This window comes from Streptomyces sp., from assembly GCF_019510245.1.
Lineage (GTDB): Bacteria > Actinomycetota > Actinomycetes > Streptomycetales > Streptomycetaceae > Streptomyces.
On sequence record NZ_JAEKKT010000175.1, the window covers coordinates 1 to 49,559 of the forward strand.

At 71.5% G+C, this 49,559-nt stretch carries 35 protein-coding genes and 3 pseudogenes; 26 read left to right on the plus strand and 12 right to left on the minus strand.

All coding sequences use genetic code 11. The annotated features are described in order from the left end of the window. Positions 1-279, plus strand: a pseudogene (locus tag JF597_RS34150) (chitinase); the annotation flags it as partial. On the opposite strand, the gene JF597_RS34155 reads toward JF597_RS34150, so the two are convergent. Continuing rightward, on the minus strand, positions 218-1,075 hold the full coding sequence (locus JF597_RS34155; protein ID WP_294004284.1) for a phosphatase PAP2 family protein: 858 nt from the start codon (positions 1,073-1,075) through the stop codon (positions 218-220). The pseudogene JF597_RS34150 and the gene JF597_RS34155 overlap by 62 nt on opposite strands. Before the next feature lie 223 nt (positions 1,076-1,298). After that, a complete protein-coding gene (gene gabT / locus JF597_RS34160; protein ID WP_294004287.1) occupies positions 1,299-2,633 on the minus strand; it encodes a 4-aminobutyrate--2-oxoglutarate transaminase in 1,335 nt (444 codons plus the stop codon). Positions 2,634-2,975: 342 nt separating this feature from the next. On the opposite strand from gabT, the gene JF597_RS34165 reads away from it, so the two are divergent. Together JF597_RS34165 and JF597_RS34170 are read left to right on the plus strand one after the other, a co-directional pair. Continuing rightward, the gene (locus JF597_RS34165; protein WP_294004290.1) at positions 2,976-4,940 is read left to right on the plus strand and encodes an ATP-binding protein; all 1,965 of its coding nucleotides are present in this window, start codon (positions 2,976-2,978) and stop codon (positions 4,938-4,940) included. A 147-nt stretch (positions 4,941-5,087) separates the two neighbouring features. Next, positions 5,088-6,656 carry a PucR family transcriptional regulator gene (locus JF597_RS34170; RefSeq protein WP_294004293.1) on the plus strand — a complete coding sequence of 523 codons (1,569 nt, stop codon included), beginning with the start codon at positions 5,088-5,090 and terminating at the stop codon, positions 6,654-6,656. Between the two features lie 179 nt (positions 6,657-6,835). On the opposite strand, the gene JF597_RS34175 is transcribed toward JF597_RS34170, so the two are convergent. Further along, complete coding sequence (locus tag JF597_RS34175; protein ID WP_294004296.1) at positions 6,836-7,711, minus strand: NmrA family NAD(P)-binding protein; 876 nt, start codon at positions 7,709-7,711, stop codon at positions 6,836-6,838. A 224-nt stretch (positions 7,712-7,935) separates the two neighbouring features. Here JF597_RS34175 and JF597_RS34180 point away from each other — a divergent pair, with 224 nt between their 5' ends. From JF597_RS34180 to JF597_RS34190, 3 genes and pseudogenes are all read left to right on the plus strand, one after another. Next, complete coding sequence (locus JF597_RS34180; protein WP_294004298.1) at positions 7,936-8,592, plus strand: TetR/AcrR family transcriptional regulator; 657 nt, start codon at positions 7,936-7,938, stop codon at positions 8,590-8,592. 388 nt (positions 8,593-8,980) lie between these two features. After that, positions 8,981-10,361 (plus strand): annotated as a pseudogene (locus tag JF597_RS34185) (aldehyde dehydrogenase family protein). A 239-nt stretch (positions 10,362-10,600) separates the two neighbouring features. Next, a complete protein-coding gene (locus tag JF597_RS34190) occupies positions 10,601-12,988 on the plus strand; it encodes an Orn/Lys/Arg decarboxylase N-terminal domain-containing protein (RefSeq protein ID WP_294004300.1) in 2,388 nt (795 codons plus the stop codon). A 124-nt stretch (positions 12,989-13,112) separates the two neighbouring features. Here JF597_RS34190 and JF597_RS34195 read toward each other — a convergent pair whose 3' ends face one another. Next, positions 13,113-15,956, minus strand: a complete 2,844-nt coding sequence (locus tag JF597_RS34195; RefSeq protein ID WP_294004303.1) for a glycoside hydrolase family 3 protein — start codon at positions 15,954-15,956, stop codon at positions 13,113-13,115. Between the two features lie 349 nt (positions 15,957-16,305). Between JF597_RS34195 and JF597_RS34200 the strand changes: the two genes are divergently transcribed. The 7 genes from JF597_RS34200 to JF597_RS34230 all read left to right on the plus strand — a co-directional run bounded on the left by JF597_RS34200 (position 16,306) and on the right by JF597_RS34230 (position 27,376). Further along, positions 16,306-17,997, plus strand: coding sequence for an extracellular solute-binding protein (locus tag JF597_RS34200; RefSeq protein WP_294004306.1), 1,692 nt, complete (start codon positions 16,306-16,308; stop codon positions 17,995-17,997). Between the two features lie 28 nt (positions 17,998-18,025). Beyond that, positions 18,026-19,063 (plus strand): ABC transporter permease subunit, encoded by a 1,038-nt coding sequence (locus JF597_RS34205; RefSeq protein WP_294004309.1) that lies wholly within the window; start codon positions 18,026-18,028, stop codon positions 19,061-19,063. Then, a complete protein-coding gene (locus tag JF597_RS34210) occupies positions 19,060-20,004 on the plus strand; it encodes a carbohydrate ABC transporter permease (RefSeq protein WP_294004312.1) in 945 nt (314 codons plus the stop codon). The genes JF597_RS34205 and JF597_RS34210 overlap by 4 nt, the downstream gene beginning before the upstream one ends. A gap of 264 nt (positions 20,005-20,268) precedes the next feature. Beyond that, the gene (locus JF597_RS34215; protein WP_294004315.1) at positions 20,269-22,464 is read left to right on the plus strand and encodes a sialidase family protein; all 2,196 of its coding nucleotides are present in this window, start codon (positions 20,269-20,271) and stop codon (positions 22,462-22,464) included. Next, positions 22,464-24,431 (plus strand): beta-galactosidase, encoded by a 1,968-nt coding sequence (locus JF597_RS34220; RefSeq protein ID WP_294004318.1) that lies wholly within the window; start codon positions 22,464-22,466, stop codon positions 24,429-24,431. Before JF597_RS34215 ends, JF597_RS34220 begins: the two co-directional genes overlap by 1 nt. Beyond that, entirely contained in the window at positions 24,428-26,626 is a 2,199-nt protein-coding gene (locus tag JF597_RS34225) for a glycoside hydrolase N-terminal domain-containing protein (protein ID WP_294004320.1), read from the plus strand. The genes JF597_RS34220 and JF597_RS34225 overlap by 4 nt, the downstream gene beginning before the upstream one ends. Before the next feature lie 36 nt (positions 26,627-26,662). Continuing rightward, complete coding sequence (locus tag JF597_RS34230) at positions 26,663-27,376, plus strand: hypothetical protein (protein WP_294004323.1); 714 nt, start codon at positions 26,663-26,665, stop codon at positions 27,374-27,376. A gap of 46 nt (positions 27,377-27,422) precedes the next feature. Here JF597_RS34230 and JF597_RS34235 read toward each other — a convergent pair whose 3' ends face one another. The 3 genes from JF597_RS34235 to JF597_RS34245 all read right to left on the minus strand — a co-directional run bounded on the left by JF597_RS34235 (position 27,423) and on the right by JF597_RS34245 (position 31,887). Next, on the minus strand, positions 27,423-28,610 hold the full coding sequence (locus tag JF597_RS34235) for a sulfotransferase (protein ID WP_294004325.1): 1,188 nt from the start codon (positions 28,608-28,610) through the stop codon (positions 27,423-27,425). A 125-nt stretch (positions 28,611-28,735) separates the two neighbouring features. Next, positions 28,736-30,790, minus strand: coding sequence for a glycoside hydrolase family 31 protein (locus tag JF597_RS34240; protein WP_294004328.1), 2,055 nt, complete (start codon positions 30,788-30,790; stop codon positions 28,736-28,738). 83 nt (positions 30,791-30,873) lie between these two features. After that, positions 30,874-31,887, minus strand: coding sequence for a LacI family DNA-binding transcriptional regulator (locus JF597_RS34245; protein ID WP_294004331.1), 1,014 nt, complete (start codon positions 31,885-31,887; stop codon positions 30,874-30,876). 536 nt (positions 31,888-32,423) lie between these two features. Here JF597_RS34245 and JF597_RS34250 point away from each other — a divergent pair. After that, on the plus strand, positions 32,424-34,358 hold the full coding sequence (locus JF597_RS34250) for an acyl-CoA dehydrogenase family protein (RefSeq protein WP_294004334.1): 1,935 nt from the start codon (positions 32,424-32,426) through the stop codon (positions 34,356-34,358). A gap of 15 nt (positions 34,359-34,373) precedes the next feature. Here JF597_RS34250 and JF597_RS34255 read toward each other — a convergent pair whose 3' ends face one another. Both JF597_RS34255 and JF597_RS34260 read right to left on the minus strand, forming a co-directional pair. Further along, a complete protein-coding gene (locus JF597_RS34255; RefSeq protein ID WP_294004337.1) occupies positions 34,374-34,793 on the minus strand; it encodes a PIN domain nuclease in 420 nt (139 codons plus the stop codon). Then, positions 34,790-34,999 carry a type II toxin-antitoxin system VapB family antitoxin gene (locus tag JF597_RS34260; RefSeq protein ID WP_133027381.1) on the minus strand — a complete coding sequence of 70 codons (210 nt, stop codon included), beginning with the start codon at positions 34,997-34,999 and terminating at the stop codon, positions 34,790-34,792. The genes JF597_RS34255 and JF597_RS34260 overlap by 4 nt, the downstream gene beginning before the upstream one ends. A 109-nt stretch (positions 35,000-35,108) precedes the next feature. Here JF597_RS34260 and dxr point away from each other — a divergent pair, with 109 nt between their 5' ends. The 9 genes and pseudogenes from dxr to JF597_RS34305 all read left to right on the plus strand — a co-directional run bounded on the left by dxr (position 35,109) and on the right by JF597_RS34305 (position 44,899). Continuing rightward, positions 35,109-36,380 carry a 1-deoxy-D-xylulose-5-phosphate reductoisomerase gene (dxr, locus tag JF597_RS34265; protein ID WP_294004345.1) on the plus strand — a complete coding sequence of 424 codons (1,272 nt, stop codon included), beginning with the start codon at positions 35,109-35,111 and terminating at the stop codon, positions 36,378-36,380. Between the two features lie 8 nt (positions 36,381-36,388). Then, the gene (locus tag JF597_RS34270; RefSeq protein WP_294004379.1) at positions 36,389-37,681 is read left to right on the plus strand and encodes an RIP metalloprotease; all 1,293 of its coding nucleotides are present in this window, start codon (positions 36,389-36,391) and stop codon (positions 37,679-37,681) included. 113 nt (positions 37,682-37,794) lie between these two features. Further along, on the plus strand, positions 37,795-38,211 hold the full coding sequence (locus JF597_RS34275; RefSeq protein WP_294004348.1) for a transposase: 417 nt from the start codon (positions 37,795-37,797) through the stop codon (positions 38,209-38,211). A gap of 170 nt (positions 38,212-38,381) precedes the next feature. Continuing rightward, a complete protein-coding gene (gene ispG / locus JF597_RS34280) occupies positions 38,382-39,539 on the plus strand; it encodes a flavodoxin-dependent (E)-4-hydroxy-3-methylbut-2-enyl-diphosphate synthase (RefSeq protein ID WP_294004351.1) in 1,158 nt (385 codons plus the stop codon). A gap of 371 nt (positions 39,540-39,910) precedes the next feature. Further along, positions 39,911-40,759 (plus strand): GNAT family N-acetyltransferase, encoded by an 849-nt coding sequence (locus tag JF597_RS34285; protein WP_294004354.1) that lies wholly within the window; start codon positions 39,911-39,913, stop codon positions 40,757-40,759. 133 nt (positions 40,760-40,892) lie between these two features. Beyond that, positions 40,893-41,423: a GNAT family N-acetyltransferase gene (locus JF597_RS34290; protein ID WP_294004357.1), complete on the plus strand. Its 531-nt coding sequence runs from the start codon at positions 40,893-40,895 to the stop codon at positions 41,421-41,423. 87 nt (positions 41,424-41,510) lie between these two features. Then, complete coding sequence (locus tag JF597_RS34295) at positions 41,511-43,217, plus strand: proline--tRNA ligase (RefSeq protein ID WP_294004360.1); 1,707 nt, start codon at positions 41,511-41,513, stop codon at positions 43,215-43,217. Between the two features lie 259 nt (positions 43,218-43,476). Then, a pseudogene (locus tag JF597_RS34300) lies at positions 43,477-44,658 on the plus strand (transposase). Between the two features lie 40 nt (positions 44,659-44,698). Next, on the plus strand, positions 44,699-44,899 hold the full coding sequence (locus JF597_RS34305) for a ferredoxin (RefSeq protein ID WP_294004363.1): 201 nt from the start codon (positions 44,699-44,701) through the stop codon (positions 44,897-44,899). A gap of 126 nt (positions 44,900-45,025) precedes the next feature. Here the strand turns inward: JF597_RS34305 and JF597_RS34310 are convergent, their stop codons facing one another. From JF597_RS34310 to JF597_RS34320, 3 genes are read right to left on the minus strand one after another with little or no spacing between them, the layout of a single operon-like run. Beyond that, positions 45,026-45,922 (minus strand): aminoglycoside phosphotransferase family protein, encoded by an 897-nt coding sequence (locus JF597_RS34310; RefSeq protein ID WP_294004366.1) that lies wholly within the window; start codon positions 45,920-45,922, stop codon positions 45,026-45,028. A 31-nt stretch (positions 45,923-45,953) separates the two neighbouring features. Next, on the minus strand, positions 45,954-46,460 hold the full coding sequence (locus tag JF597_RS34315) for a ferritin-like domain-containing protein (protein WP_294004369.1): 507 nt from the start codon (positions 46,458-46,460) through the stop codon (positions 45,954-45,956). Continuing rightward, on the minus strand, positions 46,457-46,918 hold the full coding sequence (locus tag JF597_RS34320) for a hypothetical protein (RefSeq protein ID WP_366916486.1): 462 nt from the start codon (positions 46,916-46,918) through the stop codon (positions 46,457-46,459). Before JF597_RS34320 ends, JF597_RS34315 begins: the two co-directional genes overlap by 4 nt. Positions 46,919-47,266: 348 nt before the next feature. Here JF597_RS34320 and rimP point away from each other — a divergent pair, with 348 nt between their 5' ends. The 3 genes from rimP to JF597_RS34335 all read left to right on the plus strand — a co-directional run bounded on the left by rimP (position 47,267) and on the right by JF597_RS34335 (position 49,184). After that, positions 47,267-47,776, plus strand: a complete 510-nt coding sequence (gene rimP, locus JF597_RS34325) for a ribosome maturation factor RimP (protein WP_294004373.1) — start codon at positions 47,267-47,269, stop codon at positions 47,774-47,776. Between the two features lie 2 nt (positions 47,777-47,778). Further along, positions 47,779-48,765, plus strand: coding sequence for a transcription termination factor NusA (gene nusA, locus JF597_RS34330; RefSeq protein ID WP_294004375.1), 987 nt, complete (start codon positions 47,779-47,781; stop codon positions 48,763-48,765). Positions 48,766-48,914: 149 nt separating this feature from the next. Further along, on the plus strand, positions 48,915-49,184 hold the full coding sequence (locus tag JF597_RS34335; RefSeq protein ID WP_294004377.1) for a YlxR family protein: 270 nt from the start codon (positions 48,915-48,917) through the stop codon (positions 49,182-49,184). The last annotated feature ends 375 nt before the right edge of the window (positions 49,185-49,559 follow it).

The window sequence follows — 49,559 nt, forward strand, 5'->3', positions numbered from 1 at the left end:
GGCTTCCCGGTGGCGGGCGACGCCGGCAACGTCTTCCCGCCGCTGCGCCCCGACCAGATCGCGATCGGCATGCCGGCGTCGACGAACGCGGGCAACGGCTACCTGGCCCCGTCCGAGGTCACCAAGGCCCTGGACTGCCTGACGAAGAAGACCAACTGCGGCTCGTACAGCACCCACGGCACCTGGCCCGCCCTGCGCGGCCTGATGACCTGGTCGATCAACTGGGACCGGTTCTCGAACTGGGAGTTCCAGAAGAACTTCGACGCGTACTTCGGCTGAGCAGCAGTCCCAGCGCCGTCAGCAGGACGGTGGCCAGGCACCAGCTGGCCACCACGTCCAGCGGCCAGTGGTAGCCGCGGCGGACCAGGCCGTAGGAGACGCCGAGGACGAGCGCCGCGCAGCCGGCGACGGCGGCCCGGCGGGCGGCGGCCGACGCGAGCCAGGGGAGGAGGAGCAGGGTCGCGGAGCCGTACGCGATCGCCGCCGTGGCCGTGTGGCCGGAGGGGAAGTAGCCGACCGCCGGGGGCACCACGGGGGTCCCCGGCCGGGCGGTCCAGTCCTTGAGCGGCACGACGACCGCCGGGACGAGGGCCATCAGGACGGCGGCGGCCGTGGGCGGCAGCCACCACCGGTCTGTACCGGTGACACGGCCGCGCCGGGCGACGAACGCGACGACGAACACCAGGACCGGGACCGCGATCTGTACGTTCCCCAGGTCCGAGAGGAGTTCGGAGAACCGGTCCGGATGGACGAGTGCGCTGCTCAGGCGGCTGTCCAGACGGAGCAGCGGGCCGTGGGCCACGACCTGCCAGGTGATCAGCGCGAAGAGGAGGGCCGGAAGGCCCACGAGTCCCAGGAGTCCCGCGAGGGGAAGACGGAGGAAGGAGGTCGGCCGCCCCGGAACAGGGGGGGTGGTTCCGGGGCGGCCGTCCGGACCGGAACGCCGCGCGCCCCGGGGGGTTTGGGGCGGGCGACCGTCCGATCGGTGAGGAGATCCGGAGCCGGAGGCACCGGTTGTGTGCGCGAGGGCACGACCAGGTCGAAGCTGGGGAGGCCCCGGCCTGAAATCGCCCACAGTCCCCTGTGGGCGGGGTGTATCTCTCATCTGGGTAGAACCTACGGCAGGGTCCGGTGCGGCGACAGGCGGAATCGCGTCCCGCCATCCACCTCGCACACCTTCTTCACACGGCCTGACGGGGGCCGCCCCAGCCCCCCGCATCACGCCAGGTGGGAGGGGTCGGGGCGGTGGTGGCACACGGGTTCGGGTCCCTGTGGGCCTGCTGGGAGAAGCCTGTGGCTCAGATGCGAGCGAAGGCCTGCTCGATGATGTCGAGGCCCTCGTTGAGCAGGTCCTCGCCGATGACCAGCGGGGGCAGGAAGCGGAGCACGTTGCCGTAGGTGCCACAGGTCAGGACCAGCAGTCCCTCCTGGTGGCAGGCCTTGGCGAGGGCCGCGGTGGCCTCCGGGTTCGGCTCCTTGGTGGCACGGTCCTTGACCAGCTCGATGGCGATCATCGCGCCCCGGCCGCGGACGTCGCCGATGACGTCGAACTTCTCGGCCATGGCGGTGAGGCGGGGCTTCATGACCGCCTCGATCTGCTTCGCCTTGGCGTTGAGGTCGAGCTCCTTCATGGTCTCGATGGCCCCGAGCGCACCGGCGCAGGCGACCGGGTTGCCGCCGTAGGTGCCACCGAGCCCGCCGGCGTGCGCGGCGTCCATGATCTCGGCGCGGCCGGTCACGGCGGCCAGCGGCAGACCGCCGGCGATGCCCTTGGCCGTGGTGATCAGGTCCGGGACGATGCCCTCGTCCTCGCACGCGAACCACTGTCCCGTACGGCAGAACCCGGACTGGATCTCGTCCGCGACGAACACGATCCCGTTGTCCTCGGCGAACTGGCTGATCGCCGGCAGGAAGCCCTTGGCCGGCTCGATGAAGCCGCCCTCGCCGAGCACCGGCTCGATGATGATCGCGGCGACGTTGTCGGCGCCGATCTGCTTGCTGATCTGGTCGACGGCCTGCCTGGCGGCCTCGGGACCGGCGTTCTCCGGCCCGGTCGGCCAGCGGTAGGCGTAGGCGACCGGGACCCGGTACACCTCCGGCGCGAACGGACCGAAGCCGTTCTTGTACGGCATGTTCTTCGAGGTCAGCGCCATGGTGAGGTTGGTCCGGCCGTGGTAGCCGTGGTCGAACACGACGACGGCCTGGCGCTTGGTGTACGCGCGCGCGATCTTCACGGCGTTCTCGACGGCCTCGGCGCCGGAGTTGAACAGCGCCGACTTCTTGGCGTGGTCACCCGGGGTGAGCTCCGCGAGGGCCTCGGCGACCTCCACGTAGCCCTCGTACGGGGTGACCATGAAACAGGTGTGGGTGAAGTCGGCCAGCTGGGCGCTCGCGCGGCGTACGACGGCCTCGGCGGAGGCGCCGACGGAGGTCACGGCGATGCCGGAACCGAAGTCGATGAGGCGGTTGCCGTCGACGTCCTCGATGATCCCGCCGCCCGCGCGCGCGGTGAAGACGGGCAGCACCGAACCCACACCCTGCGCCACCGCGGCGAGACGGCGGGACTGCAGCTCCTGCGACTTCGGGCCGGGTATGGCGGTGACGACGCGACGCTCCTGCGGAAGTGCGGTCATGGGGGCTCCCTGATGAGTGGTGCGAACCGATGCGTGCCGGGCGCGTCCCGTCCGGTTGCTCCGGTGGTGCGTTTTCGGACGCTTTCCTTCTTTCTTCGCAGGCTAGGGCCGGGGGTGGGAGGTGGGCATGCTCCATGTGGGCGTTGTCGGAGAGTGACGTTGTCCGTGTTGGACATAGTGCGGTCGGCGGGATCGTGGCCGAGCGGTCGGCCCCTCGGCCGCGTAAGCGGTGAACTCCCCTTGCGGGGGCGTTAGATTGGCCGCTGACGGTGGACGGAAGAACGGCTGGTCAGGGAGCGAGAGCGATGGACAGCGACGGGACGCGGGACACGCGGCGTACACATGCGAATCCTGTACCGGCCCCGGGCCGAGCAGGAACCCGAGGAGCTGCCCACCCGGCAACTGCTCAGCGGCGCCCTCATCGCCTTCCTCGTGGGGTGGCTGGTCTGGTCCCTGTTGACGCACGGGTACCTGGGGGCCTGGTGGGGTCTGCCGCTCCAGCTGCTTCTCCCCGCCTCGTGGCAGGGCGCGAACGCGACGATCTCACCGACCGCGACCCGCTTCATCTACGAGGGGTACACGTACCTGGTCGCTCTCACGATCATGCTCGTGGTCGGCAGGCTCGGCCGGTGGGGCGAGGTGTGGAGGCGGTTCGTGGCGCCCCGGTTCAGGCCCGCGATGTCCGCGGTGTCCCGCCAGGAGCCTCCGCCGCCGTCGGAGGACCCCGCGCAGTGGCCCCACCTCCGTGCCGCCGGGGCCGACGCCGCCGCCGACCGGCTTGCCGGTGAGGCGCGCAGCGGCCTGATGCGGGACGTGGACCACGCCCGGATCGCCCGCGCCTGGCAGGGCGTACGCAGCGGCCGGCACAGCATGGCCACCTTCACCGCCGCCGTGGTCAAGGACGGCGCCGCCGCCTGCCTGCACCCCTCCGGCGAACGCGACCTGCCCGCCCGGCACGCCCGCCACGACCTGGTCACCGGCCAGGTCCGGCTCGGCACCACGGCCGAGGACCCCCGCAACCCCTACCGGTACCGGGGCACCGGCCTCGCCCTCGGCCCCGAACTGCTCGGCACCTCGCTGCTCGCCGTCGGCCCGGCCGGCTCCGGCAAGACCGGCAGCCTGGTCCGCCCGCTCGCCGAGTCGCTCTGCCTGCACGCGCTGGCCGGCCGCGCCTCCGTCGTCGTCGTCGGCGCGGCCGGTGCCGGCCTCGGACCCGCCGACGCCTACGACGTCGTCGTCCGCATCGCCCACCCCGAGTCCGTCTACGACCTCGACCTGTACGGCGGCACCACCGACCCCGACGAGGCCGCCGCCATAATCGCCGAGGCCCTGGTCGGCGACCTCGCCGACCCGCACCCCGGCAGCGACAGCCGCCGCTCCACCACCGTCCTCGCCCAGCTGCTCGGCCCCTTCAGGGCGGTGCACGGCCGCTTCCCCTCCGTCCCGGAACTCCGCCAGCTCCTCGACGGCGCCCCCGGCCCGCTCGCCGCACTCCGCAAGGCGCTGACCACGACCGGCCACGAGTCGCTGCTGCGCGAGCTGGACGCGCGGGAACGCCAGATGGGACACCCGGGGGACGTCGGCGCGGTCCTCGCCGACCGCATCGCGCTCCTCGACCGCCCCGCCTTCGCCGGCTTCTTCGACACCTCCGGCCAGTCCCGCCCCTTCTCGCTCAAGGCCCTCGACCACCCGGTCCGGGTCCGCATCGACCTGCCCGAGCGCGGCCACGCGGACGCCTCCCGCATCCTGGCCCGCCTGGTGCTCGCCCAGTTCACGGCGAGCGTCGCGGTGCGGGACGACCGCTCGCTCTTCTCCTGCCTGCTGCTGGACGACGCGACGGGCGTGGTGACGCCGGAGGCGGTCCGCGCGGTCCAGCGCCTGCGTTCCGCCAACGCGGGTGTCGTGCTGACCCTGCGCACCCTGGACGACGTGCCCCGCCCGCTCCGCGGCCCGCTCCTCGGGGCCACCGGCTGCCGCATGGCCTTCGCCGGCCTCACCCCCTGGGACGGCCAGGACTTCGCCGAGGTCTGGGGCAAGGAGTGGACCGAGGCCCGGGACGTCACCGACCGCCAGATCATCGCGGAGACCCCGGCGGGCAAGGCGCTGCACGTCGTGCGCCGGGTGATCACCGGCAAGGCGGCCACGGCACGGGCGGTCACCGTCCGGCAGGTGGAGCGCGAGCGCTGGTCGGCGTCGGAGCTGGCCCACGGGCTGCCTCCGGGCCACGCGGTCCTGTCCCTCACGACGGTCAAGGGCGAGCACGCGCCCCCGCTGCTGGTGGACCTGAGGGCCGGCGGCCGGCTCTGAACACCGGGGCGCACGGGACCGTACAGTGAGGCAGAATCGATAGGGGCCGTTCATACGGGACGGCCAAAGACCACTGCCCTCACTCACGACGCCCAGAAGCTCACGAGGCTCGCGGCGTCACGACCGAAGAGAAGATCTGACGGCCTGATGCCACCGACGCTCGCCTCGCTCGTCCACCACTCCGCGCTCAAGCTGACCGTGCGCGCGGGCGAGGACCGCCTCGACGTGCCCGTGCGCTGGGCCCATGTCAGCGAACTCGCCGACCCGGTGCCGTACATGGAGGGCGGGGAACTGCTCCTGATCACCGCGCTGAAGCTGGACGCGGAGGATCCGGAGGCGATGCGCAAGTACGTGAAGCGCCTGGTCGGAGCCGGGGTGGTCGGCCTCGGCTTCGCGGTCGGCGTCAACTACGACGAGATCCCGAAGGCCCTGGTCGACGCGGCGGACCACGAGGGCCTGCCGCTGCTGGAGGTACCGCGCCGCACCCCGTTCCTCGCCATCAGCAAGGCGGTCTCGGCGGCGATAGCGGCCGACCAGTACCGGGCGGTGACGGCGGGCTTCGCCGCCCAGCGCGAACTGACCAGGCAGGCGCTGAACGCCGGCCCGGAGGGCCTGCTCGCCGCGCTCGCCGCGCAGGTGGACGGCTGGGCGGCGCTGTACGACGCGTCGGGCGCGGTCGTCGCGACGGCACCGGAGTGGGCGGGACGCCGGGCGGCGCGCCTGACGGCGGAGGTGGAGCGGCTCAGGGAGCGCCCGGCACCGGCGTCCTCGGTGGTCGGCGGCCCCGACAACGAGGACCGGGTCGAACTGCACTCCCTCGGCACCGGCCGCCGCCCGAGGGCCGCCCTGGCGGTCGGCACGGCCTCGGCGCTGGGCACGGCGGAGCGTTACGCCGTCCACTCCGCGATCGCCCTCCTCACCCTCACGACGGAACGCTCCCGCTCGCTGCACGCGGCCGAGCAGCGGGTCGGGGCGGCAGTGCTGCGCATGCTGCTCGCCGGTCAGCCCGACCACGCCCGGGGAGTCGCCGGGGACCTGTACGGCGGGCTGCTCGACGCCCCGTTCCGGGTGATCGTCGCCGACGCGGGCGGTGAGCTGCTGGCCGGTCTCGCCGAGGCGGTGGAGTCGGCCGCGGCCCGTTCCGGAGAGGCGGTGCTGGTGGTGCCGGAGGGGGAGCGGCTGGTGGTGCTGGCCGCGGACGGGGGTGCGGCGGTGACCGCGTGCGTGGAGTACGCGGCGGCGCGGGAGGCCGCGCGGGCGGTGCCGGCGGAGCAGAGCGGCGGCGAGGACGACGAAGTGGTCGTCGGCCTGTCCGCCCCGTCCGGCCCGATCGCCGCGGCGGCCGCCTACAAGCAGGCCGAACAGGCGCTGTCCGTGGCCCGGCGCAGGGGCCGGGTCCTGGTCGAGCACGACCAGCTGGCGTCCGGCTCGGTCCTGCCCCTCCTCGCCGACGACGCGGTGAAGGCGTTCGCCGACGGTCTGCTCAGGGCGCTGTACGAGCACGACGCGACCGGCCGGGGAGACCTGGTGGCCTCCCTCCGGGCCTGGCTCTCCCGGCACGGCCAGTGGGACGCGGCGGCGGCCGACCTCGGCGTCCACCGCCACACGCTCCGCTACCGGATGCGAAGGGTGGAGGAGATCCTGGGCCGCTCCCTGGACGACGCCGACGTCCGGATGGAACTGTGGCTGGCCCTGAAGGCGACGTCCGTGGAGTAGCCACCGGAGGCGGTTCGGCGAGTTCGCGCCGGGACCGCAGGAGAGCTACGCGTGCACGGGTCAGGTCATGCGAACGGTGTCGGCCGGCTCTCCGCCGGAGTGTCCGACACCGGCGCTCGGCATCGAGCCTCCTTGGTCGTGGTCGGTGATGAACCAGCGGCTCGATGTCTTCTCGGTCATCAGGTGGTGGGCAGGTCGAAGGCCGCGCGGTTCTGTGCGATGAAGCCCTCGACGTCGAGGGGGTCGCTGCCGCCGATCGTCTTCACCAGGGCGTTGGTGCCGGCGAAGACGCCGTTGCGGTAGTCGACGGCCACGGCGAGCAGGTGCTGGATCAGGTGGTCGGGGGCGCCGCGCCCGCGCAGGATGGCGGCGAACTCGTCGAGTTCGATGGGCACGTAGGTGACCTCACGGTCCAGCGCGCGCGACATCTTCTCGGCGATCTCGTAGTGGTCGAGCTCCTCGGCTCCGTACAGCGGGTAGATCCGGCCGGCGTGCGGGGCGGGGTCCTCCAGGATGGCCGCGATCACTTTCGCCTGGTCGCTCTCCGCGATGGGGGCGTGGCGTCCGTCGGCGAACGGCAGGCGCAGTTCGCCGGTTCCGTCGGCCCAGGTGTCGATCAGCCACTGGGCGAAGAAGGTCGGGCGGATGTGGGTGACGGGGACCGGGGCGCGGTCCAGGACGCGTTCGGCGACCCAGTGCCGGCGTGCCGCGTTGCTGGCGGTGTGACGGCGGGCGGAGACCTGGGACATGTTCACGATCGCCTGGACCCCGCTCTCCTCCGCCGCCTGGGCCACGTTCGCGGTGGCGTCCATCAGGCCGGGGCGGATCGGATAGGTGAAGTACAGGGCGTCGATCCCCGTGGTTGCCCGGGCCAGGGAGTCCAGGTCGAGGACGTCGCCTTCCACGACGTCCGCTCCCAGGGCGGCGAGCCGCTCGGCGCGCCCGTCGAGGCCGCGGACGAGTGCGCGGACGCGGTGGCCGCGCTTGAGCAGGAGTTCGGTGGTCTGGCCGCCGGTCTTGCCGGTGGCCCCGATCACGAGGAGGTTGCGTTCCATGGTGCTGATCTCCGTTCTCGAGGCGGAGCTGGGCGGAATTCCAGCGTCAGCTGTACGCGCGGCTGCCGGGCGGGACGGGTGAGAGGCGGTGCCGCCTCCCGTCGGAGCAGGTGGCCGACATCCCCACTCCGGATAAGTGGGCTATCCAGCCCTTTTTTCGTCTCCGTCAGAGAACACCCCTCAGAATGGGTTGTCAAGCCCTTTTTTGGGTTACAGTGGTGGCCATGACCACCAGCAGCCAAGCGCAGGCCCGGAAGCTGACCGCCAAGGGCGCGGCCACCCGCGAGCGCATCGTCAGGGCCGCCGCCGAGCTGATCTACGAACACGGTGCGCAGAACACCAACAACGAGCAGATCCGCGAGGCGGCCGGAGTCAGCGGCTCGCAGCTGACGCGCCACTTCCCCACCAAGGAGTCGCTGGTCCGCGCGGTGCTCGACTGGCAGGCCGACGGCATCGTCGCCCGGCACCGGGCGCCGGAGCTGGGCGAGCTGGACAGCTTCGCCGCGCTGCGCCGGTGGGCCGACTCCTACATCGCCTCGCAGGACATGCTGCACGGCGGGTGCACGTTCGGCTCCCTGGCGGCCGAGGTCGTCAAGAGCGAGCCCGCCCATCGCGACGCCGTGGCCGACGGCTTCGAACGGTGGCAGGCGCTGTTCAGGCGCGGCCTGGACAGGATGCGCGAGCGCGGCGAACTGCGGGCGGAGGCCGACCCGGCGGCGCTCGCCCACCTGCTCACCGCCGCGTTCCAGGGCGGAGCTCTGCTGGACCAGGCGGCCGGCGACTCCACCCCCCTGCGCGACGCGCTGTACGGGGCGCTGGCCTACATCGAGTCGTTCGCCGTACGGCACGGACCCGACGACGGCCCGGCCACTGGCCGGTGACTCCTGGCGGGTCCGGGTCGGCCCGCGTCGACGTGGGGCGCGCCGGTGATGACGGCCGTGTGGCGCGCGGCCGTTCCCGCGGTGTCGTCGTGCTGCTCGCGGGCGGCGTTTCCGCTGGTGGAAGGAGTGCTCGTCCGGCCGCCCCCAAGAAAATCGCGCCGGTGCGCAGCCCCCCGAGCGGGCGGTCGAAGGGGCCCTCGGACGAAAAAGACGGGCCGGGGCGGCGGGAGTGGGGGCACGCGGCCTGCCCCGCATCGTGCCAATCCGGCGTACCCCCCACCCCTACCACTACACCCCGGACAAACGCACCCCCGCCCGCACCGACCTACGGTGGACGCGAACACCCTGCACACAGCCATCCCCAACGCGGAAGGGCCGGGACCCGCACATGACCTCCACCCACGCCTTCTGGCTCGCCGGCCGCCAGGCCACCGGCGAGGACACCTTCGACGTCACCAACCCGTGGGACGCCCGTCTCGTCGGCAAGGTCAGCGTGCCCACCGACGCCCAGGTCGAGGAAGCCGTCGCCGCCGCGTACGCCGTACGGGACGAGTTCGCCGCCACCCCGGCCCACATACGCGCCGCCGCCCTCGACCACGTCAGCCGCCGCCTCGCCGAGCGCACCGAGGAGATCGCCCAGCTGATCTCCGCCGAGAACGGCAAGCCGGTGAAGTGGGCCCGGGGGGAGGTCGGCCGTGCCGTCTCCGTGTTCCGGTTCGCCGCGGAGGAGGCCCGGCGGTTCAACCCCGAAGGGCGTCGTTCTCGGCATCGCGCCCTTCAACTTCCCCCTCAACCTGTGCGCCCACAAGATCGCCCCGGCGATCGCGGCCGGCGTGCCGATCATCCTGAAGCCGGCCCCGGCCACGCCGCTCTCCGGCCTGATCATCGGCGACCTGCTCGCCGAGACCACCGGTCTCCCGGCCGGCTCCTGGTCGATCCTCCCGGTCGCCAACGACAAGATGGCCGCCCTCGTCCAGGACGAGCGCCTCCCGGTCATCTCGTTCACCGGTTCCGAGAAGGTCGGTTACTCGATCATGGACTCGGTGCCCCGCAAGCACTGCACCCTGGAACTCGGCGGCAACGGCGCGGCCGTCGTCCTCGGCGACTACGCGAGCGACGCCGACCTGGACTGGGCCGCGACCCGCATCGCGACCTTCTCCAACTACCAGGGCGGCCAGTCCTGCATCTCGGTGCAGCGGGTCATCGCCGACGCCGCCGTCTACGACCGTCTCCTTCCGCGCATCGTCGCGGCCGTAGAGGCCCAGGTCACCGGCGACCCAGCCGACGACCGGACCGACGTCGGCCCGCTGGTCAGCGAGGCGGCCGCGGAGCGGGTCGAGGCGTGGGTGAAGGAGGCCGTCGAGGCCGGCGCCACCCTGGTCACCGGCGGCGACCGCGACGGCGCCAGCTACGCGCCGACCGTCCTCACCGACGTACCGGAGGACACCACCCTCTCCTGCGAGGAGGTCTTCGGACCCGTCCTCACCGTGCAGAAGGTGAACGGCGAGGACGAGGCGTTCGCCGCCGTCAACGCCTCCAAGTACGGCCTCCAGGCGGGCGTGTTCACCCACGACCTCCAGGGCGCCTTCCGCGCCCACCGTGCCCTCGAGGTCGGCGGTGTCGTGATCGGCGACGTCCCCTCCTACCGTGCCGACCAGATGCCGTACGGCGGCGTGAAGCAGTCCGGCGTCGGCCGCGAGGGCGTCAAGTTCGCGATGGACGACTACACGTACGAGCGCGTCCTGGTCCTCACCGGCCTCGCCCTCTGATCTGCCACGGACGGACCGGAGAGCGACGAGACGGCCGCAGCCCGCTGTGCGGGGGCTGCGGCCGTCTCCCTTCTCACCGGCTTCACCCGGCCGGCGGGACTGCCGCGAAAGTCAACGCCGGGACGGCGGGTTCCGCTGCAGGGGTGGTTTGCCGTCACGGCCGGCGCTCTGCCGACGGGCCGCCAGGACACTGGCCGGTGGGGCGGCCGGGGGCGCCGCCGTGGAAGGCGGGGGAGCCCATGGCCGACAGCAGGATCCTGGTCGCGGTGCCCGAACACCCGCGGGGCGAGGGCGCCGGGTCCCAGCAGTTACGGGCGATCCGGGACGCGATCGAGGCGGGCGGGTTCGAAGTCCGGTGGGCGGTCACGGCCGAGGACGCGGACGCGGTACTGCGCACCGAGGCCGGCCTGGCCGCCGCGCTGGTGGCCTGGGACCTCCCCGGAGCCTGCGGTGACGGGCCCGGCGCCGCGCTCGCCGCGCCGGACGGCACACTCGCCCGGCCGGCCCGCACCCTCGACGGGACTCCGGGCGGCGGCTCCGTACTGCGCCGGATCGGCCGCCGTTTCCGGGACCTGCCGGTCTTCCTGGTGATGACCGGCGAGGGCCTGGGGGAGTTGCCGCTGTGGGTGTCCGAGTCGGTCGTGGGCTACGTCTGGCCGCTGGAGGACACCCCTGGCTTCATCGCGGGCCGCATCACCGCCGCCGCCCGCGCCTACCGGGAATCCGTGCTGCCGCCGTTCTTCCGGGCGCTGCGCCGCTTCGACGACGCCCACGAGTACTCCTGGCACACCCCGGCCCACTCCGGCGGCGTCGCCTTCCTCAAGTCACCTGCGGGGCGCGCCTTCCACGACTACTTCGGGGAGCGGCTGCTGCGCAGCGACCTGTCGATCTCCGTCGAGGAACTGGGCTCGCTGTTCGAGCACACCGGCCCGATCGGCGAGGCGGAGCGCAACGCCGCCCGTGTGTTCGGCTCCGACCTCACCTACTTCGTGCTGCACGGCGACTCGACGTGCAACCGCCTGGTGGGCCATTACAGCGTGACCCGCGACGAGATCGCGCTGGTGGACCGCAACTGCCACAAGTCCGTACTGCACGGCCTGGTCGTCTCGGGCGCCCGGCCGGTCTACCTGGTTCCCACCCGTAACGGCTACGGCCTGGCGGGACCGCTGCCCCCGGCCGAGATCGCCGCCGACGCGGTGGCGGCCCGGATCGCCGCGCACCCGCTCACCGAGGGCGCGGTTTCCCCGCACCCGCAGTACGCGGTGTTCACCAACTCCACCTACGACGGCCTGAGTTACGACGCCGTGCCCGCCGCTCGCGCGCTGGCCGCCAGTACGCCCCGGGTGCACTTCGACGAGGCGTGGTTCGCGTACGCCCGTTTCCACCCGCTCTACGCCGGCCGCTACGGAATGTCGGTGGGCGAGGAGACCTTCCCCGGCCCGGACCGCCCGACCGTGTTCGCCACCCAGTCCACGCACAAGCTGCTGGCGGCGTTGTCGCAGAGCGCGATGGTGCACGTGCGGCCCGCACCGCGGGCACCGGTCGAGCACGACCGGTTCAACGAGGCGCTGATGATGCACGGCACCACCTCGCCCCTCTATCCGATGATCGCCTCGCTCGACGTGGCGACGGCCATGATGGACGGCCCACAGGGCGAGTGGCTGATCGACGAGGCCGTCACCGAGGCGATCCGCTTCCGGCAGGAGATGGTGCGGCTGGGACGGCGGATCGAGAGCGCCGGGGACCGGCCGCCGTGGTTCTTCGGGGTGTGGCAACCGGACACGGTCACCGACCCGGCGACCGGCGACCGGCTGAGGTTCGAGGAAGCCCCGCCGGAGCTGCTGCGCACCGACCAGTCCTGCTGGCTGCTGGAGCCGGGCGCCGACTGGCACGGATTCCCCGGGCTGACCGAGGGCCACACCATGCTGGACCCCATCAAGGTCACGCTGACCTGCCCGGGGATCAGCGCCACCGGCGAGATGACCGAGGAGGGCATCCCGGCCCGGGTGCTCACCGCCTATCTGGGCACCCGCAAGATCGTCGTGGAGAAGACCGACAGCTACACCACCCTGATCCTGTTCTCCATGGGCATCACCAAGGGCAAGTGGGGCACCCTGCTGGACGCCCTGACGGATTTCAAGGCCCTCTACGACGCCGACGCCCCACTGGAGCGGGTCCTGCCGGAGGCCGTCGCCGCGCACCCCCGCCGGTACGCGGGCCTGACCCTGCGCGCGCTGTGCCAGGACATGCACGAGCAACTGCGCTCCGCGCGCCTGGTGGAGCTTCTGGACACGGCCTTCCAGCAGCTCCCGCAGCCCGTGGCGCCACCTCAGCACTGTTACCAGCGGCTGGTGCGGGGAGGCACCGAGCGTATCCGGATCTCGGAGGCGGCGGGCCGGGTGGCCGCCGCCATGGTGACCGTCACCCCGCCGGGCATCCCGGTCCTGATGCCGGGCGAGTCGACCGGCGCCCCCGACGGCCCGCTGCTGCGTTACCTGACAGCCCTGGAGTCCTTCGACCGCCGTTTCCCCGGCTTCCGCAGCGAGACCCACGGCGTGACCATCGACGAGGACACCGGCGACTACCTGATCGAGTGCCTGTCCCTGGACGGGGAGCCGCACCCGTAGCACTCGCCCGGGCCTGTCGGCCGGCTCGACCGGTCTCCGGCTGACGGGAAGCACTTCGGGTAGGGGCCGGGCACCGGTGCCTCCCGGTGCCCGGCCCCTACCCCTTGCCGGCCGCTCCGGACCCTCAACCGGAGAAGCCGACGTGCGCGAGCCGTAGCGTCCCGCGCAGTCCGAGGTGGAGGTCGTGCACGCCCTCGGCGGCGAGCGGGGCCGTGAGCGTGGTGTAGGTGTACGCGTCGGCGGTCGGCTCGTCGAGGACCAGTACGGCCACCGGCGGGCCGCCGTCGAGGGAGAGCTCCAACCTGCCCGTGCCCGACACCCGTGCGGCCACCTCGGTCACCCCCTTGCCGAAGTCGCAGTCCCGGTAGACGAGTTCTCCCGGACCGCCGCCCTCGGGCGTCACCGCGTCGCCGTCCGTCCTCGTGCGGTCCACGATCGCGATGCCCGACCGCTCGTCGAAGTCGGCCGCCGCCAGGCCGGGTTCGGAGGCGACGGCCCGCGGCGCCGCCGGCTCGCCGTCCAGGACCACGGTCGTACGCAGCCGGATGTCCGCGCTGGACGCGCCCACCAGTACGTCGTACGCACCGCCCTCCAGGCGCCGTCCGCCGCGTGCCACGTCCCAGAACTCGAAGGCGGAGAGCGGGACTTCGAAGGTCACGCCGGTCCGCTCGCCGGGGCGCAGGGCGAGCCGCCGGTGGGCGAGGAGTTCGCGGCGCGGGCGTACCGAGGACGGCTCGACGGCCCGGGTGTAGAGCTGGGCCACCTCGTCCGCCGGTACGTCGCCGGTGTTGGCGACCGTGAAGGAGACGCGGAGCGCTCCGTCCGTCACCTCGGTCGCCAGGTCCGCGTAGGAGAAGGACGCGTAGGACAGGCCGTGGCCGAACGGGAAGAGCGGGGCGCCCTCGAAGTAGAGGTAGGTCTGGCGGGCGCCCAGCACGTCGTAGTCGAGCAGGTCCGGAAGGTCCGCGTCTGAGGCGTACCAGGTCTGCGGGAGGCGGCCCGCGGGGGAGACGTCACCGGCCAGCACGCGGGCGAGCGCGGTACCGGCCGCCTGGCCGCCGTGGGCCGTCCAGAGCACGGCCGGCAGCTGGGCCGCGTCCACCGCGTACGGGTACGACGACACCAGCGCCAGCACCGTGGCCGGGTTCGCCGCGCGGGCGGCCCGCAGGAGGCGCTCCTGGTGCGGGGGCAGGGCGAGGGTCGTACGGTCCTCGGTCTCGCGGCCGTTGATGTGCGGGTCGTTGCCCGCCACCACCAGGACCGCGTCGGCCGCGGCGGCCACCCTGGTGACGGCGTCCGAACCGCGTTCGACGATGATCAACTCGAAGATCGAGGCGTTTTCGGCGGCAACCTTCACCCCGTCGGCGGCGACAGAGACGTGGCGACCCGTGCCGAGGTGCCGGAGGAGGTGACCGTTCTCGTGGGGTTCCAGGCGGAACGTCTCCTGGACGACCCAGCCGCCTGGCTGGTCCGCGGCGGCGCGGACGAAGCCGTCCTCGGCGACGGAGAGGTAGCGGCCGTCCGGGGCGCGCAGCGTCAGCACCCCCTCGCCCCAGTCGACGAGGGCGAGTTCGGTGCCGGTGGCGTCGGTGGTCAGCGGGGGCAGGTCCGTGCGGCCCGCGAGCAGCGCCGGGTCCAGGGCGCCCGCCGCGCCGCGCACCTCCTCGGCGGCCTCGGGAGCGGGCGGCACGTGCAGGAAGGTGCCGTCCGCGAGCCGCAGCCGGACCCGGTCCACCCCCTCCGCGAACTCCACGCGCTCCGCGCCGAACCGCTCGTACAGGCCCTCCAGGGGAGTGGAGCGGTGCATCAGGGTGCCGCTGTACCAGTCGAGCTTGCACTCGTCGGCGAGCAGACCGACCACGGCGATCCGGGTGTCGTGGGCGAGCGGCAGCAGGTCCCCGTCGTTCTTGAGGAGCACGACCGCCTGTTCCGCCGCCTCCTGGGCGAGGGCGCGGTGGGCCGGGGTGTCGAACTCGGCGGCCCCCGGGTGCGGGTCGTCGTGCGGGTCGAACTCCCCGAGGCGGAAGCGGACCGAGAGCTGGCGGCGGACCGCCGTGTCGATGTCCTTCTCCGTCAGCAGGCCCTGGGCGAGTGCCCCGTTGACCCGGGCGATGATCTGCGCGCTGTCCGTGCCGTGGTCGGTGAAGCTGTCGACGCCGGCGAGCAGCGCGGCCGCCGTCGCTTCCTCGTGCGTGGCGAAGTAGTGCTCGTGGTCGACCAGGTTGCTGGGCGCGCCGGCGTCCGAGCAGACCAGCAGCTCCTCGTCGGTCCAGTTGCGCAACTGCTCGCGCAGGTACGGGGAGACGTGGTTGGGGCGGCCGTTGACCAGGTTGTACGCGGGCATCACCCCGGCCACCGCGCCCGCCTCCACGGTCTCCCGGAAGGCGCGCAGGTCGTACTCGTGCAGGACGCGCGGGCGGACCGAGGAGGAGGAAGTGGCCCGGTCCGTCTCGTTGTTGTGGGCCAGCCAGTGCTTCAGGACGGGGGCCGTGCGCCAGTACACCGGGTGGTCGCCGCGCAGGCCGCGGGTGTAGGCGGTGGCGATGGCGGAGGTCAGCTTCGGGTCCTCGGAGTAGCCCTCCTCGTTGCGGCCCCACAACGGATGGCGGAGCAGGTTCACCGTCGGGGCCCAGACGTTGAGGCCGACCCGGTCGTCGTGGGCCCGCATCGCCCGGACCTCCTTGGACACGGCCTCCCCGACCCGTCGTACGAGATCGGTGTTCCAGGTCGCGCCGAGCCCCACCGCCTGCGGGAACACCGTCGCCGGGCCCATCCAGGCCACCCCGTGCAGAGCCTCCTGCCCGGTGCGGAACGCGGCGATGCCCAGCCGCTCGACGGCGGGCGTGAACTGGTGCAGGAAGGAGACCTTCTCGTCCAGGGTGAGCCGGGTCAGCAGATCGTCGATGCGCTTCGCGAACGGCAGACGAGGATCGCGGAAAGGCGGCGTAGGCGGCGTTTGAGCGGTCACGTGCGGTTCCCCTTGCGATGGAGCGACGAGGAGCTTTCGAAGCGCTTCGATGCTCATTCGGCGCAGGGGTGGGTGTCAAGAGACGCTCACCGATATTTCAAGCGGCACATAACCAGAGGTCACCCCTGACACCTCGGAGGAATCTTGGAAGCGACCCTTGTGCACCCCCGAGTGTTCACTTAACCTCGCAGCAACATCGAAGCGCTTCGACTACCCGGGCCCCTGCAGGACGCAGCACGGGGACGCACGACAGAGGTCGGGGACAGCTTCCGCTCAGCCAGTTCCACTCGAGACACCGCAGCCGACGGCCACCGCCGGGTGTCCTGGTGCGCCATGAAGGGTTGACGCAATGACGCCGAACGCCGCTTCCGCCCCCGCCGGGCCGAGCCGGAGAAGTTTCCTCGCCTCCACGGCAGTCGCCACCGCAGCGGTGGCGGGCGGGATGCCGCTGCTCGCCGCCTGCGGGGCGTCGGACAGCGGGTCTGGAGGGGGCTCCTCGTCGGGCAAGGGCACCCAGAAGCTCCTGCCATCCTACGTCGCCAACAACGTGGTGACGCCGGACATCCCGTCGAAGAACGGCTCCTCGATCGGCTTCACCAGCAAGCTCGACCTGGCGTCCCTGAAGACCTCGGTCCCGAAGAAGCTCGGCAAGGGCGGCAAGGTCACCGTCATGTCGCCGTTCTGGGGTTCCCCGCCCAAGCAGGACAACGCCTACTACAAGGCGATGAACGACATGATCGGCGTCGATGTCCAGTGGCAGAACCAGGACGGCAACACCTACGACCAGAAACTCGGCGCGGTCCTCGCCTCCAGCGACGTACCGGACGTCGTGGTCATCCCGAACTGGAACATGGGCGGCAAGATACCCACCGCCATCATCAGCAAGTTCGCCGACCTCGGACCGTACCTTTCGGGCGACAAGGTGAAGGACTACCCGAACCTCGCCGCCATCCCGACCGACGCCTGGCGGCGCTGCATCTTCGGCGGCAAGCTGCGCGGACTGCCGATGCCGGCCTCGTACGTCACCAACATCGTGCCCTTCTACCGCAAGGACATCTTCGACAAGAAGGGCTACCAGGTCCCGCGCTCGGCGGACGAGTTCCTCGCCCTGGCCAAGGAGATCACCAACGCCAAGGCCAAGCGCTGGGCCTGCATGGACATGAAGTGGACCGCCTGGCAGATGTTCAGCGTCCTCTCCGGCAGCGAGAAGCCGCTCGGCTGGAACCTCGTCGACGGCAAGCTGATCAACCGCATCGAGACCGACGAGTACCTCGAAGCGCTGGAGTGGACCCGCAAGCTCTTCGCCGCCGGGGTCGTCCACCCAGACGCGATGCTGGGCAAGAACGCCCCCGACGCGGGCCCCAAGTTCGCGGCCGGCGAGTTCCTGATCTACCCCAATGACATCAGCCAGTGGTGGAGCCGCACCGCCGAACAGGCCACCCAGAACCCGGACTACAAGATCTGGGGCATGGACGTCTACGCCCACGACGGCGGCAACCCGCAGGTCTGGGCCGAACAACCCGCCGGCATCTTCGCCTTCGTCAACAAGAAGGCCTCGGAGTCCGTGATCCACGACGTGCTGGCCGTCGCCAACACCACCGCCGCGCCGTACGGCACCAAGGAGTACATGGCCACCAACTACGGCGTCGAGGGCACCCACTACACCGTCAAGAACGGTGTGCCCACCAAGACCACCCAAGGCAACAACGAAGTCCTCAACGCCTACGTCATGGTCGCCAGCCCCGCCCCCACCATCGCCCACCCCGACTTCCCCGAGGTCGCCAAGGCCCAGGTGGAGTGGCAGCAGCGGATGGGCTCCTTCACCAAGAAGTCCAGCTTCTTCGGCCAGATGATCACCGAGCCGTCCCGCTACACCAACCTCATGGACGACTTCGAGACGCTCGAGGACGACATCACCCGCGGCCGCAAGAAGATCAGCGACATGCAGCAGGCCGTCGCGGAATGGAAGAGCAAGGGCGGCGACAAGCTGCGCGACTGGTACCAGAAGCTGCTCGACGACAACGGTTCGTCCGCGAGCTGACCCGGAAGCCGAGGCAAGGAGAACGGCCGTGTCCCACAGCACGGTGCCTCGCAGCAGGGCCGAGGCAGACGACAAGGCGCGGAGGACCCCGGTGGCGTCCGGCGGCGCCACCGGCCCCCGTAAGCAGGGGAACACCGGAAAGCTGAGCCTGCGCCTCAGATTCAGACGCGACCGCGCCCTGATCCTGATGACCCTGCCGGCGGTCCTGCTGCTCCTGGTCTTCAACTACCTGCCGATCCTCGGCAACATCGTCGCCTTCCAGGACTACGACCCCTACATCAGCGACAACGGCATCGTCTCCATGCTGCACAGCGCATGGGTGGGCCTGGAGAACTTCCAGCAGATCTTCGCCGACTCCGCGTTCTGGAACGCGGTGAAGAACACCCTGGTGCTGTTCTTCCTGCAACTCGTGCTGTTCTTCCCGATCCCGATCGCCCTCGCGCTGCTCATCAACAGCGTGGTCCGGCCGCGGGTGCGGGCGATCGCCCAGGCGGTGCTGTACCTCCCGCACTTCTTCTCCTGGGTGCTGGTCATCTCCGTCTTCCAGCAGATCTTCGGCGGGGCCGGCGTGCTGTCGCAGCTGCTGCGGCAGCACGGCTACGACGGCCTCGACATCATGACCGACCCGTCGACCTTCAAGTTCCTGGTCACCGCCGAGGGCGTCTGGAAGGACGCGGGCTGGGGGATCATCGTCTTCCTGGCGGCACTGGCGTCCGTGAGCCCCGACCTCTACGAGGCCGCCGCCATGGACGGCGCGGGCCGCTGGCGCCGCATCTGGCACGTCACGCTCCCTGCGCTGCGCCCGGTCATCGCACTGCTGCTGGTCCTGCGGGTCGGCGACGCGCTGACGGTCGGCTTCGAACAGATCCTCCTCCAGCGCGACGCCGTGGGACCGGGAGCCTCCGAAGTCCTCGACACCTTCGTCTGGTGGAACGGCGTCCGCAACCAGGACTTCGGCTACGCGGCCGCCGCCGGCCTCATCAAGGGCGTGGTCAGCCTCGGACTGGTCCTCGCCGCGAACAAGGTGGCCCATCTCATGGGCGAGCAGGGGGTGTACAAGAAATGACCGCCGTCATCGACAAACCGTCCGCGCCGGAGCGGCCGCCGTCCCGGTGGGCCGCACCGCCCCGCCCGGTCTGGGAGGAGGAACCCGGCAGGGCCGGTGCCGCCGGCAAGGGCCTGGTCCTCACCCTGGCCTGCCTCGCCATCCTCTTCCCGCTCTGGATCGTCGTCGTCACCAGCCTGTCCTCCCGGAAGACCATCGACGAGGCGGGCGGCCTCGTGATGATCCCCAAGGGCATCACCTTCGTCGCCTACAAGGAGCTGCTGAGCGGCGGTCAGGTCACCCGGGCCACGGTCATCAGCGTCCTGATCACCCTCGTCGGCACGCTGTTCTCGATGACCGTGTCGGTCCTGTGCGCCTACGGCCTCTCGCGCATCGGCTCGCTCGGCCACCGCTGGTTCCTGATGCTGCTGCTGGCGACGATGTTCTTCAGCGCCGGCCTGATCCCGACCTATCTGCTGGTCCAGTCCCTGGGCCTGACCGACAGCTATCTCGCCCTGATCCTGCCGAGCGCGGTGAGCGTCTTCAACATCCTCGTCCTGCGCGGGTTCTTCATGGGCATCTCCCAGGAACTGACCGACAGCGCGCGCATCGACGGCGCCGGCGACTTCCGGATCCTGTGGCAGATCGTGATGCCGCTGTCCCGGGCGGTGCTGGCCGTGATCACCCTGTTCTACGCGGTCGGGTACTGGAGCGCCTGGTTCAACGCCTCCCTGTACCTCAACGACCAGGACAAGATGCCGCTGCAGAACGTCATGATCCAGCTGGTGCAGAAGCAGCAGGCCCCGGTGGGGCTGGGGCAGGCGATCAAGACGGGCGAGCTGTCGGGGCTCGCGGTGCAGATGGCGGTGATGGTGATGGCGTTGCTGCCGGTGGCGGTGCTTTCGCCGTTCGTACAGAAGCACTTCAAGAAGGGGATGCTGACCGGGGCCGTGAAGGGCTGACGGTCGCCTTCTGAAGGGGGGCGGCGGGGAGCGTCGGCGACCGCGGGTGGTTCGTAACTGGTCGCGCAGTTCCCCCGCCCCTGAGGAGCGCTGTAAACACCAAGCTGCGGGCAGTCGTGCCGCTGGGGCGGCACGGGTGGGCGCTGGGGGTCCCCCCGGCCGAAGGCTGGGGGAGGCACCCCGCAAGCGCGGGCGGCCGAAACCCCCCGCCCCAGCCCTCACTCCGGTCCACTCACCCAAACCCACGCTCACCGAAGGTTCCCCATGCCCACCCTGAGCCGCAGAACCGTCCTCGCCGGCACCGCAGCGGCCGCCGGCCTCACCGCTCTCCCGACCCTCACCGTCGGCCCCGCCCACGCGGCCGAGCCTCAGCCGCAGGCGTACCGCTGGCGCAACGCGGTGATCGGCGGCACCGGATTCGTCACCGGCGTCCTCTTCCACCCCACCACCCCCGGCCTCGCCTACGCCCGTACGGACATCGGCGGCGCCTACCGCTGGGACGCCCGCACCGCCCGCTGGACCCCCCTCACCGACCACCTCGGCTGGGACGACTGGAACCTCCTCGGTGTGGAGGCGATGGCCGTAGACCCGGCCCACCCCGGCCGGCTCTACCTCGCCCTCGGCACCTACTCCCAGTCCTGGGCCGGCAACGGCGCGGTCCTGCGCTCCGAGGACCGCGGTGCCACCTGGGCCCGTACCGACCTCACCGTCAAGCTCGGCGCCAACGAGGACGGCCGGGGCATGGGTGAGCGACTCCTCGTCGACCCGCGCGACAGCGACACCCTGTGGCTGGGGACGAGACACGACGGACTGCTCAAGTCGACGGACCGGGGCGCCACCTGGGCGGCGGCCGGCGGCTTCCCGGCCACCCCGTCCGCCTCCGGGCAGGGCGTCAGCCTCCTCGTCGCCGTGGGGCGTGCCGTCTACGCCGGCTGGGCGGACGGCGACGGCAGCGCGACCGCCGTCAGCCTGTACCGCACCACCGACGGGACGGCCTGGGAGGCCGTACCCGGACAGCCCGCCGGCACCTCCGCCAAGGTCCCGGTCCGCGCCGCCTACGACCGGCACGCCCGCGAGCTGTACGTGACGTACGCCGACGCCCCCGGCCCCAACGGCCAGGCGGACGGCAGCGTGCACAAGCTCGCCACCGGCACGGGCAGGTGGACCGAGGTCACGCCGGTCCGACCCGGCGGCAGCGACACCTTCGGCTACGGCGGGGTCGCCGTCGACGCCCGCCGGCCCGGTACCGCCGTCGTCTCGACGAACAACCGCTGGTCGGCCGTGGACACCCTCTACCGGACCACCGACGGCGGCCGTACCTGGACGTCCCTCAAGGACTCCGCCGTCTTCGACGTGTCGGAGACCCCCTTCCTCAAGTGGGGCGGCGACCAGCCGAAGTTCGGGTGGTGGATCCAGGCCGTCGCCGTCGACCCGTACGACTCGAAGCACATCGTCTACGGCACCGGTGCCACCCTCTACGGCACCCGCGACCTCGTCCACTGGGCCCCGCAGATCCGCGGCCTGGAGGAGACCTCCGTGCTTCAGCTGGTGTCGCCCCCGGCCGGGGAGGCACACCTGCTGAGCGGCTCGGGGGACATCGGCGTCCTGTACCACGAGCGGCTCACCGCGTCTCCGTCCCGCGGGATGGCCACGAACCCCGTGTCCGGGTCGGCGACGGGGCTCGCGCAGGCCGCGGGCCGGCCGGCGTACGTGGTCCGCGCCGGCTGGGGCGACAACGGCAACGGGGCGTACTCGAACGACGGGGGCCGGACCTGGGCACCCTTCGCCGCCCAGCCCTCCCTCGCCCACGACGCACCGGGGCCGATCGCCGTCAACGCCGACGGCAGCGTGCTGCTGTGGTCCTTCGTGCACTGGGACGGGACCAGGTACCCCGCCCACCGGTCGGAGGACAACGGTGCCACCTGGACCGAGATCTCCTCCTTCCCGAAGGGCGCCACGCCGGTCGCCGACCCGGCCGACCCGACGCTCTTCTACGCGTACGACACCGACACGGGAACGCTACGAGCCAGCACCGACAGTGGCCGCACCTTCACCGCGCGTGCGACCGGGCTGCCCTCCTGTGACAGCCAGTTCCAGCTGGTCGCGGCGCCCGGCCGGTGCGGTGACCTGTGGCTGAGCGTGAAGGGGAACGGCCTGTACCGGTCCACGGACGGCGGGGCCGCCTTCGTCAAGGTCACCAGCTGCCGGGCCGCGTACACCCTGGGCTTCGGCAAGGCGGCGCCCGGCGCCGACTACCCCGCGATCTACCTCGTCGGTTCCACCGACTCCGGCACCGCCGTCCGCCGCTCCGACGACGAGGCCGGCACCTGGGTCCGGATCAACGACGACCGGCACCAGTGGGGCTGGATCGGGCAGGCCGTCACCGGCGACCCGCGCGTGTACGGCAGGGTCTACCTGGCCACCAACGGGCGCGGCATCCAGTACGGGGAGCCCAGCTGATGCCGGGGCTCACCGACGCCACCCGCGGCCGCATCCTCTTCGGCGGCGACTACAACCCGGAGCAGTGGCCCGAGGAGACCTGGCACGAGGACGTCCGGCTGATGACGGCCGCCGGCGTCAACTCCGTGACCATGGGCGTCTTCTCCTGGGCGCGGCTCGAACCGCAACCGGGGGAGCGGGACTTCGGCTGGCTGGACCGGCTCATGGACCTGATGCACGACCACGGCATCGGCGTCGTCCTCGCCACCCCCACCGCCTCACCGCCGCCGTGGCTCGGGCGGCTGCACCCGGACACCCTGCCGCGGGACGCCGACGGCCGCACCGAGTGGTGGGGCGGCCGCCAGCACTTCTCGCACTCCAGCGCCACCTACCGCCGGTACGCCGCCGCCATCACCGAGGACCTCGCCGCCCGCTACGCCGGCCACCCCGCCCTCACGATGTGGCACATCAACAACGAGTACTGCACCTTCGACCACGGCGACGAGGCCGCCGCCGCCTTCCGCCGCTGGCTGCGCGAGCGCTACGGCACCCTCGACGCCCTCAACACCGCGTGGGGCACGGCGTTCTGGAGCCAGGGCTACGACACCTGGGACGGCATCCTGCCCCCGCGCCACGCCCACTACCTGAAGAACCCCACCCAGGTGCTGGACTTCCGCCGCTTCACCTCCGACATGCTCCTGGAGTGCTACACGGCCGAACGGGACATCGTCGCCCGGCACACCCCGCACATCCCGGTGACCACCAACTTCATGCCGCTGTGGATCGGCCAGGACGCCTGGCGCTGGGCCGCCGAGGAGGACGTCGTCTCCGTCGACCTCTACCCCGACCCGAGGGACCCCCTCGCCCCGCAGCACGGCGCGCTCGTCCACGACCTCACCCGTTCCCAGGCGCGCGGCCCCTGGATGCTCATGGAGCAGGCCGCCGGGCCGGTCAACTGGCGCGGGGTGAACCACCCCAAGCCCCGCGGCCTCAACCGCCAGTGGTCGCTCCAGGCCGTGGCCCGGGGCGCGGACGCCGTCTGCTACTTCCAGTGGCGGCAGTCGCGGCAGGGCGCGGAGAAGTTCCACTCCGGGATGGTCAGCCACGCGGGGGCGCAGGGCCGTACGTACCAGGAGGTCAAGCAGCTCGGCTCCGAACTGGCCGCGATCGCGGCCGAGGTGACCGATCGGCACGTCGGCGCCGACGTCGCCGTGCTGCACGACTGGCACTCCTGGTGGGCCGGTGCCCACGAAGGCCGGCTCTCCACCGAGGTGGACCTCCCCGACGTCCTGCACGCCTGGCACCGGGCCCTGTGGGAGTCGAACCTCACCACCGACTTCGCCCACCCCGAACAGGACCTGTCCCCCTACCGGCTGGTCGTCGTCCCGCAGCTCTATCTCCTCACCGACGCCGCGATCGGCAACCTCCTCGCCTACGTCCGCGGCGGCGGCACCCTGGTCAGCGGCTTCCTGACCGGCATCGCCGACGAGGACGACCGGATCCGCCCCGGCGGCATGGACGCCCGGCTGCGCGAGCTCTTCGGCATCCGCACCCTGCACGAGTGGTGGCCGCTGGACGCGGGGGAGACCGTCGTGTGCGAGGGCTTCTGCGGAACCCTGTGGTCGGAGGAGATCGAGGCGATGCCCGGCGTCACGGAGACCGTGCCCTACCAGGGCGGGGAACTCGACGGAATGCCGGCCGTGCTGCGCAACGGGCGCGCCTGGTACGTCTCCACGCTCCCCGAGCCGGAGGCGCTGCGCAAGCTGCTCGGCCGGATCGCGGCGGACGCGGGGGTGCGCCCGGTGCTCGACGGCCTGCCCACCGGAGTCGAGGCGGTGCGCCGGGGTGAGCTGCTGTTCCTGTTCAACCACGGGTGTGATCAGGTAAAGGTTCCGGTCATGGGAACACATCGAGACCTGCTGACCGGTACGACGGTCACCGGCGAGACCGTCCTTGGCCGCTACGGAGTGGCGGTGCTCAAGCCATGAGCGCCACCGGCCCCGTCCACGGCACCTGGGAGCCCGCCCCCGCCGCCCGCTGGGAGGACGCCTTCCTGAGCGGCAACGGCCATCACGGCACCCTCGTTTTCGGCGATCCGAACGACGACCGGGTCATCGTCACCCACCACACCCTCGTCCGTCCGAACGGCGGCGAACGCGCCCGCCCGCCCCGCCTGGCGGCCGGACTCGCCGACGTGCAGGACAGGCTGCTCGCCGGTGAGCCGGCCGCCGCCGAGAGCTTCACCGACGGCCGTCCGCTCCAGTGGGTGCAGCCCTTCCACCCCGCCTTCCAGATCCGGCTGCGCAGGCCGCACACCCGGCCCGACGGCTACCGCCGCTCCGTGGACTTCACCACCGGAGAGGTCACCGCCACCGCCGCCGACTGGACCAGCCGGGTCTTCGTCTCCCGCGCGGACGACGTGATCGTGCAGCAGGTCACCGGCGCCGCCGCCCTCGACATCGCCCTCGACCACCGGCTGCCCGGCGCCCCGTCCGGCCTGGGCGTCGGCCACGGCGCGCTGCGCACCCCCGAGGGCGCCCTGCTCAGCCTCCGCGCCCGCTACCCCGACAGCGACCGCGCCTACACCGGCGTCACCCTGGTCGCCGTCACCGGCGGCAGCACCCGACTCGTCCCGCCGGGCGTCCGCGTCACCGGCGCCGAGTCCGTCCTCCTGCTCACCCGGGTCCGCCGCCACACCGGCGAACTCGACGTGACCGCCGAGACACGCGAACTGAGCGACCTGCTCGCCGGCCGGGAGTCGTACGACACGCTGCTCGCCCGCCATCTCGGGCCGCACCGCACCGCCTACACCCGTGTCACCCTCGACCTGGCCGCCGACCCGGCCGAACGCGCGCTGCCGGGCTCCGAGCTGCTGAGGAAGCCGACCGAAGCGGCCCTCCTGGAGCGGCTCTTCGCCGCCGGTCGCTATCACCTGCTCTCCGCCTCCGGCCTCAACCCGCCCCGCCTGACCGGCCTGTGGACCGGCGAGTGGAACACCGCCTGGTCCGGTGCCTTCACCAACGACGCCAACGTCAACCTCCAGACGGCCTCGGCCGCGGCCGCCGCCCTGCCCGAAGTCACCGAGGCGTGCGCCGCACTGGTCCAGCGCCAGCTCGGCGACTGGCGGGAGAACGCCCGCACCGTCTTCGGCGCCCGGGGCGTGGTCGCGCCCGCGCACAGCGACGGCGAGTCCGGACTGACCTACCACTTCAGCCGCGAGTACCCCCTGCACCTGTGGACAGCGGGCGCCGACTGGCTGCTCAAGCCGCTCGTCGACCACGACGAGATCCGCGGCGAGCACGATCCCCGCACGGCCGCGGTGCTGGCCGAAGTCGCCCTGTTCTACGAGGACTTCCTCACCCGCACCGACGCCGACGGCCACCTCGTCGTCGTGCCGTCCTACTCCCCCGAGAACCGGCCCGCGAACGCGAGCTGGGGCACACTCAACGCGGCGATGGACCTCTCCGCCGCCCGGCACGCCCTGCGCACCGCGGCCGACTACCACCCCGGCCCGGACGCCGACCGCTGGCGCGCCCTCGCCGACCGGCTGTCCCCGCACCGCATCAACGCCGACGGCGCGCTCGCCGAATGGGCCTGGCCCGGCCTCGACGACACCTACGACCACCGCCACCTCAGCCACCTGTACGGCGTCTGGCCGCTCGACGAGATCACCCCGTACGACACCCCGGAGCTCGCGGCCGCCGCCCACCGCGCGCTCGAACTGCGCGGTGCCGAGAACGACTCGGCCCACGGCCACCTCCACCACGCGCTCGTCGCGGCCCGCCTGCGGGACGGCGAGCGGGTCGGCGCCGCCCTCGCCCAGGTCCTGGGCGGCGACTTCTTCCACGCCTCCCTGATGAGCGCCCACTACCCGCACCTCGACGTCTACAACGCGGACGCCGCCCACACCCTGCCCGCCGTGCTCGTGGAAGCCCTCGTCCAGTCGACCCCGGACCGGCTGGTCCTGCTGCCGGCGCCGCCGCGGGGCCTGAGGACCGGGCGGCTGCACGGCGTCCGCACCCGCTTCGGAGCCGAACTCGACCTCGACTGGACGCCCGACGGCGCGCGGGCCGTCCTCAAGCCGCACCGGACGCTCCGCGTCGACCTGCGGACTTCCTCCGGCAGCCGGCCGCTCGACCTCGTCGCCGGAGAAGACCACGTCCTCACCCTGGGGACGTGGTAGCCATCCGCACCTCCCCCCACCCATGGAAGGGACACCATGGCATCACGCACGCTCGGCAGGGCCGTCACCGCCCTGATCGCCCCCGCGCTCGCCCTCGGCGCCACCGTCGGCCTCGCCGCGGCCCCCGCCTCGGCCGCCGTCTGGAGCTCCTGCGACCAGTGGGGCAACACCACGCTGAACGGCTACACCCTCTACAACAACATCTGGGGCTCCGGCGCCGGCACCCAGTGCATCTGGGCCAACTCCGGCACCAACTGGGGCGTCAACGCCAACCACCCCAACACCGGCGGCATCAAGTCGTACCCGAACTCCAAGAAGGTGATCAACAAGACGATCACCTCTCTCGGCTCGCTCACCAGCAGCTACAACGTGACCGTCCCGTCGTCCGGCGCGTACAACACGTCGTACGACATCTGGGACACCGGCTACGCCAACGAGATCATGCTCTGGGTCAACAAGACCGGCGCCGTCGGCCCGCTCGGCACCTCGCAGGGCACCCTCACGCTGGGCGGCAGCACCTGGACCGTCTACAAGGGCAACAACGGCTCGAACAACGTCTATTCGTTCGTCCGCAGCTCCAACTCCACCTCCGGCACGGTCGACATCCTGCCGATCCTGAAGTGGATCAAGGACACCAAGGGCTGGTTCGGCAACGTCACCATCGGTGACGTGCAGTTCGGCTTCGAGATCACGTCCTCGTCCGGCGGTCTGGACTTCACCGTCAACAGCGAGAGCGTCAGCAGCAGCTGAGCCACCGGGGCGGTCCCGCGATCCGGCGGGGCCGCCCCGCGCGCCGTCAGGCCCGGTCGACCTCGGCGCGCAGCGCGTTGTAGTCCGCGAAGGCGGTGTCGACGTCCGCGCGGGTCAGGCCGTAGCGGGCCAGGTCGTAGCTGTGGACCCGGGTCCCTCTGGGGCGGGCGGCGACGGCCGGGAGGCGGGCCGCGTCGGCCTCGGTCCAGCGGGCGCCGACGGCCGCGTAGAGCTTCGGGGCGCCCGCGGCCGGGTCGGAGCCCAGCCAGGAGTACGGCACGTCGACGAGGCGGTCGCGGGGGATGCCGGCGCGGGACGCGAGGCCGCGGCGGGCCGAGCGGGCCAGCAGCTCCAGCCAGGTGGCACCGATCCCGTGCAGGTCGAGGGGGCGGGTGTTCACCGCCATGCCGTGCTCGACCAGGCTGCAGAACGAGGCCACGGCGGTGGCCGGATCGCGGTGCGTCCACACGATCGTGGCGTCCGGGAAGACCGCCCGCAGCGCGTCCAGGTTCTCCAGGTGCAGCGGCGACTTCAGCACCCAGCGGCGGCGCGGGCGGCCGTACTGGAGGACCTGGTAGATCTGCTTGAGGTAGCGGTAGTCGGCGCCGAAGTCATGGGTCTCGTGCCAGGGCAGGTACCCGGGGATCACCGCCTGGGAGAGCGGCATCACCGTGTGCGGCAGCGCGAAGGTGCACTCCTCCGGGCCCTCGGGGCGCAGGTTGTGGATGTGCCGGAAGCCCGGGGCGAAGAGGTTGATGCCGTCGACCAGGCGCCGGGCGGTCGTGATCGCCTTCTCCCGTTCCGCGGGGCCGTCGTCGAGGCCGGGGGTCAGCAACTCCCAGAGCAGCGGGCAGCGGTGGTCCGCCGAGAGGGAGAGGACACCGTGGGTGAGCGTGGTGGCGGTGCGCGGCAGGCCCACCACGAACACCGGGCGCTCGACGGGCTCCCGCTCGATCTCGGGGTGCTCGGCCAGCAGCCGGCGGATCCGGGCGCGGTTGGCGAGATGCCGGCCGACGTGCCCGCGTGCGGACAGCCAGCCGACCGGGGTCAGATGCTCGGCCGCCGCCCAACATCGCAGCAGGTGGCGCAAGTCGTCGGTGAACCGTTCGTCGCCCTCCGCCGGCCCGGCCGCGTCGAGCAGCCGGCCGAAGGCCCGGTCCGGAGTACGGCGGGCGCGGAAGCCCGGTCTGAGGAGCAGGTCGGCGAGCGTGAGGGGGAGCGGGGCCAGGGCCACGGCAGCGGAACCCTTCGTGGGGGGACAGGGGAGGGGATACTGACTACCCCCTCCGACTGCCCGGCCACACCGCCGAGTTGAGACATTTACCGGCCGGTAACGGGAGGCGTCGCGATCCGGCCGGGCTACTCCGTGACCGGGAGTTCCGCCCCGTCGCGCAGGAACAGCGGGATGCGGTCCAGCGGCGCGTCCACCGTCACCGCCGCACCGCCCTCGTACGCCTCACCCGTCCACGCGTCCGTCCACCGGGCTCCCGCCGGCAGATACGTCGTGCGGACCGTGGCGCCCGCCGTCAGCACCGGCGCCACCAGGAGGTCGGGGCCGAAGAGGTACGCGTCGTCGACCGTCCAGGCCGCCTGGTCGTCGGGGAACTCCAGGAACAGCGGCCGCAGCACCGGCAGGCCCTCCTCGTGGGCCTCCCGCATGACATCGAGGACGTACGGCCGCAGGCGCTCGCGCAGCCGCAGGTACTTCTCCAGGATCGCGCCCGCCTCCGCGCCGTACGACCACACCTCGTTCGGGCCGCCGGTCATGTCGGGGCCCAGCGGCATGCCCGGGTCGCGGAAGCCGTGCAGGCGCATCAGCGGGGAGAGCGCGCCGAACTGGAACCAGCGCACCATCACCTCGCGGTAGGCCGGGTCGTCCGGGTCGCCGCCGTGGAAGCCGCCGATGTCGGTGTTCCACCAGGGGATGCCGGACAGAGCGGTGTTGAGGCCGGCGGCGATCTGGTGGCGCAGGGTCGTGAAGTCGGTGCCGATGTCGCCGGACCACAGCGCGGCCCCGTACCGCTGACTGCCCGCCCAGGCCGAACGGTTGAGGGTGACGACCTCCTCGCCCGCGGCCCGCAGGCCCTCGTGGAAGGTCCGGGCGTTCTCGGCGGGGTAGCTGTTGCCGACCTCCAGACCGGGGCCCGCCCAGTAGCGCAGGTTCTCCTGGAAGCCCGGCTTCAGCTCGGGCTCGCAGGCGTCCAGCCAGAACGCCGTGATGCCGTACGGGTCCAGGTAGTTCTCCTTGACCCTGGACCACACGAAATCCCGGGCGTCCGGGTTGGTGGCGTCGTAGAAGGCGACCTGGACGGTCGACGCCACCTCCTTGTCCGGCCAGTCGGCGTGTGCCGTCGGGCCGTACTGGGTGCCGATGAAGTAGCCGCGCTGCTCCATCACCGGATGGTTCTCGCTCAGCGGGGACACCGACGGCCAGACACTCACCACCAGCTTGATGCCCAGCTCGTCCAGTTCGCGGACCATCGCGGCCGGGTCCGGCCACTCCTTCGGGTCGAACTTCCACTCGCCGAGATGGGTCCAGTGGAAGAAGTCGCAGACGATCGCCGAGACGGGCAGGCCGCGGCGCTTGTACTCCCGGGCCACGGCGAGGAGTTCGTCCTGGGTGCGGTAGCGCAGCTTGCACTGCCAGAAGCCCGCCGCCCACTCCGGCAGCATCGGCGAACGGCCGCTCACCGCGCTGTAGTTGCGCTGCCCGTCGGCCGGGGTGCCCACCGTGATCCAGTAGTCGAGCTGACGTGCCGAGTCGGCCACCCAGCGGGTGCCGTTGCCGGCCAGCTCGACGCGGCCGATCGCCGGGTTGTTCCAGAGCAGCGTGTAGCCGCGGCTGGAGACCAGGACCGGGATCGAGACCTCGGCGTTGCGCTGGACCAGGTCCAGGACCAGGCCCTTCTGGTCGAGGCGCCCGTGTTGGTGCTGGCCCAGGCCGAACAACCGCTCGCCCTCGTAGGCGGCGAACCGCTGCTCCAGACGGTGGTAGCCGTTGCCCACCGCGGTGTACAGGCGTGAGCCGGGCCACCAGAAGTGCGCGCGCTCCTCGGCCAGCACCTCCGAGCGGTCGTCGGTGCGCAGGAAGCGGACCAGGCCCTCGGCGGACACCTCCACGGTCAGGCCGCCGACCGTCAACTGCCCCTCCCCGTCACCGATCTTGACGGTCGACCCGGTCGCGGGGGGCTCGTCGAGCAGAGCGCCCGGCAGCCCTTCGAGGATCGGCCCGCCGAGCCGGGCCCGCACCCGGACCGCGTCCGGACCCCAGGGCTCGATCCGCAGCGTCTCCTGACGGCCGCTCCACTCCAGGGCTCCGTCCCGCTCGCGGAAGGTGCCGAGGGTGGGGGAGGACTGCGCCAGGCTGACCTTGGGCTGCACAGTGGCAGACGGGTTCTCGGCAGGCTGATTCACGTGCGCGCTCCTGAATGAGTGCAGACATGGGGGTGCCCCGGCTCGGCAGGGCACGGTGGGGCACGGTGGGGAGGGAGAGCGGTTCAGGACCCGGCCGGCGCCGGTCCCGTGCTCGCCCGTACCGTCAACTCGGGTGCGATCAGCACGACGTCCTCGCTGCCCCGGCCGTCCAGCTTGGCGACCAGGTGCTCCACGGCGTACCGGCCCATCTCCTGCGCGGGGATGGCGACCGAGGTCAGCCGTACCGAGGCCTGGACGGCGACCTGGTCCGGGCAGATCGCGACCACGGACACGTCCTCCGGCACGGCCCGGCCCTGCTGGCGCAGCAGCGCGAGCAGCGGCTCCACCGCGGACTCGTTCTGGACGACGAAGCCCGTGGTGCCGGGGCGCTCGTCGAAGATCCGGGCCAGCGTGGCGGTCATCGCGTCGTACCCGCCCTCGCACGGCCGGTGCAGCACCCTCAGGCCCAGCTCCCGGGCCCGGGAGCGGAGTCCGTCCAGGGTGCGCTCGGCGAAGCCGGTGTGCCGCTCGTAGACGGCCGGGGCCTCGCCGATGACAGCGATGTCACGGTGACCGAGCTTCGCGAGGTGCTCCACACACAGCGCGCCGGTCGCCCCGAAGTCGAGATCGACGCAGGTCAGCCCGGAGGTCGAGGCGGGCAGGCCGATGAGCACGGAGGGCTGGTCGGTCTGCCGCAGCAGCGGCAGCCGCTCGTCCTCCAGCTCCACGTCCATGAGGATCATGGCGTCGGCGAGCCCGCTGCCGGTGACCCGGCGCACCGCGTCCGGCCCCTCCTCGCCGGTGAGCAGCAGGACGTCGTAGCCGTGCGCGCGGGCCGTGGTGGCCACCGCGATCGCGATCTCCATCATCACCGGCACGTACATGTCCGTGCGCAGCGGGATCATCAGCGCGATGATGTTCGACCGGCTGCTGGCCAGGGCGCGGGCGCCCGCGTTCGGGTGGTAGCCCAGCTCCCGGATGCTCTGCTCGACCCGCTGCCGGGTGATGGCGGAGATGGACCGCTTGCCGCTGAGGACATAGCTCACCGTGCTCGCCGAGACTCCGGCGTGCTGGGCGACCTCGGCGAGGGTGACCATCCAGCTCTCCAAGCTTTGTGAAGCGCTTCGACAGTGCGCATTGCTGACAGGTGGCGAGTGAGGGTGGTTCGACAGTAGCTTCAGTGCGGGTGGGTGTCCATAGGCTGTCGAAGCGCTTCGACAACGATTTGCCGGGCGGCTCAGGCAACCTGTCCAGGGGGCGGCGGCCACAAAGAGGTCGTACGGCCGTCTGAGGGGCGTACCCGAACCGTCCCCCGGAAGGCCCCCCGATGCAACACCGCAGACCGCGCCTGTCCGAGACGGCGAAGACGCTGCCGGCCGCCTCGGCTGCGCCCGGCAAGTATGGCGCCACCGCCTCGGCCGCGCCCGGCTGAACCGGTCGCTCGGCCGGTCAGGCCTCGTCGCGCTCCGGACTGCCCGCCACCGGCCGGGAAACACGTCGGGGCCGTCCGCCCGTCAGCCGATCGGACCGCGAGGGCTGGTAGGTGCGGCCCGTTTCGGGTACCAACGATCCAGTAGCACTGGTCGGTAACGAACGGTCCCCGACAACCCCTTTCGTGGCGAGGTGAGCCTCAATGTCCGCCCCCACCACCAAGAAACCCGCCGTCACCGAGCGGGAGGCCCGCCAGGTGGCGGAGGCCGCCCGGGAACAGGACTGGCACAAGCCCAGTTTCGCCAAGGAGCTGTTCCTCGGGCGCTTCCGGCTCGACCTCATCCACCCGCATCCGCTCCCGGCGGACGACGACGTGCAGCGCGGCGAGGAGTTCCTGGCGCGGCTGCGCGAGTTCTGCGAGACGAAGATCGACTCGGCGCTCATCGAGCGCGAGGCGCGCATCCCGGACGAGGTGATCGCCGGCCTCAAGGAACTCGGCGCCCTCGGCATGAAGATCGACCCCAAGTACGGCGGCCTCGGTCTCACCCAGGTCTACTACAACCGGGCCCTCTCCCTGGTCGGCTCCGCGAACCCCGCGGTCGGCGCGCTGCTCTCCGCCCACCAGTCGATCGGCGTGCCGCAGCCGCTGAAGATCTTCGGCACCCAGGAGCAGAAGGACGCCTTCCTGCCGCGCTGCGCCCGCACCGACATCTCGGCGTTCCTGCTCACCGAGCCGGACGTCGGCTCGGACCCGGCGCGTCTGGCCACCACGGCCGTACGGGACGGCGACGACTACGTCCTCGACGGCGTGAAGCTCTGGACCACCAACGGCGTGGTCGCCGACCTGCTGGTCGTCATGGCCCGGGTCCCGAAGACCGAGAACGGCAAGGGCGGCATCACCGCCTTCGTCGTCGAGGCCGACTCCCCCGGCATCACCGTCGAGAACCGCAACGCCTTCATGGGCCTGCGCGGCATCGAGAACGGCGTCACCCGCTTCCACCAGGTCCGGGTCCCGGCCGCCAACCGCATCGGCGCCGAGGGCGCCGGCCTCAAGATCGCCCTCACCACGCTCAACACCGGACGGCTCTCGCTGCCCGCGATGTGCGTGGGCGCGGGCAAGTGGTGCCTGAAGATCGCCCGCGAGTGGTCGGCGGTCCGCGAGCAGTGGGGCAAGCCGGTCGCGCTGCACGAGGCGGTCGGCTCCAAGATCAGCTTCATCGCGGCGACCACCTTCGCCCTGGAGGCGGTCGTCGACCTGTCCTCCCAGATGGCCGACGAGAACCGCAACGACATCCGCATCGAGGCCGCCCTCGCCAAGCTCTACGGCTCCGAGATGGCCTGCCTGATGGCCGACGAGCTGGTCCAGATCCGCGGCGGCCGCGGCTTCGAGACGGCGGAGTCGCTGAAAGCGCGCGGCGAACGCGCCGTCCCCGCCGAACAGCTCCTGCGCGACCTGCGCATCAACCGCATCTTCGAGGGCTCCACGGAGATCATGCACCTGCTGATCGCCCGCGAGGCCGTCGACGCCCACCTCTCGGTCGCCGGCGACCTCATCGACCCCGACAAGTCCCTCCAGGACAAGGCCAGGGCGGGCGCCAACGCGGGCGTCTTCTACGCCAAGTGGCTGCCCAAGCTGGTCGCCGGACCGGGCCAGCTCCCCACGTCGTACGGCGACTTCAAGCACGGCGTGGACCTCGCCCCGCACCTGCGCTACGTGGAACGGCACGCCCGCAAGCTGGCCCGCTCCACCTTCTACGCCATGTCCCGCTGGCAGGGCCGGATGGAGACCAAGCAGGGCTTCCTGGGCCGGGTCGTGGACATCGGCGCCGAGCTGTTCGCGATGAGCGCGGCCTGCGTCCGCGCCGAACTGCTGCGCCGCCAGGGCGACCACGGCCGGGAGGCCTACCTGCTCGCCGACGCGTTCTGCCGGCAGTCCCGCATCCGCGTCGACGAGCTGTTCAACCGCCTCTGGTCGAACACCGACGACCTGGACCGCAAGGTCGTCAAGGGCGTGCTCGGCGGCTCCTTCGAATGGCTGGAGCGCGGGATCGTCGACCCGTCGGGCGAGGGCCCGTGGATCGCCGACGCGGCCCCCGGGCCGTCCCGGCGGGACAACGTCCGGCGCCCGTTCGGGTGAGGACGGCCACGTCGGCTACAGGCTGCCCGGTGGCATCAGCCACTGGGCGGGCTGGCCGGTGACCGACGCGATGGTCTCGAAGTCGTTGTCGTAGTGCAGCACCGTGAGGCCCTGTATCTCGGCGGTGGCGGCTACGAGGAGGTCCACTGTCCCCGCCGAGCGGTGCCGGCCCTTGGCGGTCAGCTCCTCCTGGACGCGCCATGCCCGCGTCAGTGCGCGGTCGTCCAGGGGTGTCCAGCAGAACAGGGCGTCCAGGTCCTCGACCATCTGCACGCGGTTCTCGGCGTTCCTGGCGCTGTAGAGGAACTCGATCTCGGTCACCGGGCATCGGGCAACGAGACCCTCTGCCAGGGGGCTCTCCCAGTGGGCGAGAGTCGGCTGCTTGAGGACCCGGACGAGGGCGCTTGTGTCGATGAGATATTTGGCCGTGCTCATCGTCGATAGTTCGCCTTGTCCAGAAGGATGTCGAAGTCGCCCGCGTCGGCCTGCGCGGCCAGCCGGGCCAGCGCGAGGGCGCGCTTCTTACGTTCGACGCCTTCTTTCAGGGCCGCGGTCACGGTGTCCTTCTTCGTCTTGGTCCCGAACGCTATGGCCGCCTGCGCCAGCAGTTCCTCGTCGATGTCGATCAGAGTCTTGGCCATGGCGACACCCCTCGTATATCCAGCTTGGCCTTGCGTATATACAGTACCGCGCCGCCCATGAAGGGGACGCCCTGTCCTCCCGGCCACCCGATGCGGCCACAATGGGGGGATGACCGACAGTCCCGCCAGTCCGGCACCCCTCGCCGACCCGCACCTCGTGTACGACCCGCTCGTGGGCGACGGCCCGAAGGACGTGGTGATCCTCGGCTCCACCGGATCGATCGGCACCCAGGCCATCGACCTCGTCCTGCGCAACCCCGACCGCTTCCGGGTCACCGCCCTGTCCGCCCACGGCGGCCGGATCGCCCTCCTCGCCGAGCAGGCGCACCGGCTGCGGGTGCGCACCGTCGCGGTCGCCCTCGAGGACGTCGTACCGGCCCTGCGCGAGGCGCTGACGGCGCTCTACGGCCCCGGCGAACCACTCCCCGAGATCCTCGCCGGACCCGACGCGGCCACCCACGCCGCCGCCTCCGACTGCCACACCGTTCTCAACGGCATCACCGGCTCCATCGGCCTCGCCCCCACCCTCGCCGCCCTGGAGGCGGGCCACACCCTCGCGCTGGCCAACAAGGAGTCGCTGATCGTCGGCGGACCGCTGGTCAAGGCGCTGGCCAAGCCCGGCCAGATCATCCCGGTCGACTCCGAGCACGCGGCGCTCTTCCAGTCGCTGGCGGCGGGGACGAGGGCCGACGTCCGGAAACTGGTCGTGACCGCCTCCGGCGGCCCCTTCCGCGGCCGCACCAAGGCCGACCTGGCGAACGTCACCGTCGAGGACGCGCTCGCCCACCCCACCTGGGCGATGGGACCGGTCATCACGATCAACTCCGCCACCCTGGTCAACAAGGGGCTGGAAGTCATCGAGGCGCACCTCCTCTACGACATTCCCTTCGACCGCATTGAGGTGGTCGTGCACCCGCAGTCGTATGTCCACTCGATGGTCGAGTTCACGGACGGATCCACGATCGCGCAGGCGACGCCCCCCGACATGCGGGGGCCGATCGCCATCGGTCTCGGCTGGCCCGAACGGGTCCCGGACGCGGCGCCGGCCTTCGACTGGGGCAAGGCCTCCACCTGGGAGTTCTTCCCGCTGGACAAGGAGGCCTTCCCGTCCGTGAACCTGGCCCGGCACGTCGGTGAGCTCGCGGGCACCGCCCCGGCGGTGTTCAATGCGGCCAACGAGGAGTGCGTCGAGGCCTTCCGGGCCGGTCTGCTGCCCTTCAACGGCATCATGGAGACCGTGACCCGGGTGGTCGAGGAGCACGGCACCCCTCGTACGGGAACTTCGCTCACCGTGCCGGACGTACTCGAAGCGGAGACCTGGGCACGGGTTCGGGCCCGGGAACTGACAGCGCAGAAGGCGACCGCGGAGGCGCGTGCATGACAGCCCTGATGATGATCCTCGGCATAGTCGTCTTCGTGATCGGCCTGCTGGTCTCGATCGCCTGGCACGAGCTGGGGCATCTCTCCACAGCCAAGCTCTTCGGCATCCGGGTCCCGCAGTACATGGTCGGCTTCGGCCCGACCATCTGGTCGCGGCGCAAGGGCGACACGGAGTACGGCATCAAGGCCGTCCCGCTGGGCGGCTACATCCGCATGATCGGCATGTTCCCGCCCGGCGCCGACGGCCGGGTCACCGCCCGCTCCACCTCACCCTGGCGCAGCATGATCGAGGACGCCCGCTCGGCCGCCTTCGAGGAGCTCCAGCCCGGCGACGAGTCCCGCCTCTTCTACACGCGCGCCCCCTGGAAGCGCGTGATCGTGATGTTCGCGGGCCCGTTCATGAACCTGGTCCTCGCGGTGGCGCTCTTCCTCACCGTCCTCATGGGCTTCGGCATCAGCCAGCAGACCACCACGGTCAGCTCGGTCTCCCAGTGCGTGATCGCGCAGAGCGAGAACCGCGACACCTGCAAGAAGACCGACGCCGCCGCCCCGGCCGCCGCCGCGGGCCTGAAGGCCGGCGACAAGATCCTCTCCTTCGACGGCGTCCGCACCGACAGCTGGAACCAGCTCTCCGACCTGATCCGGTCCACCCCCGGCAAGGAGGTCGCGATCGTCGTCGACCGCAAGGGCCAGGACGTCACCCTGCACGCGAAGATCGCCACCAACCAGGTCGCCAAGAAGGACTCCAGCGGCCAGATCGTCCAGGGGCAGTACGTCACCGCCGGCTTCCTCGGATTCAGCGCCGCCACCGGCATCGTCCGCCAGGACTTCGGCGACTCCCTGACCTGGATGGGCGACCGCGTCGGCGACGCCGTCGACTCCATCGTGAGCCTGCCCGGCAAGATCCCGGCCCTGTGGGACGCGGCCTTCGACGGCGCCCCGCGCCAGGCGGACTCCCCGATGGGCGTGGTCGGCGCGGCCCGGGTCGGCGGCGAGATCTTCACCCTGGACATCCCGCCGACCGAACAGCTGGCGATGGCCCTGATGCTCGTGGCCGGCTTCAACCTCTCCCTCTTCCTCTTCAACATGCTCCCGCTGCTGCCGCTGGACGGCGGCCACATCGCGGGCGCCCTGTGGGAGTCGCTCCGCCGCCACCTGGCCAAGGTCCTGCGCCGCCCGGACCCGGGCCCGTTCGACGTGGCGAAGCTGATGCCGGTGGCCTACGTGGTGGCTGGAATCTTCGTTTGCTTTACCTTGCTGGTCCTAGTAGCGGATGTAGTCAACCCGGTCAAGATCAGCTGACTAGTGGTCTTTTCTTGTCGTGATGCAGTGATGTCGCGCCCTTCACCCGTGTAGCCCACACGAGTGAAGGGCGCGAATTACGTTCATGATGTAGGTGCGAACTTCGTACGTTCTTGCTTGTTCATGGTGAGTCCACGGCGACACCTGTTCCCCCAGGCCCCACGGACAGCCAGTGGGCCCGCATCGAAGCGTCGCTCCGCGCCGAGTACGGGGCGCACCACTTCCGGTCGCCGCTGGATCTGCGAGCTGCCCTCACAGGGATGCTCCACCGACTGCGTACCGGGATCCTCTGGAGCGATCTTCCGGCGCGGTTCGGTGACCCCGCGAAGGTCCGCCGAAGGCAGCGCACCTGGCTGGCGGACGGTGTGTGGCCGGAGATCGTGAAGCTGCTCGACGAGAACCGCGAGGGCACACCCGTGGTGAGTCGTGAAGCCGTCCCGGAGGTGGCCGTCCGCACGGCCCTCGATGCCGAGGCTGTCCCCAGCGCCCAAGACGTGCGCGGGACGGTTAACCCGGTGAAAATCTCCTAGCCACACAGCGTTCGAGGCGGCCCGGAACACTGGGTTCCGGGCCGCTTCCATTGAGTGGGTTTACGGGTGGGGGATGTGCTCGCCCGTGTGCCGGTGCCGTAATCTCGGAGCCTGGAACCCGCTTACGACGGGACCTGGACCTAGATCCACGACTTGGGGTTGCACAGCAGATGACTGCGATTTCTCTCGGCATGCCGTCCGTTCCGACCAAGCTCGCCGAGCGCCGGAAGAGCCGGCAGATCCAGGTCGGCTCCGTGGCGGTCGGCGGAGACGCCCCGGTCTCGGTCCAGTCGATGACCACGACCCGTACGTCCGACATCGGCGCCACCCTCCAGCAGATCGCCGAGCTGACGGCCTCCGGCTGCCAGATCGTGCGGGTGGCATGCCCCACCCAGGACGACGCCGACGCGCTCGCCACGATCGCGAAGAAGTCGCAGATTCCCGTCATCGCGGACATCCACTTCCAGCCGAAGTACGTCTTCGCCGCGATCGAGGCCGGCTGCGCCGCCGTCCGCGTCAACCCCGGCAACATCAAGCAGTTCGACGACAAGGTCAAGGAGATCGCGGCCGCCGCCAAGGACCACGGCACCCCGATCCGTATCGGCGTCAACGCCGGCTCCCTGGACCGCCGGCTGCTCCAGAAGTACGGCAAGGCGACCCCCGAGGCCCTGGTCGAGTCGGCGCTGTGGGAGGCGTCGCTCTTCGAGGAGCACGACTTCCGGGACATAAAGATCTCCGTCAAGCACAACGACCCGGTCGTGATGATCGAGGCGTACCGGCAGCTGGCCGCCCAGTGCGACTACCCGCTGCACCTCGGCGTCACCGAGGCCGGCCCGGCCTTCCAGGGCACGATCAAGTCGGCGGTGGCCTTCGGCGCCCTCCTCAGCCAGGGCATCGGCGACACCATCCGGGTCTCCCTCTCCGCGCCGCCGGTGGAGGAGGTCAAGGTCGGCAACCAGATCCTCGAGTCCCTCAACCTCAAGCAGCGCGGCCTCGAGATCGTCTCCTGCCCGTCCTGCGGCCGGGCCCAGGTCGACGTCTACAAGCTCGCCGAAGAGGTCACCGCCGGTCTCACCGGCATGGAGGTCCCGCTCCGCGTCGCCGTCATGGGCTGCGTGGTCAACGGCCCCGGCGAGGCCCGCGAGGCCGACCTCGGCGTCGCCTCCGGCAACGGCAAGGGCCAGATCTTCGTCAAGGGCGAGGTCATCAAGACGGTCCCCGAGTCGAAGATCGTGGAGACCCTCATCGAGGAGGCCATGAAGCTGGCCGAGCAGATGGAGGCGGAGGGTTCGGAGTCGGGGGAGCCGTCGGTGTCGGTGGCGGGCTGAGGCGGTCTTCGGGCGCCGGGGAGGGTATCTCCGCCCCCGCCGCCCCTACCCGTCCCCGTCCCCAAGAGGCGCAGCCCCTGACGCCCCCGCCCAGGGGCTCCGCCCCTGGACCCCGCTCCTCAAACGCCGGAGGGGCTGATTCTTCAGGCCGGCGTCTCAGCTTCCGCCCTCGAAGGCCGGAGGGGCTGATCATGGAGCCCGTCCGGCGATGGAGGACGAGGCCGGAGGCCGAAGCGGGGGTCTCGGGGTGGCAGCCCCCCCAGGGACGGAAGCCCGGCAGACCACCACTTCACGGACACGGGGCGGCACGGCAAAGCTTCCGCAGGTACAGTGCGGAGATCAGCAGAACCCATCAGCGTGAGGCCCCGCACGTGTTGACGCAGACCACCTCACGGGTGCTCGAACCGAGTGACCTGGACGCCGCGCTCGCCGTACTCGACCGCGAGCCGGTCACGAACGCCTTCGTGACCTCGCGGGTCCAGGTGGCCGGCCTCGACCCCTGGCGCCTCGGCGGTGAGATGTGGGGCTGGTACGAGGACGGCATGCTCACGTCCCTCTGCTACGCCGGCGCCAACCTGGTCCCGATCTGCGCCACTCCGCGTGCCGTCCGCGCCTTCGCCGACCGGGCCCGCCGGGCCGGCCGCCGCTGCTCCTCGATCGTCGGCCCCGCCGAGGCCACCGCCCAGCTGTGGCGCCTCCTGGAACCGCACTGGGGCCCGGCCCGCGAGGTGCGCGGCCACCAGCCCCTGATGGTCACCGACCGCATGCCCGACGACATCGCCCCTGATCCGTACGTCCGCCGCATCCGCAAGGACGAGATGGAAGCGATCATGCCGGCGTGCGTGGCGATGTTCACCGAGGAGGTGGGCGTCTCCCCGCTGGCCGGCGACGGCGGCCTGCTCTACCAGGCGAGGGTCGCCGAACTCGTCGGCTCCGGCCGCTCGTTCGCCCGGATCGACGACAACGGCAAGGTCGTCTTCAAGGCGGAGATCGGCGCGGCCACGGCCGAGGCCTGCCAGATCCAGGGCGTGTGGGTCGCCCCCGAGTACCGGGGCATGGGCCTGGCGGCGCCCGGCATGGCAGCGGTCCTGCGCTACGCGCTCGCCGACGTGGCTCCGGTGGTCAGCCTGTACGTCAACGACTTCAACACAGCGGCGAGAAGGACGTACCTGAGGGTGGGCTTCCAGGAGGTCGGCGCGTTCATGAGCGTGCTGTTCTAGGCCGTCGTCCGCGTCACGCGCCCCGGCAGGGGCGCGGGGCTGTGTCCGGTGTCCGGCTCCGCCGCGTGCGCGCGACCGGCCACAACCCACCCGCACCCGGACGGCAACGCTCCGCCCCCTGTACCCTCCCTGCATGGACCTCGTGATCGGCCCCCTGGACCTCCCCTCCCACGTGGACGAGGCCCTGGCAGTGCAAGCGATCGCCTTCGGCCTGGGTCCCGACGAGGTGGCGGTGCGCCGCCAGATCGTCCTCCGGCACATGCAGTACCCCGGGGCAAGAGCTCTCGGCGCCACCAGTGGGGGGCGCCTCGTGGGGTTCGTCTACGGCATGCCGAACAGCCGCGTCCACTGGTGGTCCACCGTCGTGGAGCCCTACCTCCGCGCCCAGGACAAGGCCGACTGGCTCGACGACTCCTTCGTGATCACCGAGCTGCACGTGCACCCCCACCACCAGAACCGCGGCATCGGCCGCCGCCTGATCACGCTCATCACCGACAGCGCCACCGAGCCCCGCTCGATCCTCTCCGCGATCGACACCGACAGCCCGGCGCGCGGTCTCTACCACTCCCTCGGCTACGTCGACCTGGCCCGCCAGGTGCATTTCCCCAGCGCCCCGAAGCCGTACGCGGTGATGGGCGCCCCCCTGCCGCTGCGCCGTAAGTGAGCCGTCGCCGCAAACCGATTTCCACCGGCACAGCGTGCCCGGCTAACCTCCTAGCCATCACCCTTTTCCGGCAGGAGTACGAGAACCATGGCGAACGCACCGGTCCAACGCATGTCCCAGTTGATGGCGAAGACGCTGCGTGACGACCCGGCGGACGCCGAGGTCCTCAGCCACAAGCTCCTCGTGCGCGCGGGCTACGTCCGCCGCACGGCGGCCGGCATCTGGTCCTGGCTGCCGCTCGGTCTGAGGGTCCTGTCCAACATCGAGCGGATCGTCCGCGAGGAGATGGACGCGATCGGCGCCCAGGAGGTGCTGCTCCCGGCCCTCCTGCCCCGGGAGCCGTACGAGGCGACCGGCCGCTGGGACGAGTACGGCCAGGAGCTGTTCCGCCTCCAGGACCGCAAGGGCGGCGACTACCTCCTCGGCCCGACCCACGAGGAGATCTTCACCCTCCTGGTGAAAGACCAGGCGTCCTCCTACAAGGACCTGCCGGTCATCCTCTACCAGATCCAGAACAAGTACCGGGACGAGGCCCGCCCGCGCGCCGGCATCCTGCGCGGCCGCGAGTTCCTCATGAAGGACTCCTACTCCTTCGACCTGGACGAGGACGGCCTCGCCACGTCGTACGCCCTGCACCGCGAGGCCTACCGGCGGATCTTCGAGCGCCTCGGCCTCGACTACCGCATCGTCGCCGCCACCGCCGGCGCCATGGGCGGCTCGAAGTCGGAGGAGTTCCTGGCCCCGGCCGAGGCCGGCGAGGACACCTTCGCCGACTGCCCGAACTGCGACTTCGCGGCCAACACCGAGGCGATCACCTACGGGCTGAAGCAGGTGGACGCGTCCGGCGTGCCCGCGCTCGAGGAGATCCCGACCCCGGACACCCCGACCATCGAGACCCTCGCCGCGCACCTCGGTGTCCAGGCCTCCGCCACCCTGAAGAACCTCCTGGTGAAGGTCGACGGCGAGATCGTGGCCGTCGGCGTGCCGGGCGACCGCGAGGTCGACATGGGCAAGGTCGAGGAGCACTTCGCCCCGGCCGCCGTCGAGCTGGTCACCGAGTCCGACTTCGCCGGCCGTCCCGACCTGGTCCGCGGCTACGTCGGCCCGCAGGGCCTGGGCGAGAAGCTGAAGTACATCGCCGACCCGCGGGTGGCCCCGGGCACCGCCTGGATCACCGGCGCCAACAAGGCGGGCACGCACGCCAAGAACGTGGTGGCCGGGCGTGACTTCGAGGTCGACGAGTACGTCGACGTCGTGGTGGTGCTGGAGGGCGACCCCTGCCCCAAGTGCGGCACCGGCCTGAAGCTGGACCGCGCCATCGAGATCGGCCACATCTTCCAGCTCGGCCAGAAGTACACCAACGCCCTCAAGCTCGACGTCCTCGGCCAGAACGGCAAGCCGGTCCGCGTGACGATGGGCTCCTACGGCATCGGCGTCTCCCGCGCCGTCGCCGCCCTGGCCGAGCAGACCGCCGACGAGAAGGGCCTGGTCTGGTCGCGTGAGGTCGCCCCGGCCGACGTGCACGTCGTCGCGGCCGGCAAGGCCCTGCAGACCGAACTCGCCCTGGACGTCTCGGAGAAGCTGCGGGCGGCCGGGCTGCGTGTCCTGGTCGACGACCGGGCCGGGGTCTCCCCGGGCGTGAAGTTCACCGACGCCGAACTCATCGGCGTACCGCAGATCCTGGTCGCGGGCCGCCGCTCGGGCGAGGGCGTCCTCGAGCTCAAGGACCGCAGGACGGGCGAGCGCGAGGAGCTGACGGTGGACGAGGCGATCGCCCGCCTGACCGCCAACTGAGCCTCAACTCCCGCGTGGACGGCCGCCGGTGACCCACCGGCGGCCGTCGTCGTCCGCCGCCACGGATCTTCAGCAGGCTCTTGCCAGGAACCTCAGGGCTTCAGCCATGGGAGGAGTCGCATCCTCGTGGTCGCGAAGCGCCCGGGTGCCGTGTCCGGCGGAGCCGGTGCTGCGTCCATCCGGTGGCGGGTTCACTCGGTCGAGTGACGCATGGTGAACATGCAATGGGCAGTCGCACGCGTGTGTAGGTTCGGTGATCGTGAAGCTGGTGGTGCAGGTCAGATTGCTGCCGACGCCCGTGCAGGCGGGGCGCTGGAGGCGACCCTGCGCGCCTGCAACGAAGCGGCGACCACCTGGGCCGGCGGTGTGGCGTTCGAGAAGGATGTGAAGAGCAACTTCGCGTTGCGGAAGCACACCTACGGTGAGGTCAAGGCCCGGTGGGGGCTGGGCGCACAGGCCGCCCAGCACGTCATCAAGAAGACCTGCGACGCATACGCCACACTGAAGGCCAACCTGAGGGCCGGGAACCTGGGCAGACGCGGGTCGAAGCGCTGCCGCAGGGCGGTGGAGAAGCCGGTGGCCTTCCGTCCGGAGGGCGCGCAGCCGTACGACGACCGGATGCTGTCCTGGCAGATCGATCGGCGCCGGATCTCGGTCTGGACGACTGCCGGGCGGATAAAGGACGTGGCGTTCACCGCCTCACCGGAGCAGATGGCCACCCTGGCCCTGTATCGCAGGGGCGAGTCCGACCTGCTGTGGCGGGATGGCATGTGGTTCCTCAATTCCACTTGCGAGGTGCCCGAAGCGCCGCGGGAGCTCAACCGCATCCGCGTCCGGGAGCGCGCGCTGCGTACCAAGCTGCAGAAGCAGAACACCCCGTCTGCCAAGCGCCGTTTGAAGAAACGGCGGCACAAGGAGGCGAGGCGGGCGAAGGACATCAACCACAAGATCGCTAAGCATGTGGTGGCCGAGGCTGGGGGTACCTCCCACGCCCTAAAGGCAGTGGGGGAGCACCGGTCGCGGGATCGCCCTGGAGGACCTCACGGGCATCCGCGAACGGGTACGGCTTCGCAAACCCCGACGGGCCACCCACTCCAGCTGGTCCTTCGCCCAGCTGGGGCAGTTCATCGCGTACAAAGCTCGCAAGGCCGGGGTGCCGGTGGTGTACGTCGATCCGGCGTACTCCCGTACCTGCGCCGAGTGCAGGCACGTCCACAGGGCGAACCGGGTCTCGCAGGCCTGGTTCGCGTGTCGGTCCTGCGGATTCGTTGATCACGCGGACCGGAACGGCGCCCGCAACATCCGCGCCAGAGCGTGGGAGTTGTGGCGACGCGGGGCGCAGTCAACCGCCCCAGACCCACCTCCCGGACCCGCGCGTGGGACAGGACGCAAGCGCAGCACCTCGGCCAGTGGCGCCCGTTGTGCAAGCCGGGGACATTAGTTCCCGGGTCGTTGACGAACGTCTCAGCCAGTGATCTGACATGGACCAGCACATCACCGTCGACTGGACCTCCTGCCAGGCCCACGGCCTGTGCGCAGAGCTGCTCCCCGAGCACATCACCCTGGACGAATGGGGCTACCCCGTGGTCGACGGCAGCCCAATCCCGCCCCGAACAAGGAAGCGAGCCCGCAGAGCGGCGGCGGACTGCCCGGACCTCGCCTTGAAGCTGGGGCAGGGCTGAGCGCCCCTCAAGGGGCGCTGGGTGTACCCCCGGCCGAAGGCTGGGGGAGGAACTGCGCGACCAGCCACCACGCACCCGCAGTGGGGAAACGACCTGCACCACCCCGGACCGCCCCCTAAAAGCGCCCTACAGCCACCCGGCGAACTCCAGCAACAGCTCCCCGTCCTTCGGCCGCCCCACCCGAAGGGCCCGCGCACCCGACTCCACCGCCCGGAACAACGTCCACCCCCGCAACCGCTCCTGATCCACCTCAAGCGACTCCGCGAGCCGTTTGATCCGCCGCCGGGTGATGGACGCCCCGGACGGCGAGGCGATCAGATCCTCCACCCGGTCCCGCACCAACCGCGCCAGATCGAACGCGCACTCCCCGACCACCGGATCCGGCCCCACCGCCAGCCACGGCATCCGCTCCCCGGCCAGCACCTTGCTCTGCCGGAACGTGCCGTGCAGCAGCCGCTGTTCGGGCGGCGCGGCCAGCAACTCCTCCCGGGCCGCGACCGCCGCCGCCACCAACGGCGCCACCTCGGCGTCACCGGCCGCCCGGGCCATCGCCGCGGCCTGCCGCCCCGTCCGCTCGGCCACGGTCTCGAAGACGTGCTCCTCCGGCGGCGGGACCCAGAGCCGCCGGAGCGTCCCCGCAGCCTCCAGCAATGCCTTCGCCTCGGGCAGCGACCGCACCGAGACCTCCGGATGCAGCCGCTCCAGCAGCAGCACTCCGGCGGGCCCGTCGGCCTCCAGCACCTGCACCGCACCGAGCCCGCCCCAGTGCGCCAGCGCCGCCGCCTCGCTCTCCGGCCGGGCCCGCCGCGGCGCCAGCTTCAGTACGGCGGGCGTGTCGTCCGCCCGCCGCACCAGCAGCACGACGCTGCTGCGGCCGCCCGGCACCTGCACCCGCTCCACGGTCAACTCGCGTTGTGCGACGGCCTGTTCCACCGCACCCGGCAGCTTCTCCAGCCACTCGTCACCGTCCGGCACCGTCTCACCGAGCGCCCTCACCAGGCGCCGCGTCGGTTCGAAAGCCATACTCGAGTCGTTCCTTTCCTGTTCCAGGGCGCTAGGGAGTCGCCGAAGCCGTGAGCGAGGGCGAGGCCGATCCACCGGCCGCCGCGCCGGAATCCGCACCGGGACCCGCCCGCTCGGCGAGCCCAGGGAAGGCTACGCTCTCCCCGCTCCAGCGCACCGCCCGCACCGCGGCCTCCCGCAGCGCCGCGGCCGCCGAGCCACGCCGCTCGCCGGAGGATGCCCGGACCAGGTCGGAGTAGACATCGGCCACCCGCTCCTCCAACTCGGCCGCGAGCCGTACGGCCGTAGCGGTGTCCGTGACGGGGAACGGCAGAGCGTACGCGGCGCTCGCGGCGACGGGCGTACCGCCCAGGTCCCGTACCTCGCGGGCCAGCGCGTCCCGGCCGGCCCGGTGCGCGTCGTACGCCGAGCGCGCCTCGGCCAGCCGCTGCGCGCCGATCTGCCCGCCGACCACGCCGTAGCCGTACACCGCCGCTTGCTCGGCCGCCAGCGCCGCCTGGAGCGCCTCGAGGACGCCCGTCTCCGCCTCGTCGCTCACCGGTCGCCTTTCGTCAGCAGGTACGCGTGCCCGGCCCCGGCCGCCGCCACCGCGGCCAGCAGCCGGGCCAGTTCGCCCGGCACGTCAAGCAGCGCCCTGGCCCGCCGGTCGGCGAGGCTCCGTTCGGCGGCGGCCAGCGAGGCGAGCGCGGACTTCTCGTCGGCGGGCACGGTCGGCGAGGCCGACGGGGACGCCGTGGGCGAAGGGGAAACCGTCGCCGTGGGCGAGGCGGTGCCCTCCTCGAACGCCGCCGCGTGCGCCGCCACCTCCGCCCGCAGCGGCCGCAACCGCTCCGCGAGCGCGGGATGAACGGCGAGGACGGCGTCGTACTGCCGCAACAGCCCCCGGCTGTCCCGTGCCGCACGCGCGCGTAGCCGCGCGGACACCGATGTACTCCCGCCGCTCCCGGCGGAGTCCGAATCAGTGGAGCAGCCCACCAGCACGGCGGCCGAGGCCACCGAAACGATCAGGCTCCTTCTTCGCAACAGCGAGGGGAACGACACGACAGACGTCCTCAGGGGGGCTCGTACGAACACACGGGCGGACATGCACCCGACCGTGATCACGTTACCCGTGCACCCCTCGAACTCATGTCACCGGCTCGACGGCAGGCCTCAGGGGCGCGAGGAACTGCGCGACCAGCGCCCACCGGCCCGCACCCGCCCCCGAACAGCAGCACCACCCCCCGTAGGCGCCCGGCCCCACCGCCGGAGGCACCCGCACGCAACACCCCCCGCGACCCGATACCCTTTGACCAGACACGCGACCCATCCCACAACAGCACACGCGGCCGAGGAGTCACCCGGATGAGCACCACCCAGAGCGAGAGGCTGCGAGAGCTCCTGGAACCGCTCGTCACCTCCCAGGGACTGGATCTCGAAGAGATCGCCGTGGACTCCGTCGGACGCAAGCGCGTGCTGCGCGTCGTCGTCGACTCCGACACCGGGGCGGACCTGGACCAGATCGCCGATGTGAGCCGTGAGCTCTCGGCGAAGCTCGACGACACGGACGCGATGGGCGAGGGGGAGTACACCCTGGAGGTCGGCACCCCCGGCGCGGAACGCCTGCTCACGGAGCGTCGGCACTACCTGCGCGCCGTCGACCGCCTGGTCAGGTTCCAGCTGGCCGAGGGCGGGGAACTGGTCGCCAGGATCCTGGACGTCGACGACGAGGGCCTCGATCTGGAGGTGCCCGGCGTCAAGGGCCGCAAGGCCACCGGGCGCCGCCTCGGGTTCGCCGAGATCGAGCGGGCGCGTGTGCAGGTCGAGTTCAACCGCAAGGACAAGAAGGACATGACGGAAGAGGAGGAGGCGTAGCCGTGGACATCGACATGAGCGCCCTGCGGGGCTTGGTTCGGGAGAAGGAGATCTCCTTCGACCTGCTGGTCGAGGCGATCGAGTCGGCCCTCCTCATCGCCTACCACCGCACCGAGGGAAGCCGCCGCCACGCGCGCGTGGTGCTCGACCGGAACACCGGGCACGTGACCGTGTGGGCGAAGGAGGACCCCGAGGACCTGGAGGAGGGGCAGGAGGCGCGCGAGTTCGACGACACCCCGTCGGACTTCGGGCGGATCGCCGCCACCACCGCCAAGCAGGTGATCCTGCAGCGGCTGCGCGACGCCGAGGACGACGCCACGCTCGGCGAGTACGCCGGCCGTGAGGGCGACATCGTCACCGGAGTGGTCCAGCAGGGCCGCGACCCGAAGAACGTGCTCGTCGACATCGGCAAGCTGGAAGCCATCCTGCCGGTGCAGGAGCAGGTCCCCGGCGAGACCTACCCGCACGGGATGCGGCTGCGGTCGTACGTCGTGCGGGTGGCGAAGGGCGTCCGCGGCCCCTCCGTCACGCTCTCCCGCACCCACCCGAACCTCGTGAAGAAGCTCTTCGCGCTGGAGGTGCCGGAGATCGCCGACGGGTCCGTCGAGATCGCCGCCATCGCCCGCGAGGCCGGCCACCGTACGAAGATCGCGGTCCGTTCCACCCGTTCGGGCCTGAACGCCAAGGGCGCCTGCATCGGCCCCATGGGCGGCCGGGTCCGCAACGTCATGGGTGAGCTGAGCGGCGAGAAGATCGACATCGTCGACTGGTCGGACGACCCGGCCGAGATGGTGGCGAACGCGCTGTCTCCGGCCCGGGTCTCCAAGGTCGAGGTCGTGGACCTGGCGTCCCGGTCGGCCCGGGTGACCGTGCCGGACTACCAGCTGTCGCTGGCGATCGGCAAAGAAGGACAGAACGCCCGGCTCGCCGCCCGGCTCACCGGCTGGCGGATCGACATCCGCCCGGACACCGAGCAGGCGCCCGAGTAGATCACCCGTCGGGGCCCAGCCGGGGCTCCCGTCCGGGTTCACCCGGACGAGGGGAATAGTTCCAAGCCGCAGGTGGCTTGGAATACGACAACGGGCGTTCGATCTTTGCCCCGAAGGGGTGAGGTCGGTTCGGGGAGGTAGACTTAGCAGTGTCTGGCCGGACGCATGCCCGCGCATGCCCTGAGCGCACCTGTGTGGGGTGCAGGCAGCGAGCGGCCAAGACCGAACTGCTGCGGATCGTGGCGGTCGAGGACGAGTGCGTCCCCGATCCTCGCGGTACGCTGCCCGGCCGGGGTGCGTATGTACACCCCGCCCAGGTCTGTCTGGACCAGGCGGTGCGCCGTCGGGCACTCCCGCGGGCGCTGCGCGCCCCGGGCCCGCTGGACGTAAAGGCGTTGCGCCGGTACGTCGAGCAGTAACACCGTAAGAAGCGTCGTACGGAACGTCCGTGCGGCTCTGGTACCCCGCGAGTTGGAAGTAGGTCGAGATTGCGATGAGCACTCGATGAGCACGCGATGAGTACGCCCATGAAGTAGCGACGGTCCGGACGCACCCGGACCTAAAAGGAGCGAAGTGGCTAAGGTCCGGGTATACGCCGTCCCGGTGCCCCGAAGCCCGGTGCCCCGCGTCCGGCGGCCCCGCAGCCGCAGGCACAGGCCCCGGCGGCCCCCGCGGCTCCGGAGGCCCCCGCGGCCCCGGCGCCGGCCCCGGTCACCCCCGCGCCGGCCGCCTCCGGCCCGCGTCCCGTCCCGGGCCCCAAGCCCGCGCCGCGTCCGGCTCCGGCCGCGCCCGAG

Excerpts from the sequence above, each read along its gene's own strand:
- JF597_RS34200 (WP_294004306.1), top strand. The coding sequence starts at position 16,306 with ATGACGCCGAACGCCGCTTCCGCCCCCGCCGGGCCGAGCCGGAGAAGT.
- JF597_RS34230 (WP_294004323.1), top strand. The coding sequence starts at position 26,663 with ATGGCATCACGCACGCTCGGCAGGGCCGTCACCGCCCTGATCGCCCCC.
- JF597_RS34295 (WP_294004360.1), top strand. The coding sequence starts at position 41,511 with ATGGCGAACGCACCGGTCCAACGCATGTCCCAGTTGATGGCGAAGACG.
- JF597_RS34165 (WP_294004290.1), top strand. The coding sequence starts at position 2,976 with ATGCGAATCCTGTACCGGCCCCGGGCCGAGCAGGAACCCGAGGAGCTG.
- ispG (WP_294004351.1), top strand. The coding sequence starts at position 38,382 with ATGACTGCGATTTCTCTCGGCATGCCGTCCGTTCCGACCAAGCTCGCC.
- JF597_RS34190 (WP_294004300.1), top strand. The coding sequence starts at position 10,601 with ATGGCCGACAGCAGGATCCTGGTCGCGGTGCCCGAACACCCGCGGGGC.
- JF597_RS34255 (WP_294004337.1), bottom strand. The coding sequence starts at position 34,793 with ATGAGCACGGCCAAATATCTCATCGACACAAGCGCCCTCGTCCGGGTC.
- JF597_RS34215 (WP_294004315.1), top strand. The coding sequence starts at position 20,269 with ATGCCCACCCTGAGCCGCAGAACCGTCCTCGCCGGCACCGCAGCGGCC.
- JF597_RS34175 (WP_294004296.1), bottom strand. The coding sequence starts at position 7,711 with ATGGAACGCAACCTCCTCGTGATCGGGGCCACCGGCAAGACCGGCGGC.
- dxr (WP_294004345.1), top strand. The coding sequence starts at position 35,109 with ATGACCGACAGTCCCGCCAGTCCGGCACCCCTCGCCGACCCGCACCTC.
- JF597_RS34310 (WP_294004366.1), bottom strand. The coding sequence starts at position 45,922 with ATGGCTTTCGAACCGACGCGGCGCCTGGTGAGGGCGCTCGGTGAGACG.
- JF597_RS34225 (WP_294004320.1), top strand. The coding sequence starts at position 24,428 with ATGAGCGCCACCGGCCCCGTCCACGGCACCTGGGAGCCCGCCCCCGCC.
- JF597_RS34290 (WP_294004357.1), top strand. The coding sequence starts at position 40,893 with ATGGACCTCGTGATCGGCCCCCTGGACCTCCCCTCCCACGTGGACGAG.
- JF597_RS34170 (WP_294004293.1), top strand. The coding sequence starts at position 5,088 with ATGCCACCGACGCTCGCCTCGCTCGTCCACCACTCCGCGCTCAAGCTG.
- rimP (WP_294004373.1), top strand. The coding sequence starts at position 47,267 with ATGAGCACCACCCAGAGCGAGAGGCTGCGAGAGCTCCTGGAACCGCTC.
- JF597_RS34305 (WP_294004363.1), top strand. The coding sequence starts at position 44,699 with ATGGACCAGCACATCACCGTCGACTGGACCTCCTGCCAGGCCCACGGC.
- JF597_RS34220 (WP_294004318.1), top strand. The coding sequence starts at position 22,464 with ATGCCGGGGCTCACCGACGCCACCCGCGGCCGCATCCTCTTCGGCGGC.
- JF597_RS34250 (WP_294004334.1), top strand. The coding sequence starts at position 32,424 with ATGTCCGCCCCCACCACCAAGAAACCCGCCGTCACCGAGCGGGAGGCC.
- JF597_RS34245 (WP_294004331.1), bottom strand. The coding sequence starts at position 31,887 with ATGGTCACCCTCGCCGAGGTCGCCCAGCACGCCGGAGTCTCGGCGAGC.
- JF597_RS34210 (WP_294004312.1), top strand. The coding sequence starts at position 19,060 with ATGACCGCCGTCATCGACAAACCGTCCGCGCCGGAGCGGCCGCCGTCC.
- JF597_RS34180 (WP_294004298.1), top strand. The coding sequence starts at position 7,936 with ATGACCACCAGCAGCCAAGCGCAGGCCCGGAAGCTGACCGCCAAGGGC.
- JF597_RS34270 (WP_294004379.1), top strand. The coding sequence starts at position 36,389 with ATGATGATCCTCGGCATAGTCGTCTTCGTGATCGGCCTGCTGGTCTCG.
- gabT (WP_294004287.1), bottom strand. The coding sequence starts at position 2,633 with ATGACCGCACTTCCGCAGGAGCGTCGCGTCGTCACCGCCATACCCGGC.
- JF597_RS34260 (WP_133027381.1), bottom strand. The coding sequence starts at position 34,999 with ATGGCCAAGACTCTGATCGACATCGACGAGGAACTGCTGGCGCAGGCG.